We start from the raw sequence: 57,671 nt of genomic DNA, 5'->3' as shown, positions 1-57,671 counted from the left end.
AGCCGCCGGGGCGACGGAAATGCCTGTTTATAGCATACCGAACGCTGGCGCGTTCAAAATGGTCGCCGATCCTAATGCCGTGAATTGGCCGCTCACCATCGCCATTCTCACCATTCTCGTTATCTATGTGACAATGGTCTATGGCCCCATTGCTGCGATATTGGTCGAGATGTTCCCGACCCGCATCCGCTATACCGGCATGTCCCTGCCCTATCATATCGGCAACGGCTGGTTCGGCGGCTTGCTTCCGGCTACCGTCTTTGCGATGAGTGCCGCCAAGGGCGATATCTATTACGGCCTATGGTATCCGATTGCGGTTGCGGCGATGAGCCTGGTCATCGGCCTTATCTTCGTCCGCGACACAAAGGGCGTTGACCTCCACGCCATCGAATAGCAACGCATGAAAAGCCCGGCGCGAAACATCTCGCCGGGCTTTTTGTCCCTGGCGCTCGGCTATTTTTCAGCCTAGCGCCATCCAACAGTGGCTCGCGGCTCCCTAGAATCTATAGGGGGAAAACGCGGAAAGATCGATGTTCGGCGTCTGCTCCGCCAACAAGTCCGCGACGAGCCGTGCCGTTCCGGCAGACTGGGTAAGTCCGAGATGGCCGTGGCCGAAGGCATAGGTGATCGCTGGAGCCGCACGGGCGCGGCCGATCGCCGGCAGGCTGTCGGGCAGCGACGGCCGGAACCCCATCCACTGCGTGCCATCCTGCGGCTTCAATCCCGGCAGGAAGGCTTGCGCCTTTTTCAACATCGTCTCCGACCGCCGGAAATTCGGCGGCAGGTCGAGACCGCCGAGCTCGACCGCGCCGCCCACGCGAATGCCGGTGGACAGCCGCGTCACGACGAAGCCATGGCCGCCGAAGGTCACCTGAGTCCGCAGGTCGAAAGCGCCAGGAGGCAAGGTCGTGTTATAACCGCGCTCGGTTTCAAGCGGGATATTGTCTCCGATCGTCCGCGCCAGCCGATGCGAGAATGCGCCGGCTGCGACCACGACCTGGCTCGTGCGCCGCGCCTGCCCGTCCTTGGACAGGATATCGACACCGCCCTCGACGGGTCGCAGGCCGATGACATCCACCTTCTCTATCCGACCGCCCCGCTGCCGGAAATGATCCGCCAGCGCCAGCGTATAGAGTTTCGGGTCCGCGATCGAATACCAGCCCGGCGTGAAGGTACCGTGGGTGAAACGGGAGGCAAGGCCCGGCTGGATCTCCGCCATGCGGGCCGCATCCAGATGGTGAAACTCGATGCCATGCTGCTCGCGGACCTTCCACCCGGACAGAGAGGCATTCAGTTCGGCCTCGCTTTCGTAAAGCTGCAGATTGCCTTCCTTGCGCAGCATCGAGACCGTTTCGGTTTCCTGCAGGAACGGTTCGAGTTCGGCTTTGGACAGGTCCATCAAGGCCGTTTGGGCAGCCGTCGAATGCGCGACCCGGGCTGGCGAACAGGCGCGCCAGAACCGAAACATCCAAGGCGCGATCTGGAGCGCGTAGGCGGGTGGTATCGTCAGCGGCCCAAGCGGATCGAGCAGCCATTTCGGCGCCTTTTTCAAAATGCCCGGTGAAGCGAGCGGCAGGATATCGGTGAAGGCGAAAGCCCCGGCATTGCCGGCCGAGGCGCCCGCAGCAGGACCTTCCCGATCCAGAATAGCAACCGCAAAACCGCGTTTTTGGGCGGCGATCGCTGCGGATAGTCCCACCACGCCCGCCCCAATGACGATAATCTGGGATTCAGTCTGACTTGCCATCATGCCTCTCTGTGGCAGGCGGAATTGCTCGCATGCGTTTTTCGTATACTTTATGTATGCAAACATCAACTGCCTTTGCCATGCCGGCAGGCTCAACCGACGAAGATCCATGAACCAGAAAACGACATTGACCATCGACGAGCTGCAGGACCGTGTGGAGACGGTTTTCCGCAATGCGGGCCTCAACGCCATTCAATCCGGGTCCGTCGCCCGCGTAATCGTCGCCGCCGAACGCGACGCCTGCAAATCGCACGGAATCTACCGTATCGAGGGCACGCTGCGTACGATCAAAGCAGGGAAGGTCAAGCCGGATGCGGTTCCCGAACTCGCGGCACCGTCAAATTCGGCAATCGCGAAAGTGGACGCCAAGGGTGGATTCTCTAATCCGGCCGCCGAGCTCGGCGTGCCAGCGCTTGCAGAACGTGCCCGCAGCCTCGGCCTTGCTGCGCTCGTCATCAATGACTGCACGCATTTTTCTGCCTTGTGGCCGGATGTCGAGGCGTTGACGGAGCAAGGGCTTGCGGCGCTCGTCATGTGCCCAAGCTATTCAGCGGTGGCTCCCGCCGGCGGCAAGATGCCGCTCCTCGGAACCAATCCCTTTGCCTTCGGCTGGCCGCGCGAAGGGCAACCGCCTTACGTCTTCGATTTCGCCACCTCGGTGGCGGCACGGGGAGAGATCGAATTGCATCGCCGGGCCGGTAAGCCGCTGCCGGACGGCTGGGCGATCGGCCCCGATGGCGATCCGACCACGGAGCCGGAAGCCGCACTTGCGGGCGCCATGCTGCCTTTCGGCGGACACAAGGGGTCAGCGATCGGCACGATGATCGAATTGCTTGCCGGGATCATGATCGGCGACCTGACGAGCCGGGAGGCGCTGGACCAGCTCGGCACGACCACGCTCGCCCCGGCGCACGGCGAGCTCATCATCGCTTTCTCTCCAGAGGCCTTCGCTGCCGGCCGGGCGGGCAATCCGTTTGCGCGCGCCGAATTCCTGTTCGAAGCGATTGCCAGCCAGGGCGCCCGCCTGCCCTCTCAACGCCGCTTCGCTGCCCGGGCTGCCTCGGAAGCCGCCGGCATCATCCTGACTGCACAGGAGATGCAGCAGCTGGAGCGTCTCGGCGCGCTGGGGCTCGATGCGGTCGATTGACCGCTGGCCGCCGACTGCTTGCGATGCCAGCCAACGAAAAGCCCGCCGATGCGGCGGGCTTCCATTCAGGTTTCGTCAGTCGAGGCTCAGGGCTTCCACTTCTGAACCGCACCCGGAAGCTTGCTCCACTCGGCATACCACGTGTTAAACAGCTTGAACTGCGCTTCGACATAGCCGCGCTGGCTCTCGGTCAGCGCATCAGTTTCGTTGAAATGGAGCGTATATTCCTCGTCACCCTTCAGCACCATCATATGCTTGAAGTAGAGGACGAGATCTGGCCCTTCGTCGAAGGACGACAGGACGGCGAGCGCCTGTTCCAGTTCTTGCGCGCGCAGGCGTGCATCGACATCGCCGGCCGCAGCGGCCTGCGAAAGGTTGGACAGATGGATGACTTCCTTGGGAAGCACGTTTCCGATGCCGGTGATGGCGCCGGTCGCACCGCAATTCACGAAGCCGTGGAAGACGGCCGTGTCGACGCCGATCATCAGCGAGACGTCATCGTCACGGCTGGTGATGTTTTCGGCGGCATAGCGCATATCGGCAGGACCGCCGAATTCCTTAAAGCCGACCAGATTGGAATGTTCGGCGCGGAGCGCGAAAAACAGGTCGGCGCGGGTGGCGAAGCCGTAGTAGGGGCTGTTGTAGATCACCGCCGGCAGATCCGGGGCTGCCGAGAGGATCGCCTTGAAATGCGCTTTCTGAGCGACAAGCGACGGGCCGCGCGACAGAACGCGCGGGATGACCATTAAGCCCTGCGCGCCCACTTTCTGCGCATGCGCGGCATGGGCGACCGCCGAGGCGGTGTTGACGGCGCCAGTGCCGACGATCACCGGCACGCCGGCTTTGACGAGATGTTTGACACCTTCCATGCGCTGCTGGTCGCTCAGCAGCGGCCAGTCGCCCATGGAGCCGCAATAGACGACGGCCGACATGCCTTCAGCGATGAGCTGCTTGCCCTTGCGAGCGAGCGCCTCGAAATCCGGGCTGCGGTCTTCCTTGCAAGGGGTCATGAGCGCCGGAACGACGCCGGAAAAAATCTTGGCTTTCATTTAATATCCTCAGGGACTGCGGGCCTCGTGACACAATCGTCCGCCTGGAAAGGCTGAGCCTCGTAACCGTCATAGCGCCTTGTATTCTATTTGTCGACAACAATCGTGTAAAGTACTATGAAGATTTGTAGGGAACGCACGCGGCTGGGAAAAGGCGCCGGATATCGCTCGTCGCGCACGCCTGGCGGTGCCCGCGATGACAATGCTTCACGACCCGCGCTGACGCCCTGCTTGACTAGGCGGCGTCCGTCGTCGACAAGCTGCATTCATACCGGTGGCCGCTCCGAGAAAGAGGACGAGACATGGCGCATATCGAAGCAGAAGAAAGCGATTTTCGTCGTGCACGCGGCACCGGCACCCAAAGCGTCTATACGGTGCTGCGCAAGGAAATCCTCGACATGACGCTGCCGCCAGGCGACGCGCTGGAGGAAGTCAGGCTTTCGGAGCGCTTCGGCATGTCGCGCACGCCCGTTCGCGAGGCGCTGCTGCGCCTCTCCGGCGAAGGCTTGGTCACGACACTGCCGAACCGCAACACGATCGTCTCGCAGATCGACTTCGCAGCGTTGCCGACCTATTTCGACGCCCTGACGCTGATGTACCGCGTGACGACGCGCGGCGCTGCACAGCGCGCAACGCCCGAGGCCATGGGTAACATCCGAAAGCGGCAGGAGGAATTCGCCGCCGCCGTTACGGCCCGCGATGCCATGGCGATGATCGAGGCAAACCGCGAATTTCACGTAGCGATCGCCGAGCTTGCCGGCAATTCCTACTATACGGCCTTCTTCAGCCGGCTCCTTGACGAAGGACGGCGCATTCTTCGGCTCTATTACCGCACCTTCGACGACCGGCTGCCTCGCCAATATGTCGACGAGCATGAAGAGATGATCGCGGCAATCGAGGAGCGCAAAGTGGAGCTTGCCGACAAGCTTGCCTCCAAGCACGCTGAGCAGATCGTCAAGCAGATCCAGGATTATCTCGCACGCGATCTTAACGACCCGATCGATCTTTCTGCCGGGTGAGCCAGCATCCGCCCTTTGCCAAGAGCGATGCGGGTGAGCCGGCGAAACTCAATCGGGATGCATTACGCGCAGCACTGCCCGAAATTCATCATCTCTCGATCTGCGAAACGTGATTGAGCGCAATCACCCATTGGCCGTCCCGTTTGCGCATCAAGCGGGTGTTGACCCCGGTCTGGCTGCCGGCGGAACGCACGAGATTGTAGTTGCTGATGAGTTGAGCGGCATCCGGCGCCAGCATCTCGATACGGATGTTCGAGAAGGTCAACTGCCCCTGCGAACCGGGAGAGCCACCGTAATCGGCAATATAGTGATCCAGCGTTGCCTGCCAGTCCTTTTGGATGCGACCTCGGGACACGAACACGATGTCGGGATTGGCAAACCCGGCCATGTAGCCATGGAAATCGCCACGGTTCCAGGCTGCCTGCATGTCCGAGATAACGGAGCGGATAGCGTCTTGATCGGTGTTCGCGGACATTTCGAATTCATGCCTCTTCGATAAGATTGGTTTCGGTCTGGGAGTCTTCCTCGCGCCGGCGGCGCTTGAGCAGAACCTCCTGCGCGGCCGACACGAGATGGCGGCGCAGTGCGTTCTCGGCCGCCTTCGGGTCCTGGTCGAGAATTGCATCGACGATCTGCTGATGTTCGCTGCATGAACGCTTCAGGCGTCCCTTGTCCTTGAGCTGGTATTTGCGGAAAGGCGCAAGCTTCAGCCTCAACGTCTGGGCGGCGGCGATCAGGTCGCTATTGTGGCTGCCCTGGAATAGCAAGCTGTGGAAACGGGTGTTCAGCTCGTTATAGCCGGTGTGCTCGCCCTCGTCGGCAAGTGCATTCATTTCGTGATGGATGTTTTCAAGTTCCGCGCGCTCGCTCATCGTCATCCGATGGGAGGCGAGACGGCCGCAGGTCGCCTCGAGTTCGGCCATGGCCTCGAACATTTCGTCAATTCGCTGCGCCGAAATCTGCGTGACGACTACGCCCTTGTAGGGCTCCCGCGCCGCAAGCCCGCGCCCGCAGAGAATATGCAGCGCCTCGCGCACCGGCGTACGCGACACCCCGAATTGTGTGGCGATGGATGCTTCATCGAGCCGCGAGCCTGCCGGGATCGCACCGTTGATCACAGCCTCTTCAAGCTGTTCGGCAATGAAATCACTGCGACTTTTCCTGCCGGCAGCCGCGGTTTCCAGCATTCTCTCATCCTTTGCCATAGCGCTGACTCCCCTGTGTCAGCTTTTCACGATTATGCAATTGCCCATTATTTTACACAATCTGCTTGCCACGGGCGCTTCAAATATACAATATGTCCACAGGAATGACGACATCTGGTCATTTAGGCCTTGTTGTAATCGGGCTGCGTATATAATTCGGCCGATACTGGCTGATATTGTGGACAATGTAATGTCTTTCGGGTCGGCCGAGGCCGATAGGGAGCGAGGGATTGAAATGACTTTTACGACGCGTCCGGAGCTTAGGGGCACATTCGGTGCGGTTTCGTCCACACACTGGCTGGCGTCGACCGTCGGCATGTCGATCCTCGAAAAGGGTCACACCGCCTTTGATGCGGCTGTCGCGGCCGGCTTTGTGCTACAGGTCGTCGAGCCGCATCTGAACGGTCCCGGCGGAGAGGTTCCGATCATTGTCACGCCGGCCGGCGCCGACAAGCCGACGGTGATTTCCGGTCAAGGCCCTTCTCCCGCCAAGGCGACAGTTCAGCATTTCAAGGATCTCGGCCTCGACATCATTCCGGGCACCGGCCTGCTCGCGGCCTGCATCCCCGGCGCTTTCGGCGCGTGGCTGACGCTCTTGCGCGACTATGGGACCGCCGACCTCGAAGACGTGCTGGCTCCTGCGATCTATTATGCAAAGAACGGCCATCCGCTAGTGCCGCGCATCGCCAACACGATTGCCTCGATGCGCGAGCTCTTCGAAACGCATTGGCCGAGCTCCGCCGAACTCTACCTGCCGGGCGGCCGCGCGCCGCAATCTGGCAAGCTCTTCCGCAATCCGCAGGTCGCGACGCTCTATCAGCAGATTCTCGACCAGACGAAATCGGCAAAAGGCCGCGAAGTGCGCATCGAGGCCGCACTCGATTTCTGGTATCGCGGCCCCGTCGCCGAGCGCATCGAGGACTATTGTGCGACCGAGGAGGTCTGGGATGTTTCGGGCCGCCGGCACAAGGGCCTCATTACCGCCCAGGACATGGCCGATTACAAGCCGCTGATCGAGACTCCGGCTTCCGTCGCCTATGGCGACTTCGAGGTCTTCAAATGCGGCGCCTGGTCGCAAGGCCCGGTTCTCCTGCAGATGCTGCAGATCCTGAAGGGCACCGATATCGCCGATCTCGATCCGATGGGCGCCGACTTCGTGCATCTGGTCGTCGAAACCGCCAAACTCGCCATGGCTGACCGCGAAGCCTGGTACGGCGACAGCTCCGACGTTCCGCTCGAAACATTGCTTTCCTCGCGCTACGCCGACGGTCGCCGCGCCTTGATCAGCGGCACGGCATCGATGGACGTGCGCCCCGGTTCGCCTGACGGCCGCATCCCGAGCTTGCCGCCGCTGCGCACGGTCGGCACTATTCCGCAGCCGGGCCTCGGCGGCGGCGAGCCGACGGTCGCACGCGAGCCCAAGCTGCCGAACGACAAGGAAGGCGAACCCGCCCTCACCCGCGAAGGCGCGCAGCGCGGCGATACCGTGCAGGTCAGCGCCGTGGACCGCTGGGGCAACATGGTATCGGCAACCCCTTCCGGTGGCTGGTTCCAGTCGAGCCCCGTCATTCAGGGCCTTGGTTTCAGCCTCACCACCCGCGGACAGATGTTCTGGCTGGAAGAAGGCCTGAATTCCACCTTGATGCCGTCGAAACGGCCGCGAACGACGCTTACGCCGTCGACCGTTTTCCGCGACGGACGCCCCTACATGGCCTTCGGCACGCCAGGGGGTGACCAGCAGGATCAATGGCAGCTCATCATGCTGCTGCGCCACATCCACAAGGGAATGAACCTGCAGGAAACGATCGACGCACCGTCCTTCCATACTGACCATTTGCCGAGCTCATTCTGGCCGCGCGAGATCAGTTTCGGGGCGCTCACGCTGGAATCGCGCTTCTCGTCGGCGGTCCAGGAAGAGCTGGCCGCGCGCGGACACAAGATCACCGTCGGCGACGCCTGGTCGGAAGGGCGGCTTGCCGCCGTCGCACGAGAAATGGACGGCGAAACCCAGCTGGTCAAGGCCGGCGCCAATCCGCGCGGCGTGCAGGGTTATGCCGTCGCCCGCTGATCGCGGCACATCAATCAAGAACAAAGAGGGAAGATCAATGAAACCACTATATCTCGCATTTGCGGCCGGCTTAGCCTTGAGCGGCCTTGCGGCGACCACCGTGCCTGCTGCTGCAGAATCCGTTCTGAACATCGGCCTGCAGGACGATCCGGATACACTCGACCCGGCCTCCAACTGGAGCTTCGTCGGCCGCCACGTCCTGCAGTCGCTCTGCGACAAGATCGTCGATGTCGACGATAACGGCCAGATCGTTCCGATGCTCGCGACCAGCTGGGAATGGAATGCCGACAGCACGGTGCTGACGCTCAAGCTACGCAAGGACGCACTCTTCCACGATGGCACCAAGGTGGATGCCGCCGCGATCAAATATAACCTCGATCGCGACCTCAATCTGAAGATCTCCCGCCGCAAGCCCGAAATCAGCGCCATCAGCAGCGTCGATGTCGTGGACGATTACACCGTCCGCATCAACCTCAGGGAACCGTCCGTTCCGCTGCTGGCCGCGCTCAGCGACCGCGCAGGCATGATCATCAGCCCGAAAGCCGGCGAGGCGCTCGGTGAAAAATTCACCAATGCGCCGGTCTGCTCCGGCCCGTACAAGTTCGTGGAACGCGTGGCGCAGGACCACATTACCCTGGAGAAGTTCGCGCAATATTATAATGCGGACCAGTATCACTTCGACAAGCTCATCTATCGCGGCATGCCGGACTCGAACGTTCGCCTGCTCAACCTGCGCTCCGGTCAGCTCGATCTGATCGAGCGCCTTGCTGCCACCGATGTCGACGCCGTCAAGGCCGAACCCTCGCTGGCTGTCGCTCCCGTCGTCGGCCTCGGCTACTACGGCATCACCTTCGACATCACTGGCGAAGGCGCAAATCTCGATGCCGGCAAGAAGGCCGCCATCCGCGAGGCCGTCAGCCTCGCGATCGACCGCGACGCCATCAACAACGTCGTTTTCAACGGCCAGGCCAGCACCGGCAACCAGCCCTTCCCGCCGACCAGCCCCTATTTCGACAAGGACTACCCGGTTCCGGCGCGTGATCTGGACGCTGCCAAGAAGAAGATGGAAGAAGCCGGTGTGAAGTCCGTCAATCTGGAACTGCTTGTTCCGACGGATGCGGAGCGCCAGCAGGTGGCTCAGCTCGTCCAGGCCATGGTCCAAGAAATCGGCATCAACGTTACCATCAAGCCAACCGAGCTGATGACGCTGCTTGACGTCGCCCGCCAGGGCAAATTCCAGTCCCATCTCGTCGGCTGGAGCGGCCGCGTCGACCCCGACCTCAATATCACGCCGATGCTGGCCTGCGGCGCAGCCGGAAACGACGCGCATTATTGCAACAAGGATCTCGATGCGATCCTAACCAAGGCCCGCTCCCTCGGCGACGTCGAGGCCCGCCAGAAGGAATACAGCAAGGCAATCGCGATCCTGCTCAAGGACCTGCCGATCGTCTACATGTATCACTCGCAGTGGATCTTCGCGCATAACGCCAACATCGTCGGCTTCAAGCCGGATCCGGACGGCATCATCCGCCTCGCCGGCGTCAGCCGCAAGAACTAAGTCTGCGCCTGTTTTCGATGAGCACGCCCCAACCTATGGATCACAACCCGTCAGCCCGATCTCTTCGGGCTGACGACTCCGCTCCGTCCATCCTCGATATCTCGGACCTGCGTATCGTCTTCCAGACAGACACCAGGACCGTCACCGCCGTCGACGGCGTGAGTTTTTCCGTCAAGAAAGGACGCACTCTTGCCATCGTCGGGGAGTCCGGCAGCGGCAAGAGCGTCACGTCGCTTGCCGTGATGCGGCTGCTGCCCGAACATGCGGCACGCATTTCCGGCAGCGTCAATTTCGATGGCCAACAGCTTCTGGACCAGACGAAAAGCGCCATGCGCCATCTCAGGGGCAATCGGCTGGCGATGATCTTCCAGGAGCCGATGACGTCGCTCAATCCCTCCTACACGATCGGCGAGCAGATCAACGAAGTCATCCTTCGCCATCGCCGCATGTCCAAGAAGGAGGCGACCGAACGGGCGATCGCCATGCTGAAGCTGGTGCGCATCCCCTCACCCGAGACCCGCTATCACCAATATCCGCACAATCTGTCCGGCGGCATGCGCCAACGTGTGATGATCGCCATGGCGCTTGCCTGCGACCCAGAGCTTTTGATCGCCGACGAGCCGACCACCGCGCTGGATGTGACCATCCAGGCGCAGGTGCTCGAACTGATGCGCGAGCTGCAGCAGAAGACCGGAACGGCCATTATTCTCATCACTCACGATCTCGGCGTCGTCGCCGAATCTTGCGACGACGTCATCGTCATGTATGCCGGGCAGGTGGTAGAGCAATGTTCCGTCGAACAGCTTTTCACCTTCCCGCAGCATCCCTACACAGTCGGCCTGCTCGGCTCGCTGCCGCGCCTCGACGAACGGCGCGAGCGGCTCGTGGCGATTACCGGCACCGTCCCCGACATGGCCAACCCGCCCTCCGGCTGCCGGTTCCAGGCGCGCTGCCCGTTTCGCGTCGAAAAATGTGCGGAAATGCCGGCGCTCATGGAAATTTCGGCAGGCCATTTCAGCCGCTGTTGGCGTGCGCCCATGGAGGATCTCGTTCCATGACCCAACCCTCTTCCTCCTCGTCAGCCCAGAAGCCGATCATCGAAGTGCGCGGGCTCGGCAAGAACTTCATCATCAAGCGCAGCATCCTCGGCCGTCCGCTGGCCCAGGTGGGCGCCGTCGACGATGTCACGTTTTCCCTCATGCCGGGCGAAACGCTGGCAATCGTCGGGGAATCCGGCTGCGGTAAATCGACCCTCGGGCGGCTCCTGATGCGCCTCATCCGGCCGACCGCCGGCGAAGTACTGATCGACGGAGAGAATGTCACCAATATCAGCAGCGCGGCGATGCGCCGGCAGCGCCGGCATATTCAGCTGATTTTCCAGGATCCCTATGCCTCGCTGAACCCGCGCATGACGATCGCGCAGACGATCGCAGAACCGCTCATGCTGCACAACGTCGTGCCGGCCGGCCAGCGCGCCAAGCGGGTCGCGGAACTTCTGGAAATGGTCGGCCTTCGCCCCGAACAGGCAAACCGTTATCCCCACGAATTCTCGGGCGGCCAGCGCCAGCGCGTCGTGATCGCGCGTGCGTTGGCTTCCGAACCGAAAGTGATCATCTGCGACGAAGCGGTTTCCGCACTCGACGTCTCGATCCAGGCGCAGATCCTCAATCTCCTGAAGGACCTGCAGAAGCGCCTCGGGCTCGCTTTCGTGTTCATCTCGCACGATCTCGGCGTGGTGAAGCATATCTCGGATCGCGTCGCGGTTATGTACCTCGGCAAGGTGGTCGAAATCGGCGCATCGGATATGATATTCGAGACGCCCCGCCACCCCTATACCCGCGCCCTGCTTTCGGCGATTCCAGTGGCCGCGCCCCCCAGTCACCAGCGCTCGCGCGCGGCACAGCTCCACGGCGACCTGCCGAGCCCTCTGTCCCCGCCGCCGGGCTGCCGGCTACACACACGCTGCCCCTATGCCCGGCCGGAATGCCAGACCGCCAGCATGACGTTGCACGTGGAAGCGAACGGTCACGCCAACGCCTGCGCCTTCTGGAACGAACTGCCAGGACACGACGCGACAGCACCTGTTCGCGAACCCAGAAATCCAAAGCTCGAAAAGCTGTTTGCAGCCTTCGAAGCCATGGCCGTTCGGCCGGTCCAGCCCGCGGCAGGAGGTTGAACCATGTCATCGCTTCTCTTGCGCCGTCTGCTGCAGCTCATCCCGACGATCATCCTGCTGTCGATGATCATCTTTTCGCTGCAGCATCTCCTGCCCGGCGATCCGGCGCTGATCCTGGCCGGCGACAATCCGGACGAGGCGACGCTCGCGGCCATCCGCGCTCAGTATCACCTCGATCAGCCCGTCATCATCCAGTATCTCTTTTGGATGAAGGGCGTCGTGTCGGGCGATCTCGGCGAATCCATGCGCCACAACTTGCCCGTCCTCGACCTCATTCTGCTGAAGCTGCCGGTGACGCTGCAGCTGGCGGTCATGGGCATTATCGTGGCGCTCGTGCTTGGCATCACCGGCGGTGTCATTTCCGCGCTGAAGCAGAATACCGCAATCGACTATGCGACGAACGTCGTGTCGCTCGCCGGCATTTCGGTGCCGAACTTCTGGCTCGGCATCATGCTCATCCTCCTCTTTTCGGTGCATCTCGGCTGGTTGCCGGCATCCGGCTTCGTCAGCCCCTGGGAGAACTGGCGCATGAGCCTCGCAACGACGATCATGCCCGCCTTCGTGCTCGGCATGGCGATTGCCGGCGTCATCATGCGCCATACCCGAGGCGCGATGCTGCAGGCGCTCGAGAGCGATTATGTGCGCACAGCACGGGCAAAGGGCCTGAGCGAGTGGGTGGTCGTCTTCAAGCATGCGATGCGCAATGCGCTGACGCCGATCATCACGCTCGGCGCGCTTGAATTCGGCGCGCTTCTGTCCGGCGCGGTCCTGACTGAGCAGATCTTCACGATTCCGGGCTTCGGCAAGCTGATCGTCGATGCGGTCTTCACACGCGACTATCCCGTCGTGCAAGGCGTCGTGCTCGTCACCTCGCTCTTCTACATCATCCTCAATCTGCTGGCGGATATAGGATATATTCTCGTCAACCCGCGATTGAGAGGCTGATCATGCTGACGATTACGGAACCCAAGGCCCCGACCAATTCGGTGACGCGCTTCTTCCAGAGCCGCCTCTGGCGGCGGCTTGCGCGCCGGCGTAGCGCGCTTATCGGCCTTGTCGTCGTACTGTTCATGGTGCTCGTTGCGGTTTTGGCGCCCCTTCTTGCCCCCTATGATCCGGCGGCACAGAGCTGGAGCGCCGTACGCAAGGCGCCATCCGCGCTGCATTGGATGGGGACGGATGAGGCGGGTCGCGACATTCTTTCCCGCATCGTCTGGGGCACACGCGCTTCGCTGCTGGCAGGCCTGACATCGGTCGGAATCGCCATGGCGATCGGCGTGCCGCTCGGGCTTGCCGCCGGCTTCCTCGGCGGCCTCGTCGACGGCTTCATCAGCCGCTTTACCGATGCGATGCTCGCCTGCCCCTTCCTTATCCTGGCGATTGCCTTCGCCGCCTTTCTCGGTCCGAGCCTCACCAATGCGATGCTGGCAATCGGCATTACCGCGACACCGCTGTTCATCCGCCTGACGCGCGGCCAGGTGCTGTCCATCAAGGCAGAGGAATATGTCGAGGCGGCGAGCGCGGTCGGCAATCCGCAATGGCGCATCGCGGTCCGGCACATCCTGCCGAACATCCTGCCGCAGCTCATGGTTCAGGCAACGCTGACCATCGCCTCGGCGATCATCGCCGAAGCCAGCATGTCGTTCCTCGGCCTTGGCCTACAGCCTCCGGCTCCGTCCTGGGGATCGATGCTGAACTCCGCACAGCGTTTCCTGGGCAACGCACCCTGGATGGCCCTTTGGCCCGGCCTGGCGATTTTCGCGACGGTGCTGTCCTTCAATCTTCTCGGCGATGGCCTGCGCGACGCGCTCGATCCTCGTTCGCGATGACGACTGCAGCACGTCTCGCGGACTAGAAAGCTTCTGCGCTCGGGATGCGCCACTGATCGACTGACTCATCTGTACGCCGCCGATGTGGGGGCCAGAAGTTCCGGTGCCCTCGCTGTGTAAGCCACACCGCTGCTACTCCGCTATTTACCTCTGTGTCCGGGACATTGGGGAGGTATCGCTGAGAAGATTTCGATAAAATCTTTGACGGATCCTTCTCTAGTAAGGCCGATGGGATGGGTATGCGCTTGGCTCTCTGCCGGTCGATCATCGCGGACCACGGCGGCACGATAAGTGCCGAAAATGACGAGGCGATCGGAGCAATTTTCACCGTCACTTTGCCGGTACCAAATGGTGGCGGGATACCGCCGCAGGTACAAGTTACTCGTTAAATTGCAAATAGATAGCATACCTTAGTTTACTTGTCCGCGGAGCGGATTGCAGTAGGATAGACGTGAACTGAGGCCTTTTTCGGTTGGAGGACCAAACATGGCAGCCGCTTCCAGCAACGCCGAGTCTGCTCCTTCACCTCTGCAAATCGTCCACATAGTAGAAGACGACGAGCAATTGCGGCTTTCGCTGCTGGACCTGTTTCAATCGCTTGAAATGCCTGCGGATGCCTTCGAGAATGCCGACGACTTTATTGCCCGGGCTTCGCGCGAGCATGGCGGGTGCATACTTCTCGATGTCCACCTTCCCGGCGTGAGCGGTATCGAATTTCAAGGCAAGCTGGATGCAAATGGGTACCAGCTGCCTGTAGTCTTCATGACCGGTCATGGTGACGTTGCTACGAGCGTCAACGCGATGAAGGCCGGTGCGATCGATTTTCTTCAGAAGCCGCTTAGCACTTTTGAGTTGTTGGAAGCGATCAACGCTGCATTCGCGGTCGACAGCGAACGGCGCGAGGCCCGGGTTCTTCTCCAGACTTTGCGTGCTCGGGCGTCAAGTCTGACGCCGCGCGAAACCCAGGTCATGGGGCTTGTCGCTAGCGGCCTCATGAACAAGCAGATCGCTTTCGACCTCGGCATCAGCGAGATCATGGTCAAATTGCACAGAGGCAGTGTCATGAGAAAGATGGAAGCTGGGTCTTTGGCCGAACTCGTGCGTCAATTCCAACTTCTGCACTAACCGACAGTTACGCTTGAAACCCATTCCACTCACACAAGGCCCGCTCCGTTATGGCCGCAGTGATAATCCGAGGTTCGATGCAGCCCAAAACACCAATCACGGTCGCCATTATCGACGACGACCATTTCCTTCGGGAATCGCTGGGCGACTTCTTTGACGCGATGGGTATCAACAGTGTCGCCTACGGATCTGCTGACGCGTTTCTGGCATCGGGCGATCTGGATTGGGTGCATTGTATCCTGGCCGATCTCAGGATGCCGGGCACGAACGGTATCGACCTTTTACGGAAGGTGGTCGCGATAGACGGCCCTCCCATTTGTATCATGACCTCCTTTGCCGACAGCCACACGCGGGGGCTCGCGCGATCCTGCGGCGCGGCGGGCTTCCTCGAAAAGCCGATCAGCTCCGCCTATCTCCTTGAATTCATTTCAAGACCAAGGCGCGACTAAACGGGTCGCGAGGCCGGCCAGCTGCGCTCGCTCCGCTTCAGAGACTGACTCGGTCCCAACTTCCGTATAGCTTTCGAGCACGCAGACTGCCTCCTACCATCCTGCAGCTCCGAAATCGTCGAAGCGGTTCGGCATAGGCTGGCCCGCAAGGAATGCTAAGCTTCGAGATCGTTTGGCTGACGAGAAACCAAAGTATATCTTCCCAATCAGCGTCATTTCAACAATATAACTTCCGCATAACTGAGCTATACAAGTATTATTTAGCTCTAAGCAGCCAATTTTGACCAGTTTACCGATCAGGAGACAGGAATGGAATTTCGTTCTATCACGCCGACGCGGCGAAATATTATGACGGGGACATTGGCGCTCACCGCCGCAGCGGTAACCTTGAGCGCTGAATCAGCCCAGGCGGCGAAGCCTGAGAAGATTGCAGCTGAGAGGTCGAGCGGCAACTACGTGACATCGGCCGACGGAACTGAAATCTTCTACAAGGATTGGGGTCCAAGGGACGCCCCGCCGATCGTGTTCCATCATGGCTGGCCGCTCAGCAGCGACGACTGGGACGCCCAGATGATCTTCTTCCTCCAAAAGGGCTTCCGCGTAGTTGCGCATGACCGCCGCGGTCATGGCCGCTCAGCACAGGTCAGCGGCGGACATGACATGGACCACTATGCGGCTGACGCTGCAGCGGTCGCGGACCATCTCGATCTGCGCAACGCCGTTCATGTTGGCCACTCCACGGGCGGCGGTGAAGCGACGCGTTACGTGGCGCGTCACGGTAAGGGTCGCGTTTCCAAACTCGTTCTTATCGGCGCAGTCCCGCCCATCATGGTCAAGACATCAGCCAATCCCGGCGGCATTCCGATTGAGGTCTTCGACGGACTCCGGTCCACGCTCGCGGCAAACAGAAGCCAGTTTTATATCGACTTCCCGAGCGGCCCGTTCTACGGCTTCAACCGTCCGGGCGCGACGATATCCGAGACTATCGTCCGGAATTGGTGGCGCCAAGGCATGGCGGGCGCCATAAATGCTCACTATCTCGGCATTAAAGCGTTCTCCGAGACGGACTTCACGGAAGATCTCAAGATTATCGACATACCGACTCTCGTCCTCCATGGTGAGGATGACCAGATCGTCCCGGTGGCTGACTCGGCCGTACTCTCGGCAAAGCTTCTGAAGAACCCGACGCTGAAGATCTACAAGGGCCTGCCGCACGGAATGGCGACGACCCATGCGGATATCATCAATGCCGACATTCTGAGCTTCATCAACGGATAATCGGCATGAGGAGGGCGCTGCCTCCGGCCCCATCCTCTCATTTATCGGAATAATCGAGGACGCACGGGCAGCTACTTCCCGCAGCGCCTCCCTCCATCAATTCCGCTGAAGCCGTTCGGCTTTCCGAACAAGATCGGCAAGCGACCGACTCTCCATCTTGCGCATCAAGCTCATGCGATGGAGTTTTACCGTCATTTCGCTGATGCCGAGTTGATAGGCGACCTGCTTGTTCATCAGACCGCTTACCACGGCGAGCATGACTTCCTGCTCGCGGGGAGTGAGCGTGTCGGCGAGTGCCTGAATACGCTCCCGTTCCGCATCGGTCTTGCGCCGCTCCGAATCCAGGCGGATTGCATGATCGACGGCATCAAGAAGATCCTGGCTGGCGAAGGGCTTCGTTATGAAATCCGTGGCGCCTGCCTTCATCGCTTTCACGCTTGTTGGAATGTCGGCGAACCCCGTCAAGAAGATAACCGGCAGCCGGCTACCAGCAAGAGAAAGATGCTGCTGCAGATCCAGACCCGTTCCACCCGGCATTTTGAGATCGACGACAAGACAACCCGGAGCACTGATATCGGCCCTTTTGAGGAATTCCGGGCCATTCGGAAACGCACTGGCCCGCTTCTTCGTCACCATGAAAAGGTCAAGCAGCGTCTCTCTCATCTCTTCGTCATCGTCTACGACATAGACGATCGGTTCGGCAGACGTGTCCGCTTTCGGTTGAGCGTGTTGCATGGCATTGCCTCAATATATGTGTCGGAAACGGCCTCTCCCCGCGCTCTGCGAACATCGCGCCCAGCTCGGAGCTTCAGGCGGCGCCCATGAGCCTGTCGCAATGGCGACGTCCTCGTATTGCCAAACGTTTTGTACCATCAAAGCAGTCGGCGGTGATGGTAGACCTTGGGTTAGGTCGGGCGATCGGATGGGTTGGACGCTCGGCTGCCATTTCATTGGCCGCGGTCCGCTCACCATGCATAAAGACCCGCATCGGCATGGAGAGCCTTCCCCCCTAACAAACGTATAGCTGTTCGCGCATCGATTGCTCGGTCACCATCGCTCCGTCCAAAGGCGGATCTCATCCGCTTGGAGATTTCAATCCTACGAAAACGGATGACAGATTATGACTCAGCGACTGAATTTCGCTCAACTCTCGCCTGATCTGTTCAAGGGCCTGATGACCTTGAGCAACGAAGTAAAGAAGGGCTCGATCGAGCAATCCATTTTGGATCTGGTCGATATTCGTGCGTCACAGATCAACGGCTGCGCTTTTTGCCTCGACATGCACTCGAAGGAAGCCACCATCCACGGCGAACGTCCGCTTCGCCTCTATCACATCGCCGCCTGGAGAGAATCGAACCTTTTCAGCCCGCGCGAGCGCGCTGCGCTCGCCTGGACCGAAGCCGTGACAAAAATGCCGGAAGGCGGCATTCCCGACGAGCTTTACGAGCGCGTGCGTGGGCAGCTTTCGGAAAAGGAAGTCTCCGACCTGACGTTCCAGATCATGGCGATCAACGCCTGGAACCGCGCCAGCGTCGCCTTCAGGGCCGTGCCGGGCTCGGCCGACAAGGCCTACGGGCTCGACAAGGCCGGACTGGAATAAGCCTTTCGCCTTGAGGTCCCATCAAACGATGCGCGTCCGCATGGGCGACTGCGAACAAAGACATCTTGTGAACATCGTCACTAGCGCTGGAACCGACCTGATCGGTTCCAATACCGCGATCAACAGGAGATAAACATGATCCTAGAGAACACCTCTCATCCCGTTAAATCGAGCCCCGAAGAGCTGGTTCCGTCGCGCTATGCGGTGCGGATCGGCGAGATCGACGTGCTGGTGATCAGCGATGGGGTGCTGCCGCTCCCAACCAAGATGTTGGGACACAATGCCGACCCGGCCGACCGCGCAGCCTGGCTGAACGACATGTTCCTGCCAACGGAAGCTTTCGACTGGGCGCTGAACGCGGTCGTGGTGCGTAGCGGCAAGCAGACCATCCTCATCGATGCCGGGCTGGGATTGGACCCGGAGTTGAACTTGCCGCGAGCCGGGCAATTGATCAAGCGACTGGAGGCCGCCGGCATCGACCTTGGATCCGTAACCGACGTAGTACTGACCCACATGCATATGGACCACGTTGGCGGGCTGCTCGTCGACGGGGTGAAGGACCGGTTGCGTCCGGATCTTAGGATCCATGTGGCGGCGGCAGAGGTCAAATTCTGGGAGGCGCCCGATTTCTCTCATGTGTCAATGCCGCCCGGGTTCCCGGACGCGCTGCGAGCGGCCGCCAAGCACTTCAGAAAGGTGTACGACAGTCGGCTGCGATTGTTCGATGATGAGTACGAGGTGGCGCCGGGCGTGGTCGTCTCTCGAACCGGCGGCCACACACCCGGGCATAGTGTGGTCCGCGTGACGTCCGGCAAAGACCGGCTGATGTTCGCTGGCGATGCAGTGTTCGCGGTCGGGTTCGAGCACCCCGACTGGCACAACGGCTTCGAACACGACCCGGAAGAGGCTGCCCGCGTCCGCGTTCGTCTTTTGCGGGAGCTGGCGGAGACCGGCGAGCTTCTGGTGGCTACTCACATGCCGTTCCCCTCCGTTGGCCATGTGGCAGTCGACGGCGACGTCTTTCGCTGGGTACCGGTCTTCTGGGACTACTAACCGCCTGATAGAGTGGCGCCGAGCCGGCGCGCAGCCTTAAGGGCCGCGCGCCGGCTCGGCCACAATCGGCACTCGTCCCTCGGTGAGCCCTATTATGTTTGGCGAACATCATTCCCTGCCGCTCGTTCTGATCAATCTTCTGGGGCTGGCGGGCATTCTCATTTGGCATATCCAGGGGCGCCGTCATCCGACCGCCCGTCTGATCGTGCAGATCCTGTTTTTCGGCGGCATGAGCCTCGTGCTCTGGCTTGCTGGAATTTCACCTTACCATCTCGACGATGGCGAACTTCAGGATGCCGGCCTCTTGCTCGCCAGATCTGCGAGGGTCCTCTGGTGGCTCCATCTTGCATGGACGATGATCGGCTTCGTCCATATCTATCTCACCCTCAATCGGCGACCGCAGGAAGCGCATCTTCTCCAGGATCTGATCGTCGGCGTCGTCTATCTCGGTGTCGCATTGTCGGTTATCGGCTTCGTCTTCGGCGCGCCGGTTGGCCCGCTCATTGCAACCTCGGGCATCGTCGTCGTCATTATCGGTCTTGCGCTGCAGAACACGCTTTCCGATGTCTTTTCCGGGATCGCGCTTGCGCTCGGCCGCGCCTACGTCATCGGCGATTGGATCGAGCTCGCCGATGGCACCGAAGGACGGGTTGTCGAAACCAACTGGCGCTCCACCAACCTGCTGACAGGCGGACATAATGTCGTTGTCCTTCCGAACAGCGTCCTGGCAAAACAGGGTGTGACCAATCGCAGCCGCCCCGACGAATCACACCAGATGACGCTTACGTTGCGCATTGCCGCTACCCATAAACCGCGGCTTGTCGAGGAGATTATGCTCGCCGTTCTGCAGGGCTGCGAAAGGATCGTCAGGGATCCGCCGCCGGCCGTCGCACTTAAGACGATCGATGCGGTAGCCATCGAAGTCGAACTGCTGTTCCGTGTCGCGAGTGCGGCCAGCCGCATGCCGGCCCAAAACGAGATCATCGATCTGGTCTATGAGCATTGCAAGGCGAACGGAGTCTCATTGGCAACGCCGGCTCAAAGCCTCGTCATCGCGCCACCCGCGCCCACCGAACATGCCGCCTCCGTCAGGCCGATGTCATCCGATGCGCTTTAGCACCCTTTCAAAGTAGCTTTTCCAAGCTCCGCCGAGATCTCCTTCGAAAGCATTTCGACGAGATCCGACAGTACTGATATCATTCGGCGCAGAAGAAGGCCGTATCGCCTACACGCGACCCCGGCCGGCTACGATCCCACAGTCATCTGGAATCGCTTTGGAGTTAGCCACCGGTCACTCAGGGACCGGGAACAGCGAAGAGCCTGACGGCCGACCTCGGGATCCACGGCTTTATGACCGTCCCACGCTCGCGCCCATGGCGACGAGAAGTTCGTCCAGTTGCTCGAACGTCTCGGGCATCCCACCCTCCATCCCGGCGATGGCACGATCGAGGGCTTCCTTCGAAGGATAGAGTTCGTACATGATGAGCAGCGTCTTGCCATCTTTTTCCTCGAAGGTCACGGTGGTGACGGACCCGTCATCACTTTCCTCATTAGTCCAGACGAGGCGTGAGTGCGGTATCACTTCGATGTACCTACCGAAGAACGCCATAGGCTTTGCGGCATCGTGGCCGAACTCGAAACGGTACCTGCCCTCGACACGAGCATCCACTTCGCATGAAAGCAAAGACATGCCTGTCGATTTCGGCGCCCACCACCGCTTGAGCAGCCCGGGCTTGGTCCACGCCTCGAACACGATGCGCGCGGGGCCGTCGAAGGTTCGCGTGACGACCAGCTCACGCTCGGACTTCCGTTCCACTGTCGTGCGGTTCTTCATGGGGGCGGGCTCACTCTCTCTTGTTGCGTCCATCGAGCTTCTCCTTCCGTTTGAGTTCCTCGACAACCTCGTCCAGATCGTCGAAGCGTGCGTCCCAGAGCTGGCGATAGCTTTCGATCCAGGCAGCCTCTTCGTCCAGTCCACGTAGGCCGAGCTTGCAGGTGCGCACACGCCCGACCTTCTCCGTGGTGACGAGCCCCGCCTGCTCCAAGACGCTGACGTGCTTCTTCATGCCCGTGAGGGTCATGTGGAACTTCTCGGCAAGGTCCGTGATCGAAGCGTCTGCACGTCCGAGCTGCTCCAGAACGCCGCGTCGGGTGGCGTCCGAGAGCGCAGCGAACGAGGCATCGAGACGGGCTTTCTCATACTGAACCATATGGTTCAGTATGAGCGCAAGAATTGGCGGCATGCAAGGGGAAACCGACCGCGCTGCGTTGCCTGTCGCCTTCTCTCTAAACCGACCCGACCTCGCCGCTGTCTCCGCTAACTCGCGGTGAATCTCAACACGCCCTGGAGCAGCCGCATCCTATACCGTGCCACTTCGACGGTTAACCGACCGGTCTGACATGCAAGTCTGAGCGCAGCACGCTAAGCTGCGGCAAGGAGGATTGATCGGCCTTACAGCGCGCCCACGCGATTCCATCATCGAGCGATGTCGCCTTGTAGGCCAGATCCGTATCGCCTGAAAATGCGGCCATGAACCGACGTATCTTGCCGTAGTTGTTATCCAACACCGCATGGGGACGTCCAAGTAGCAGCGAGCAAATGTGGACGTGAAGCCTGTCGGTGACGATCGTGTGGCCGCGGGAGATCTGGCGGATGCCGCGACGCAGTCGATTATGGGCTGCCGCGTCGAGTTTGCGCAGCCGTATTTCGGCCGGTTTGAGAGCCAGAAGAGCCGTTGCCGCCCCAAGCGCTTTGGAGACGCGCACCCGCCTGGCGGATTCGGTGGTCCAATCCTCTTTCGGAATATCAGGATAGGCGGAAAGATCGGCGTCTCCGACCTTCTCGAGATCGGATCTCAGCATAGCCAAAACTGGAATTTCAGATTTCTCCGGCTCGATTGGACCGATACAGAAGGCCATGTCGGGGCAGAGCCTCACTTCGCAATCGAAGTGCTTAAGGGCGAACTCCTTCGACTCCTCGTCGCGCACCAGCAACACAAAGTTCTTATGACGCCCGATGACGCGCGCGCTTTCGTCCAGGCGCACCTGAGACTTATAGTGGATGGATTGCGGAAACTGAATCACCTGACGGTTGGGAAATCGCTCCAGCACTTGTTCGCGGAAGTCCTGATGCGCATCCCAGATATCGCCGAAATTGCCGCCGCCATGAATGAAGATGGGACCCGTCGGCATAATACGCTCGAGCTGCTCGGGCGAGAAATCGGTGATCCGCGATACATAGGTCGGCCGTTTGTCATATCTCTTTTTGAGATAGGCCATTTCGCCCAACCAGATGGCCGAGTCGCCGCAGTTGCGGATGTCGGGAAAGTCGAGGATTGCCAAAGGCTCATCATGGCTGATGTAGTCTTTCAGGCAATCGTGGATCATGCCCTCCAATTTCGTGATCAAGGTTTGATTTGATTGCAATGTCATTTCCCCACTCCCCGTTTAGATGACAAGGCAGTCCAGCCGTGATCGGCCGCACCTTCTTCAGGCAAGACGTAGTCTCGGCAGCACTTTGCCGAGTATGGTTCGGACCTCCGTTTCCGGGCCGGTCGGCCGCTTCATCAACATCCACAGCAGGAAGGTTGAGCCGCAGTAGAGCAGGCCGCCGAGCAAGGTCAGTATTGCGAGATGCGTGACCAGCACGACCTTGTCGTCCGTGAGCGCGAGATGGTTCGAAGCGAGCCAGACCCCGGCTGCCATCACGGCGACGCTTACAAGCGCCCGCAGGTTGACGGACAACTGCTTCAATACGGAAATCCCCGTGAAGCGCCGTACGAGCATCATGTTGACGAAAGTGCTGAACAGGCCGGTGAACACGCGGCCCAGGATGACCCCTGGAAGGCCATAGAGCATCAGACCGGCGATCATGATCGGCACCCGCAGGCAGAACATCTGGGCATCGCGGACGAACAACACCCGTGTTTCGCCCTTTGCCATGCCGAGCGGCTGAACCAGGGAGCCGAGTGTCTGCAGCGCGAAGACCGAGGCAAGCGACTGAATGATGAAAATGACTGGCGTCCACCTGTCACCCAGCGCGAGCCTGACCAGCGGATCGGCGGTCACCGCAACGCCGATGCCGGCCGGGAGCGCAACGGCGGCAACCAGCGCCTGCACGCGCTGATAGGCGGCGGCAAGCCTGTCGGGATCGTTGCGGATGCCGGCGAAGGCCGGATAGATCGTCTGCGTGAGGGGCGCGGTCGCTTCCCGCGTCGGCATCATGGCGAGATTGCTCCCCACCGAATAATAGCCGAGCTGGATCCCACCGAGCATCTTGCCGACCAGCAGATAATCGAAGCGCCAGTTGAGTGTGCTGACGATCTGACCGGCGGTGAGCCAGGCAGAGAAGGAGAAAAACTCCCGCATATGCTGGAAGGTGATCCTGGGCCGGAAGGGCAGCACCAGATAGGAGACAACGACATTCGTCGCCTGGGCTACGAGGGTGCCGATGACCAGCGCCCAATAGCTTTGATAGATCACCGCTATCGCGACGGAGGCAAAAAAGCCGGCGAACTTCTGCGAAACGGCAAGCACGAATTCCTGCCAGAAGATCAGATTGCGCTGGAGCATGATACGGCGCGGATTGATGAGACCACCCATAAACATGTTGATGCCAAGGGCCAGCATCACACCCGTCAATTTCGGCTCGTTGAACAGGCGGGCAGTTGGATAAGCAAAGATCGCGAACAGGATACAGATCGCCAGCCCACGGGCGGCATTGAGGGTCCATGCAGCGCTGAAATGGGATTCGTCGGGCGCCGCATGACGGATGAGCGCTTCAGAAAGCGAGAGCTCGGTCACTGTCGTGACGATCAGGAGTATCGTCATGCCGAGAGCGACCACGCCGAAATCAGCGGGTGCCAGATACCGCGCCAGCACGAACGTACTGAGGGTCGCAAGCCCGTTCACGATCGTCCGAGACAGGCTTAACCACATGCTGCCCTTGACGAGCCGTCCGGTGATGCTGGTCATACGATGTTGACGTCCCATTATGCTGTGATGCGGCAATTTACGGCACAGATATTCCCTTCCGTATCAACACCTTACGGGTTGTGACGGCTGTACAGAATCACAATGTCAGTCGATGGGGCGGACCCCGGCGTCTCAGCGGGAATTAGTCCGCAGAATCAGCATGTCAACATTTCCAGATCATTTTCGCGTCAGTTTCGGTTCATTTTCGTATCATTTTGGCATCATCTTGTCCGTGGTGTCGGCAGCCCGCAATAAGCGCCCGGTTCGCGACAGCGCGCGAAGCCGGACTCCGCGACGACGTTTCTGTAAGGCTACGGATTGGCCGGCCGCCATGTTGTCGCTGACAGCGCCGTTAAACAGAAAGCTGCAAACGCAAGCACGGCATTTGCCGCATGAGAATATTCCCACTGCCGCCTGAGTGTTTCCCAATGTCGAGGAATCTCGGTCCAATTCGCCGTCGCGTTGTTGGCGGGCAGCGTCCAGAAAAAGAATATTGCCAACATGAAGGCGAAGCAGAGAGCGGCGAACGCCGCGAACCAAGATGGCCATTGCTGTGAGCGGACGATCACTGCAAGCAGCGCATTCGCGATGATCGCGGCCGGCCACAGCAGTCCCAAAATCGCCCACCCATTATAAATGGTTTGAATCGTGAAATATTCGGTTTGCGGTAGGGCGATCTTATTGGGCAGAGCGGCAAGATGCGCTCCCGACGGAATGAGCGCGAGCGCGGAAACCACGAGTGCCAGAAATTGGGCTGCTCTGACTGCCATTGTCGATGACCCCTTTGCCGTTAAGCTGGCACTGCAAAGAGAAGTTCCAGGTAAGCAAAGCGAGGCACGATCTGTCCTTCGTTGGCTGTTGGGATGCGCTTGCAAAACCAAAGCCGCAGACAATCGTTCCCAACTTCATGACAGAACGGTCATGGTCGACTGCCAGACGCGATTGCCGAAGATCGCGCTGTCTGAGCGCTTTATCGAAGGAATTGACGGAAGCGTCGCAGGGAGAATGCGAACAATATCGTCCCTATAGCCAGCAGCGCCAGCAATTGCGGCCACACGACGTCGATCCCCGCCCCCCGAAACAGGACCGCCTGAGCCATGATGACGAAATGCGTGTTGGGAGCCGCGAGCATGATGTCCTGGATGATCTGCGGCATACTTTCACGCGGCGTCACGCCACCCGACAGCACCTGCAACGGAAGCAGCACCAGCATGAGCAACAGACCGAATTGCGGCATCGAGCCGGCAACGGTCGCCAGGAAAATTCCCATCGACGTGGTGGCGAACAACTGAAGCGCCGCTCCGAGCAAGAACAACGTGAGCGACCCCTGCACCGGCACCGAAAGCCAACCCTTCACCACGACCACCAACGAAAAAGCAGTGGCAATCAAGACCACTAGGCCCATCGACCAGACTTTGCTCAGCATGATTTCGGCGGGTGTAATGGGCATGACGAGCAGGTGCTCGATCGTACCGTGCTCGCGCTCACGAATGAGCGCAGCTCCAGTCAGGACGATCGACAACATCGTAACCGACGAAATCACGTTGTTGATGGCGCCGAACCAGCCCTTGTTCAGTTCCTGGTTAAAGCGGGCTCGAAGAGCCAGATCGACGGGGGCTGCGTTTGTCCCGCGGTAGCGGTTCAGGAATTCGGCGACCTCGCTTGAAACGATTGACTGCACGTACCCGCCACCGGTGAAGGCCTGACTCATGCGCGTGGCATCGACATTGAGCTGTATAGTCGGCGACTTGCCAGCAAGCAGGTCGCGCTGAAAATTGGGAGGGATGTTAAGCGCGAAGGTATCTATACCAGCATCCATGCGCCTATCCATTTCCTGTTGCGAGATGAGCTTCGGAACGATGAAGTAGGGCGGATAGAAAGCCGTGGTGATCCGCGAGGAAACGGGAGACTGGTCCTCGTCGACAATCGCGATCGTCGCGTTGTTGAGCGTTTCCGGCTGGGCGGTAGACGCCGTGTAGATCGACAATGTGAAGGCGTAGACGATCAAAATGATCATCATCGGATCGCGGGTCAGACCGCGCAGCTCCTTGATTCCCAAGTGGAAAACATTTGCTATGCGCATGGTCAGGTCGCCTGCTTCTTGAGGAGCACCACGCCCAGCCCGAGCAAAACGGGCACGGCGATCAACAACGGCACAAAGGAGCCGGCGAGATCGTTAAAGCCGAGCGCCTTCGAAAAAACGCCGCGGGCAATGGTGACGAAATGCGTGGTCGGGTAGATCTGGCCAATGATTGCGCCGGCGCCCTGCAGGGAGGATACCGGATCGATCATTCCCGAATATTGCACCGCCGGGATCAGGGTGGCGAGCGCCGTGCCGAAGATGGCCGCGATCTGGCTGTTAATGAAGCTCGAAATCAACAGGCCCATCCCGGTAGAGGCCATCACGTAGAGAATGGCCGCAGCAGTGAGCGTGATAAAACTGCCTGTCAGTGGCACCTTGAACACGAACACCGCCAGTGCGGTCAGCATCAAGAAGTTCAGAAACCCGAGGATCACATAGGGTATCTGTTTCCCGATAAGGAATTCGAGCCTTGTGACGGGCGTGACGTAGAAGTTGATGATCGATCCGAGTTCCTTTTCCCGCACCACGCTGAGCACGGCGAGCATGGCTGGTATCATCATGAGAAGAAGAGGAATGACGGCCGGCACCATCGCGACCAGGCTTTCGACACCCGGATTGTAGCGATAGCGTATCTCCAGCTGAAAGTCCGCTGCGCTGGCCGCACTGCTGCCTCGCTCGCGGGCCTTGCGTGTAAGCCAGGCTGAATGCATTCCCAGGACATAACCTTGAATGGTTTCGGCGCGCGAGGGCATCGATCCATCGATCCAGGCGCCGATCTGTACTGTATTATAGCCTCGAGCAATGTCGCGTCCGAAGCCGGGAGGAATTTCGAGCGCGAGGCTCAGTTCGCCGTTGCGCATGCGCCGGTCCAGATCGTCATAGTCGATGATCGGGGCCTTCTCGGTGAAGTAGCGCGAACCGGCTATTTGCTGGATGTAGTCGCGACTGACCGTCGTGTCGTCGCGATCGAGGACCGCAAATGAAAGGTTTGTAACATCCATATTGATGCCGTAACCGATGACGAGCATCAGGATGATGCTTCCTAGCATCGCGAGCGTCGCCCTGATCGGGTCGCGCTTGAGCTCCAGAGCCTCGCGTTGCGTGTAGGCAAACATACGGCGCATGTTGAAGACTGAGCGGACGGCCTGCGCCGCAGACGGCGTGTGGCCGTCCGCGTGGCTTCCCTGGGCTACGGCACCCGAAGGCGAAGACTGTTCTCCGATCGCGTCCTGCAGATAGGCAATAAAGGCATCCTCCAGCGACTGAGCCGACCTCTTGCGGACAATTGCCTCCGGCGTGTCGCTGACCAGGACCCGGCCGGCGTGCATAAGCGAGATCCGATCGCAAAGTTCCGCCTCGTTCATAAAGTGGGTGGAAACGAAGATGGTGACATCGTCGTTTCGCGAAAGGTCCGACAAGATCTGCCAGAAGCCGTCGCGCGCGATGGGGTCGACGCCGGAGGTGGGCTCGTCGAGGATCAATATTTTCGGTGCGTGAATCATCGCCACGGCAAGCGACAGTCTCTGGCGGATGCCAAGCGGCAAGGCCTCAGGCAGCGCGTCCATCACTCCTTCGAGGTCGAAGCGCTTGGACATTTCCGCAATACGATCGGGGATCGCCTCGGCATTCATGCGAAAGAGCCGGGCATGCAGATCCAGGTTCTGGCGGACCGTAAGTTCGGAATACAACGAGAAGGCCTGGCTCATATAGCCGACCTGGCGGCGGACTTCGATATCGTTAGGGTCCACCTCCTTCCCGAACAGCTTTGCCGTGCCCTCCGTTGCCGTTAAAAGGCCCGTCAGCATCTTCATTGTCGTGGTCTTGCCGCACCCATTCGAACCGAGGAAGCCGAATATCTCGCCGCGCGGGATGCGGAAATTGACGTGGTCCACGGCGGTGAAGTTACCGAAACGCATCGTGAGGTCCGTGGCTTCGATGGCGACATCAAGGTCATTTTCGGTCGACCGCGGCGGAATCGTCACCTTATGGTGCCCTTCCCTCTTCTCCGGCGGAAGGAGGGCTATGAATGCCGCGTCGAGGTTGGGAGTGCCAGTTTTTCCAAGCAGCTCCGCCGGGGTCCCTGTCGCCAATATGCGGCCGCCATCCATTGCGACCAGCCAGTCGAACCGCTCCGCTTCCTCCATATAGGCCGTTGCGACAATGACGCTCATGCCGGGTCGATCGCGACGAATGTCGTCGATCAATTCCCAGAACTGGCGCCGCGAGAGTGGGTCGACGCCGGTTGTCGGCTCGTCGAGGATAAGAAGGTCGGGATCATGGATCAGCGCGCAGCAAAGACCAACCTTTTGTTTCATGCCACCCGACAGCTTTCCGGCTGGCCGATCCGGGAACGGAGAAAGGCCGGTACGTCGAAGAAGATCAGCAATACGGCTTTGGCGTTCGGCTCGGTCCTGCCCGAAAAGGCGGGCAAAGAAATCGACGTTTTCAAACACCGAAAGGGTGGGATAGAGATTCTTGCCCAATCCTTGCGGCATATAGGCAATCTGGGGACAGGTCCTCTCGCGGTGCACGGTGTCGGCGATGTCGCCGCCAAGGACCTGAATGCTCCCCTGCTGTACGACGTGGGCGCCAGCGACCAGAGACAAGAGGCTGGACTTTCCCACCCCATCCGGGCCGATGAGCCCCACAGTCAGTCCCTTCGGGATATCAAGTGTGATGTCATCCAGCGCTTTGGTGCTGCCGTAGGAAAGACTAACCCTGCGAAGGCGCGCAACGCAGTCTGCGCCTCTTTGATCAGGCAAGTCCGCGCTAGGGCCGGTCATTGCACGGCTTCCGCCAAATGGGCTGGCCATTCCGTGTTGGAGTCGATCTTCACATAGGCCATGCCTGGCAAGCCGGTCTTTACCTGCTGGATATATCTCTTCAGGAGTTCCTCCGGAATCCTGGCCTTTACGCGGAACATCAGCTTTTGCCGCTCCTCTTCCGTCTCGACCGTTTTTGGCGTGAATTGTGCGACATCCGCCACGAACGTCACCTTGGCCGGAACGACATATTGCGGCGCCGCATCAAGCACGAGGCGCACATCGCTGCCGATTGCAACCCGCCCCGCCTGCGCCGTGGGCAGAAAGAACGTCATGTAGACGTCGCTGAGGTCCACCACATTCAGAACCCGGCCTCCGGCAGATAAAACCTCTCCCGGCTGTGCGACCCGATACTGAACGCGGCCAGGCCTCGTCGCCCTGAGCGTGGCGTCGTCTATGTCGGCATCGATGCTGGCGATCGCCGCCTTCGCCGCTTCGACAGCCGCCTCCGCGTGCACCACCTGCGCCTTGGCGGAGCCTATTGCTGCCTCGGCTGCGGCAAGCTGCGCCTTGGCGGCGCCGAGCGCTGCCTTGGCTCCCTCGGCCGTAGCCCTGTCGTCGTCCACCACCTGTTGGCTGGTGACGTTCGAGGTCATGAGCTGTTGCGACCTGGCAAGTCTTCGCTGCGCCCCATCGAGCTCAGCCTGCCGTTGGGCGATGGCGGCAACAGCGGCTTCGCGTTCCGCGTCGCGCTGGGTCACGAGACTTTTGGCGGTATCGACCCCAATGATGGCCTGTTGTAATGTCGCCTGGGCTTGGCTGCGGTCGGCGATTAGTTGCGTGGTGTCCATCTGGGCAAGGATGTCGCCCGCCTGAACGAAATCGCCCTCGTTCACATGGATCTCTTTGATCCGGCCGGCGGTCTTCGTCGAAATATCGATTTCCGTGGCTTCGATCCGACCGTTGCCTGACGCAATGCCGGGAGGCAAACCGCTTCCTTGATAGCGGCTCCACGCGTAGTACCCGCCGATAACCAACGCTGCCACAATGAGACCAGGGATCCATCGGCTTATCGACTTTGGCATCTCGCGCTCCGGTGTTCTTCACTGAAGGAAACTCATCGGAGGCTCTGGCGTCGTCTACGATTGGTGCCGGCATGCCGAGGAGTGGCATTTCGATCATCGCTGGAGCCCGGCTGCCCGAACCCCCATTAAGCCAAGAATGAAGATATGCAATCATCGGCTGAGAAATCAAGCCGCAATTCGCAAAATGGTATTTCGGTTTCAACCCCGGAAAGACGAACGCGGCAACGGCCTCAAAAAATCCAAGGCACTTTACCGCAGCGTTGGTTGATGGGAAACCAGCACCAGCGAATAGGCTGCGGCCTCTTGCTCGCCCTCGCCGGTCTGTACGTGAAGAGCAACTATAGCCTGAAAAGCGCTAACCGAGAATGACACGTGCTGCGCGACAGTTACTGGACGAAGTCTTCAGCGGCTAAAGGCGCCCACTGTCAGCGATTTTGGAGCGTTGGTCCACTGCGGTTCGAGAGGCGAGCCGGAGACGCCGCGTAAGCTACCGTAAAATACGTTGGTGCGGCGGCGCGGCATGCCTATGCTGCAAATGCTAAGAGACGGCGTGGTGGTGCGTTCACAGAGCGGACGCAGCTTTAGTATATTATCATCCCAGCATAAGCCTTTGAGCTCCCGCCAAGAGCGGTGAACGAGGAGTTTTGCATGCGGTACTCTCCCTATTTCCCCACAACCGATTTCGCCACTCAGTTTGGTCCGGCCGGTTTCGCCTTCGACTATGCCTTGGACGCCGCCCAGCGCAGCGTTCTATTCTGGGATGTCATGCGGAAGCGCGGCAACCAGTATCAAACCCATGCCGAAGCGACGGCGCCGCATGTGCTGAGCTTCACGCCCGAGGTCCTGCTGGATGGACGAACACTGGAGAAGCCGGTTAACTACGCGCTGGTCCGGATCATCCCACCGAAGGGCGTGGAGGTCGATGAATCGCGCCGGCCTTTCGTGGTCGTCGACCCAAGGGCCGGACACGGACCGGGGATTGGCGGCTTCAAGGCGGATAGCGAAATCGGTGTTGCGCTGAAGGCTGGGCATCCCTGTTATTTCATCGGCTTCCTTCCGGAGCCGGTGCCGGGCCAGACGATCGAAGACATTGCGCTGGCCGAAGCGATCTTTCTGGAAAAAGTCATTTCCCTGCATCCGCAGGCTGATGCTAAGCCTTGCGTGATCGGGAACTGTCAGGCCGGTTGGGCCGTCATGATGCTGGCGGCCCTGCGCCCGGAATTGTTCGGCTCGATCATCATTGCCGGTGCGCCACTTTCATATTGGGCGGGCGAACGCGGCAAGTATCCGATGCGCTATACCGGCGGGCTGCTTGGCGGCACCTGGCTTACCGCGCTCACCAGCGATCTCGGTCACGGTCAGTTCGACGGTGCGTGGCTCGTGCAGAATTTCGAGAACCAGAATCCGGCCAATACGCTCTGGACAAAGCAATATAACCTCTACTCGAAGATCGACACGGAGGCGCCGCGCTACCTCGGTTTCGAGCAGTGGTGGGGCGGCCACGTCAGCCTCAACGCGGAGGAAATCCAGTTCATCGTCGACGAGCTGTTTGTGGGAAACAAACTCGCTGCGGGCCGCATTGAGACATCGAAGGGCGAGGCGATCGATCTTCGCAACATTCGCGCTCCAATCGTCGTCTTCTGCTCGAAGGGAGACAACATCACCCCGCCCACGCAGGCGCTCGACTGGATCCTGGACCTTTATGACGATGTGAACGAGATCCGTTCGCATGGTCAGACGATCGTCTACACCGTGCACGAAACGATCGGCCATCTCGGGATTTTCGTGTCCGCAAGCGTCGCCCGCAAGGAGCACGGCGAATTCTCCAACAATATCGACCTGATCGATGCGCTGCCACCTGGACTCTACGAGGCGATTTTCGAGGCGAAAACCGATGAGACCGTCGGCGGGGACCTCGTCCAAGGCGATTGGATCATGCGCTGCGAGGCAAGAACGCTGGATGACATCCGCGCACTCGGTTGTAATGGTCCAGCGGATGATCGGTGTTTCGCGACTGTGGCAAAGGTGTCGGACATCAACCTGTCGCTTTACCACACTTTCCTTCAGCCTTTCATCCGCGCCATGGTGCCGGATTGGACCGCTAAGCAACTGCGCGAACTACATCCGCTCCGGCTGCAATATGAACTGTTTTCTGACGCCAATCCCTGGATGGCGCCGATCGCGGACCTTGCCGTCGATGTGACGGAAGAGCGCCGTCCCGTTCCTGCCGACAACCCGTTCCTGGCTTTGGAGCAGACGTTCTCACGCCAGATCGTCGCGGGGCTCGATGCATGGCGCGAAGGGATCGAGGCGCTGAGCGAGGCGACGTTCCTCTCCGTCTACGGGTCTCCGCTCCTGCAGGCGGCCGTCGGCATCGATCCGTCGGATAGCAAGCCGCAGCGCCGCGCAAGCAAGACCGCACTGCATGCTCAGGTGCTCAAGACGAGGATCGAGGAGCTCAGGGCGCAAATGGACCATGGAGGACTTCGGGAAGGGCTGGCGCGCAGCCTGCTCTACGTTGCCCTCGCAAGCGGCGCGGCGGACGAGCGGGGATTTGCCGCCATTCGCCGGATGCGGCGCGCCAAGGATGGGATTCCGGCAATGACCCTGACGGAGTTCAAGGCCTTGATCCGCGATCAGTTCCTGATGTTGGTGATCGACGAGGAGGCCGCCGTCAATGCAATCCCACGTCTGTTGCCGACGGAGGTGGGTGTTCGCCGCGAAGCCTTGTCCTCGCTGCGCGAGGTCTTGAACGCTCGTGGTCCGCTCGCCGGTGAAGCCGAACAGCGTTGGCAGAGGATCATCCAACTCTTTGACGTTTCCGAAGAGCCGCCTTCCGCATCGCCGACGCCGAAGCCGACACCGGTGAAGGTTGTCCGGCGCGCAAACTAGCCGATGAATGCCCAAAACCGAGGGCTTGAACTCGTCTTTCAACGGGGAGCATTGCAGATGCCGGAACTGGAGAATGTAGAGGAAGCCGGGCGACACGAGAAATATGAGCGCCTGATAGCCAGGGCCAAACAGGCTCCTGCAATGACGACGGCGGTCGCCCATCCTTGCGACGAGACGTCGCTGCGGGGGGCAGTCGAGGCGGCCGAAGTCGGACTGATGCGCCCGATCCTCGTTGGACCGGCGGAAAAAGTGCGCGCCGTCGCGAAAGAGTACGACCTCGATATCTCGCCTTTCGAGCTGGTCGACGCGCCGCACAGCGACGCAGCCGCAGCAAAGGCCGTGGAGATCATCCGCGAGGGCCGCGCTGACCTTCTGATGAAGGGGAGCCTGCACACGGATGAGCTCATGCGGGCGGTAACCTCGTCCGCCACGGGACTGAGGACGGCGCGGCGGATCAGCCATGTCTTCGTGATGGATGTTCCGCACCATCCGGAAACGCTCTTCATTACCGACGCCGCCATCAACATCGCGCCGGATCTCGATGCCAAGCGCGATATCATTCAGAACGCCATCGATCTCTTCACCCAGGTCGGCCTTGGTACGCCCCGTGTGGCGATCCTTTCGGCGGTCGAAACGGTTACCTCGAAGATTCCTTCGACGATCGAGGCGGCGGCTCTCTGCAAGATGTCCGAGCGCGGACAAATAACTGGGGGCATCCTCGACGGACCGCTCGCCTTCGACAATGCGATCGATCCGGAAGCGGCAAGGATAAAGGGCATCCAATCGCCAGTCGCCGGCCGCGCCCAGATCCTCGTCGTCCCCAATCTCGAGGCCGGCAACATGCTGGCAAAGAATCTGACCTTCCTCGCGAGGGCGGATGCTGCCGGCATTGTCCTCGGCGCCCGCGTGCCAATCATCCTGACATCGCGAGCGGATTCCGTGCGGGCACGCCTTGCTTCGTGCGCCGTCGGCGTATTGCTGGCCGATGCCCGCCGCCGCACGGCGCCGATACAGGGAGGTTGATGCCATGGACACCATTCTGGTCGTGAATGCCGGTTCCTCCAGCCTGAAGTTCGAGGTCTTCGCCGTAGCAGGTTCGCTCACGCGACAGATCAAGGGAAAGATGGACGGGATCGGCACCGCGCCGCATCTGACCATCAAGGGCGGCGACGGCGCACGTCTTGCGAATGAAGACTATCCGCGCGAGACGGTTCCCAATTTGCCTGCGGCGATGCGGTTGGTGGGGGAATGGCTGCGGGAGCGCCACGAGGGCCGCTTGATCGCTGTCGGCCACCGCATCGTCCATGGCGGGCCGGACCACATGCGTCCGGCCCGCATCAATGAAAAGCTGCTGGACGGACTGGAGCAGTACACGCCACTTGCACCGTTGCACCAGCCGAGCAACCTTGCGCCGATCCGCGTGCTGCTGGAGCGCCAGCCGCAGCTTGTGCAAGTTGCCTGTTTCGATACCGCCTTCCATCGCGGCCATGATCCGATGGCTGATCACTATGCCATTCCGGCGCGCTATTTCGACGAGGGTGTCCGGCGCTACGGCTTTCACGGGCTGTCTTATGAATATGTGGCCGGAAGGCTGGCCGAGGTTGCGCCGGGCGTTGGCGGCGGACGGGTCATCGTCGCGCATCTCGGCAGCGGCGCGTCCATGTGCGCGCTCTACCAGGGGCGAAGCGTGGAAAGCACACTCGGGTTCACGGCGCTCGATGGATTGCCGATGGGCACGCGATGCGGGCAGATCGATCCTGGTGTGCTTCTCTACCTGCTGCAGCAGCATGGCATGACGCCCGCGCAACTGCAGGATCTCCTCTACAAGGAATCCGGCCTGAAGGGACTTTCCGGCATCAGCAACGATGTGCGCGATCTGCTCGCCAGCGACGCCCCCGGTGCGAAGTTGGCGCTCGACCATTTCGTGCACCGCATCGGCCTCAACGCCGGCTTGCTGGCGGCAACACTCAGCGGGCTGGACGCCTTCGTCTTCACGGCTGGCGTCGGGGAAAATTCGCCGGTGATGCGGGAGCGGATCGTCGAAAAGCTTGGCTGGCTCGGCGCGTCACTCGACCCTAAGCGGAACAATGCCGGCGAGCTGCTGGTGTCGAGGGATAACAGCAAGATCGCAGTCTATGTCGTGCCGACCGACGAGGAATTGATGATCGCCAGGCACACGCTCGCGCTTATCGCTGCATAGCGAGACTGTACGCCACACCGCAAATTTTGAGGCTGAAAAGAGGGCTGACATGATTCCCGAGGCAAAGGCTAAGCTTCTTGAAGGAAAACGCGGACTGGTGGTCGGCATCGCCAATGACCAGTCAATCGCCTGGGGCTGCGCCCGGGCCTTCCGAGCCTTGGGCGCGGAGCTCGCGGTGACCTATCTCAACGACAAGGCCAAGCCCTATGTCGAGCCGCTGGCTGAAGCGTTGGAAGCGCCCATCTTCATGCCGCTCGACGTCTCTGCGCCGGGGCAGCTCGAAGCGGGGTTCGATCGCATCGCGGAACAATGGGGCGAGCTCGATTTCGTCCTGCATTCGATTGCCTTTTCGCCGAAGGATACGCTGCAGGGACGCGTCGTCGATGTGCCCCATGACGGGTTCCTGAAGACGATGGATATCTCCTGCTGGTCGTTCATTCGCATGGCGCACCTTGCCGAACCTCTGATGAAACGCGGCGGGACGCTATTCACCATGACCTATTATGGCAGCCAGATGGTAGTGAAGAACTACAATGTCATGGGCGTTGCCAAAGCGGCGCTGGAAAGCGCCGTTCGCTACATCGCCGCCGAACTCGGACCGAAGGGCATTCGCGTTCACGCCATCTCGCCTGGCCCGCTGGCAACACGGGCAGCCTCCGGCATCCCGGAATTCGATGAACTGCTGAACAAGGCACAGGAAACAGCGCCGACCCGCAGCCTCGTTTCGATCGACGACGTAGGCATGGCGACTGCTTTCCTAGCGCATGACGCGGCGCGATTGATTACAGGCGATACGATCTACATCGACGGCGGCTACCACATCATAGATTAGGCCACCGCGAGGGTTCGCCGGGCGGACCTTCGCGAGGTTTGCGAAAACTCAAGATCCTAACTGTCTGCGATCCTGCCACTTGCTTGCCAAAGCCCTCGCCGGTCAAACCTGATCCGGTCGCAGGCTGAATGATAGCGGCTCAAAAATCAGCGTTTGCGCACGAACTCCGTGCGCAGGACCAGACCCTTGATCGTGTCGTGCCGGCAATCGATCTCTTCCGGGTTGTCGGTCAGCCGGATCGACCGGATTACGGTTCCCTGCTTCAGCGTCTGGCCGGCGCCCTTGACCTTGAGGTCCTTGACGAGAACGACGGAATCCCCGTCTGCAAGAACATTGCCGGATGCATCGCGAACCTCCGCGGCCCTGGCTTTTTCCGCAGCGATTTCGGAAGCGGGCCGCCACTCGCCGGTTGCTTCGTCATACATGTAGTCGTCGTCCTGGTCGTTCATGTCTGTCGTTTCTCTTGTCTTGACGAAGTGCAGCACGTGCAGTCGTCTGTCGGCTGCGGTGGATCGGGCAATCACGGCCTCTATCGGATAGAAGTGCCGGCGTAAAGCTTGGCGATCGCTGTTTTGGGCCACGAGGCGCCGGCGAGTGGCCGCCAAGCTTCGATCGCCGATCGCGAATTCGGTTATATCGTCGCCGACTGCGATGACTCGTCGGCCCGGTCGCGACCGGGAACGCTCGGCATGGACAGCAAGAAATGAGACCGGCTCGCAGTCCCCGATCGAAGGGAACGGCACTGGCTGCCGCCAGGCCGACCAATATCTGACCTTGCCCGGCGCTTGGATCGGGTAGGTCGAGATAGTGCGTGACATCGGCGGGGCATGCCCGCGGTACCGGATCGCCTTTATGTTCTCTCTTGTCGGATTTCGTGGCGCAGCAAAACAAAGTTTATGCTTGAAATTATTTCGGCCGCGGGCTGGGATACAGTTGGAAGAAGCCCCATCGGTTCCATCCGCAAGAAACGAAAATAAAGAGGGAAACATGATCAAGTCGCATCCGCTGAAAGGTCCGAACCGGCTGAAGCTCGGCGTGTTCTCCGCCAATGCCGATGGCGGGCTGGCGATCACCGATGTGCCGGAGCGCTGGGCTGCCGGCTGGCAGGACAATCTGACGGCGGCGCAGATCGCCGACCGCGCCGGGTTGGAATTCTTTCTGCCGATTGCCCGCTGGCGCGGCTTCGGCGGCAAGAACCGGGTGCGCGAATGGTCGTTCGAAACCTTCACATGGGCGGCAGCACTGGCCGCGGCGACCGAGAAAATCGGCCTGTTCATGACCGTGCATGTGCCGCTGGTACATCCGCTTTACGCCGCCAAGTCGCTGGCAACCGTCGATCACGTCAGCCAGGGGCGGGCCGGCCTCAACATCGTCTGCGGCTGGAATCCGAAGGAATTCGGCATGTTCGGCGTTCCCTTGGTCGAAAAGGGCTATGACCAGGCGGCGGAATGGCTGGAGATCGTCGAAAAGCTCTATGCCTCCGATGAGCCCATCGACTATATAGGCACCTACTATACGCTAAAGGAAGCCGTCAGCCGTCCGGCGAGCCTGCAGATACCGCGGCCGGTGACGATGAACGCCGCGTTCGGCGGTCCAGGCCGGGATTTTGCGGCGGCCAGCTGCGACTATCTCTTCACCACCTTCACCGAGATCGCCGACGCCGGAAAGCATGTCGTCGATATCCGCGAGCGGGCGGAGAAGAAGGGCAGAGATGTCGGCGTCTATACCGTCTGCCACGTCGTTTGCCGCGAGACGCAGCAGGAGGCGGAGGACTATTACACCCGCTACGCTGTAACCATGGCCGATCACGACGCCGTCGATCAGCACATGGCCGGCAAGAAGGAATTCTCGCAGTCGCATGACCGCGACGCCTATGACCGCTACCGTCAGCGCTTTGCCGGCGGCGCCGGCAGCTATCCGCTCATCGGCACGCCGGAAAGGATCGCCGAGGAGATGATCGCCATATCGGCTCAAGGCTACGCCGGCATCGCCCTGTCCTTCGTCAATTACACGCAGGAACTGCCCTATTTCTGCGATCGGGTCATCCCGCTTCTCAAAAAGGCAGGGCTTCGCGTCGAATGAAAGGGCGTAACATGGATGGGATGCCACACGACGACGTGGAGACGGCCCGTCTGGCCTTTCGGGAGGGAATGGCCAAGCTTGCCGCCGCCGTCAGCATCGTCACGACCGATGGACCCGGCGGGCTGGCGGGCTTTACCGCATCCGCCGTCTGCAGCGTCACGGACACGCCGCCAACCCTCATCGTCTGCCTTAATCGGTCGAGCTCAGCCGCTGCCATATTCGATCGCAACCGCTCGCTCTGCGTCAACACGCTGGCCTCCGGGCGGGAGGCATTGTCCCGGCTGTTCGGCGGCTCGACGCCACAGCAAGAGCGTTTTGCCGCTGGCGAATGGCTCCCCGGCAGAACCGGAGCGCCACGTCTCAAGGATGCGATCGTCTCCTTCGATTGCGAGGTCGAAAGCTCGGTTGAAAGCGGCACGCATCGCGTGCTTTTCTGCCGAGTCCTCGATATCGCCCACGGGCAGGAGGAGGAGGCGCTCATCTATTTCCGACGGCGCTATCATCGCATCCGATAGAGCATTCCGCTTCAGGTGGAAGCACCTGCAAGCGGATAAAATGCTCTAGATCCAAAGAGTAGAGCGACCTTTGTGCATTCAAATGAACGCACGGCGCTCCAGCCTTTCAAGCACGCTCCGCCCAGATTTTCGCGAGTTCGACCAGCGTCTTGACGGCCTTCTCCATGTCCTGCCGGCTGACCCATTCGAGCGGTGAATGAAAGGCGTGGCCGCCGGCGAAGATGTTGGCGCAGGGAAGGCCCATGAACGACAGCCGCGAACCATCGGTGCCGCCCCGGATGCTGCCGCGCACCGGAGTCATGCCAGCGCGCCGGACGGCCTCGATGGCGTTGTCGGCAATCTCCGGATGGCGGTCGAGGATGGCCTTCATGTTGCGGTACTGCTGCTTGACCTTGAAGCTGTAGGAGGAGCCGGGATATTCCGCCATCACCTCCTTTACGACCGCCTCGAGCATGGCTTCCTTGCTGGCGAGACCATCGTCGTTGAAATCGCGGACGATAAAGCCGAGAGCTGCCTTTTCCATCGAGCCGGTCACGCCCGTCGGATGAACGAAACCGTCCCTGCCATCCGTCGTCTCGGGTGCTACGTCCTTCGGCAGCCGGCTGATGATCGCACCGGCGATCTTGATGGCATTCTCCATCTTCCCCTTGGCGAAGCCGGGATGGATCGCCACACCTTGAATGGTGATCTCGACGCCATCGGCGGAGAAGGTCTCGTCCTCGATATGACCAGCCGTTTCGCCGTCGATGGTGTAAGCGAACTCCGCGCCGAGCTTCGTCAGATCGACCTTGTCGACCCCACGCCCGATCTCTTCATCCGTCGTGAACAGGAGCTTGATCGTCCCATGCTCGATCTCCGGATTGTCGACGAGGAATTGCGCCGCCGTCATGATCTCGGCAAGGCCGGCCTTGTCGTCGGCACCGAGCAGCGTCGTGCCGTCGGAGGTGATGATGTCGTTGCCGATCTGATCGCGCAGCACCGGGTTGTCGCTGACGCGAATGATCTGCTGCGGATCGCCTGGGAGTTGGATGTCGCCACCGCCGTAGTTTCGCACGATTTGCGGCTTGACGTTCGTTCCAGTGAAATCGGGCGCTGTGTCCATATGCGAACAGAAGCAGATGACCGGGACCGGCCTGTCGATATTGGAGGGAATGGTTGCGTAGACATAGCCATGCTCATCAAGGTGCGCATCCGACAGGCCGATCGCGAGCAACTCTTCGACCAGAATACGACCGAGGTTCTTTTGTTTTTCGGTGGAGGGCTGTGTCGATGACTTGGGATCCGACTGAGTATCGATAACGACATAGCGAAGAAAGCGATCGGCAACAGTATCGGTCATGAGCTCAGGGTCCAATGTGTGTTCGTCAATGACGGACAGCTATAGCCCTCGACGGCATCGCCGTGAATCTATTTTCGCTTGTCCGCTGCGTTTTGTCAGTGCGGCAACCGGCCGACTCCGTCGAAATTGGTAGGAAAATTACTCCATTTGGCCGATTGAGATAACCTGCACTGGCACTAAGCTCTATAACAATTAAGGGATGCTGGATCCGACGCCGACGCGCCGCTGCCAAGCCGCAGCGGGCCCGCGTTGCTCGATGTACAGCCTACCGAAGTCGTCAATCCGGAGATGAGAATGCCACTGCTGTAATTCGGAAGCGAACGGGAGCAGATCATGAGTGGCGCACCGGCGAACAATCCACCCGCTATCACGGACATCACCATATGGGAGGATGATCCAGTAAGCGGAGTATTCACAACAGCAGCCAAACCGGATATCACGCTACCGCCTCTCAAGTTTTTGATTCCAGGGGCTGTACCGCCTGTCAGCAACGATATCAACTCCGCAGCATTCCGATACTGGACCGCCGCAGAAGCCCTGAAACGGGGCGTGAATTTCTGGGCTCCGGTAATCCCGCAACCACAATTGTGGCAACGAGGCGGCGACACTCTCGAGGTGCATCTTGATCGATGGGAAGATTTGGAAGCCGACTACGACAGGGATGCATTGAATTTCTATCACGGGCCATCGGCTTCCGGGACAGTCTATTCCTGCGCGAGCCCGGATGTGCTCTGCCATGAATTGGGGCATGCCATCCTTGATGCGATCAAGCCAAGCCTGTGGACGGCTCATCTTCAAGAGGTCGCGTCTTTTCATGAAACCTTCGGCGACATGAGCGCCATATTATGTGCGCTGCAGTTGCCGTCATTTCGCCAGGCCATTTTGGTGGAGACAAATGGCAACCTCAATTGTGACTCCCGGCTTTCGCGGATAGGCCAGCAATTGGGAACAGCTGTGCACGCTCTTTATCCCAAGGATGCCGATCCCAACTGCCTTCGCAATACGTCGAGTTTTTTCAGCTATTGCGACCCGTCTAGCCTCCCTTCCAGTGCCCTGACGACAAGTCTCTCGTCAAATCCGCATTCTTTTTCACGGATATTCACCGGCGCGCTGTTCGAAGCGCTTGCGGATATGCTGACTGTTTGTGCCGCCAATCCCAATGCGCCGACACCGAATGAGTTGCAAGCTGTCAGTGAGGATATGAGAGACATCATGGCCTCTGGCGTCACAAATGCTCGGCAAATTCCGGGTTATTTTGCGGAGGTTGCCACGACCATCGCGCTTGCGAGCGCTCAAAAAAATCCAGCCTATCCCGGAATATTCTTAGGCGCGTTCGTCGGCCATGCCATTTTATCGATGGAGACGGCTGCGACCATACAGTCATCTCTAAATGTTCTTCAAAGCGAATTTGAGGGGATGGCGAATGATCGCCGAACGGCTGAATCGCTGACGGTTCTTCCGGCCTCGCGTTACGGTCTTGCCGAAGACCTCAGCATCGAGATGATCACTTCCCCACTAGGTTTTATTGCTCGCAGCGCGCGCACGGATGGCAAGCCGATGGAGCACACAAGCCTCCCGGTTGCGGCCGAAGCTTTCGTCGACGAGTTATTTATCATTGGGCAGGTTGATTACAATGGATTCGGTCTCAAAGGCTTCAACTCCTACGGCAGACGTCGAAGCAAGACGCACGAACTCGTCCGCAGAGATGGCGGCCTGATATTGCAGCGGCGACTTTTCCATTAGCCAGATACTACGATTGGGGGAAATGTCTTTTAGCAAGAGGTTGTCTTGGTGGAGGTCCGCCGAGATTCATCACCGCCGGGAGGATGGGATGGCAGCCGTAAGAGGGGACTTTGCAAACCGCGTTCTGCGCACGAAACTAGCGCTCGGCATGGCTGTGGTCATGGCATCAGCCGGCCCGGCGATTGCTCAATCCGATCCCGCGGATCCGGCATCCACGATGCCGGACTGCACCTATCAGGGCACCAACTATCTACTATCGGTCACCAATCCGCCTTCCGCCGACAGGCAATTCATCATGGATCTCCTCCATCGGTACAATTGGGCGCTCGACGAGGGCTCGTTAATCGGTGTCGACGAGATGCTGCGTGATGATGTCACCTATGAACTTTGTAACTCCATCGAAAAGCAAGTGGAGCTGAAGCAAAACAAGGTGGAGTTGGAAGAGTATCTCGAAAATCTTTCGAACGAATTGGGCCACAACAGCGCGATAACGAGACATATCGAGAGCAATACACTTTTGAATGCGGTCGACGCAGACACGGTGCAGGGAAAAACGACCGTCGTCGTTACTATCCAATTCGGCGGAATCGAAACGCCGGTGCTCGACTATACGGGAGCCCTTCACACCGTTTTCAAAAGAGATGCCAGTGGCTGGAAGTTCGCGAGCATCATCCTCATCACGGACGGCCCCAAGATCAGTTTCAGGGCGCGCTAGGCAGCCGGCTCGTCTGCTTACATGCCGAGGAGTTGATTTTGCGGCATATTGGTTTGAGATCGATCTCGATTGCATTGGTCGTGAGCTTGCCGCTCGGCTCGAGCTGGCCGACGGGAGACGAGGCCGGGACCGCCACCATTTACCGCCTTGCCGAACAAATGGCGGCCCTTGCAATCCCCAGAGCCGAGACTTCGCGCTGTAGCGGGAACGAGCGTTGCGATCGAACGACGGGTTGCATCGCCCCCACGCCTCCGCGGGAACCCGTTGCGGAGGCGCTGCCTGACGATGAGAGCCATCGGCTCTACCTACGAGATCTACAGGTTTTTCAGCTCTGCCGACAATTGGCGCTGACCGCACCAAGCGCTACGGACGCTACTCTTCAACTGATCGGCGATGGCGACCAGGACGCCGTGGAACGCAAATTCGCAGAAACTGTTGAGCGCTGGAACGGCAATTTCCTGTGGGCACCCGCATCTCAAACCAACGATATAATCACCCGGTTCGGTGACGAGGCCCGCGCTGTTTTCGGCCCGATCCCCGACGGCGATTGTACGGATGAAGGCGCAAAAAACATCGCGCTGGAGATCGACGGCAATGTCGTCGACCTTAAACCTAATCCCGCGAAGCCTGGAAACCCACTGGAATTCCAGCATCGCGACGCGGCCGGTACCATCGTCAAATGGACAGTTACTGTAGGGCGATGCGACAAGCCTTCGCTTGCTGGCAGCGTCACCTATTGCGGCATGAATTCGCGGATAAGCCGTATCGTCAAAGGCAATGTCGAATGGCTCTCCTTCTGTCGCAAATCCACATCGAGCCTCGAAATCGAGCCCGACGCCTATTGGCAGAGATCAAACCCGAAATTCTCGCGCCTGGGCATCATCGGATTCAACGCAACGAGCGGGGAAATCGTGTTCTTCGATGGCACGAAGAAGCGGAAGGAGTTCGACTGGACGCAAACTTTCGTGCCGCCGGGCGGTCATTCCTATTCCGATCGACAGGGCCGCGGGGCGGCGGAGGCGCTATATGATCCGACCTTTCAAATCGCATGCTCGGCCTGCCACGACAACAAGAGTGCCTATGTCATCGATCCTCATATCGGCATGTCCAGGGTCGGATACTCGTCCATCACGGGCGACGGCAATAGCCCGACACTCGGCCTCGGTGACTATCTACCTCAAACGCGACGCAGGAAAGACTCGCCTTTCCGCATCATCGGCTCGGGCTATACCAGCACGCATGCCGCCGCAATCCGGCGCGCAAAAACGGTCATCGATCCCAGCGGCAACTGCACCACCTGCCATACGCTGACGACGCAGGCTACCGGGCAGCGCTTCGCCGCTGACGCTGTTGCTTTGGATCCGTGGATTTCGCGGCCGCGTTGGGCGCAGCATCTGCAGCTGCAAGCGGAACAGATGAAACTATATCAGATCGATAGACACAGGACTGAGTGGGCGCGCCAATCCGGGCGGGGGAAAATCCATCCATGGATGGTTCCGATCGACGGCAACGACCTGTCGACCTCAATGCCGGAAATCAGTCCCGACGACTGGCGCAGACTCAGCAATTGCCTTTGGGACGCAGGCGGAGCCGAATGCGGTTACCAGCCGCTCTACACGCAGTGCCCGGCGCCTGGTACAGGATCGCAAGGCGACAATGCCAAGCCCACGGAATTTGCGGCCACACAATTTCCTCTCCCGCCAGGAGAAAAGGGCAGTGGCCGCATGTTTCGATTGAGCTGGAACTATCTGAACGATCTGGGTGGCGTACCTGAAAGGGATGACGTCCGCTTCGATGTCGCGCTCAAGTCGGTGGCAATTCCCCCTTCCCTTCAGCCGCCGGTGAAGGAGGACTATCCAACCATGGACGAAACCAAGGGTAAAGACTTCAGCGCCGTCGATGGCGAGATCGGCAAATCGGGCTCGGCTACGCTGATCCGCAACATCGCCTATTTCGGGCACGCAAAATTCACCGAGCCGGTCCCATCGACAATGCCGCGGGAGTTCAGGTTGGATCTCCCGGCCCAATGTGATCGTCGCTATCTGGCCCGGATTCTTCCCAAAAGGTTCTGTTTCGATCAGAGCGGCATCAAATATGCGGACGAGGGCAATCTGCTCTATGCCGACATTCGGTGTGACCAGCCGTAAAGTTTTTATATTCGAAATAGCTTATGAACGACGATCAAGAATGCTAAGCTAAGGGGCTCGGGGTACTCAAAGTTAGAGTGGCAAAGGCATGCAGCGTTTCGCGTTGGGGGAGCCATGGACAATATAAGGAAATGGCTGAGTGAACTGAGGCTCGATCATCTCGTTGGTATATTCGCGAAGAACCAAATAGATTTTGACAGCCTCCGCCTCCTCTCCGAGGAGGATCTGCAGGAGATGCGGATTCCTCTCGGCCCGCGCCGAAAAATCCTGGCCGGCATCAAGCAACTGAACAGTGAACAAGGCCATGCACTGTTGTCGCCGCCGGTCGAACGCCGGCAATTGACCATATTGTTCTGCGATCTCGTCGGATCGACCGAATACGCGACCCAGCTCGACCCAGAGGATTTCACCCAGCTTACCCAAACCTATCTGGCGGCCTGCACGCGCGCCGTAAAAAGCCATAACGGCATCGCCGCGAACTATATCGGCGACGCGTTCCAGGCCCTGTTCGGATATCCGATCGCAGAGGAAGACGATGGCGAGCGAGCGCTGCGGCTTGCCTTCGATATTTTGCGGATCGTTCCACAGATCGAGGTGCCACGTGGACCGCCTCTGCGCGTGCGGATCGGTATAGCAAGCGGACTGGTGGTGGTCGGAGATTTCGTCGGAGCGCCTGCGGGCGTCTCGACCGTCGCTCTCGGTTCGATCCCCAATCTGGCGCAGAGGTTGCAGACGCTGGCTGAACCGCAGGCGATACTGACCGATCAGAAGACCTATGAGACCACGGCAGGCGCATTCGAGTTTACGGATCTTGGACTGCAATCTCTCAAGGGGTTTTCCTCGCCGCTGCAAATCTGGCGCGCCGAGAAGGCCAAGGACCTGGAAAATCGCTTTGCAAAGAGAACAAGGTTGACGGAACTGGTGGATCGCCAGGAGGAAATGACGCGCGTCCTTGGGCTGTGGCGCGAGGTGATTTCCGAGAATCGCGGCCACGCGCTCTTGATCTCCGGTGAACCGGGAATTGGCAAATCGCGGCTGGTTTTCGAGGTTCAGCGGCAGATCCCGCAATGCACGGTACTGACACTTCAGTGTTCCAGCGCCTATTCGAACAGCGCGCTCTTTCCATTCCTCAGCTTGCTCAAGCGTTACGCCGGTATTGATGCCGACGATGCGCCCGACGTATCCTTGGATAAGCTCGAGGCCATCCTTTCGCTCAGCGAGGTTCCGATTTCGAGCTCGCTGCCAATTTTCGCCGATCTGCTATCCGTGGAGCAGACACGTTATCCGGCTACCGATTTGACCCCGATGCGCCAACGCGACGTATCGCACAGGATCCTGATCGACTGGCTTCATCATGTTTCTCGGATCAGCCCGGTTCTGCTAACGATCGAAGACGAGCATTGGATCGACCCTTCCTCGCGCGAGGTCGTCGGAATGCTCGTCGGAGAAGCCATCTCCTTTCCGATGCTGATTTTGATCACCTCTCGCGAGAAGTCGCTCAGCAATGGCGCAGAACCGGAGACATTATCCAAAATTGGCTTGGAAAGGCTGAGCCGTGCCGAAGCTGAAATGCTCGTTCGCCATATTGACGAAGCCAAGAGCTTGTCCAGCGAAACGAGCCTTTCGCTGTTGGCCAAGGCGGAGGGCGTTCCACTCTTCGTGGAGGAACTCACCCGCGCGTTGCTTGCAACGGATCCCTCTGCCGGTGGCGAAGTGCCGGATCCGCGGACAGCGACGCTCGCCGTGCCCAGCTCCCTTCAATCGTCACTTCTCTCGCGTCTTGACAAGATCGGCCCAGCAAAGGCAGTGGCCCAGATCGCGGCCGTGGTGGGACGCGAATTTGACGCAAAGCTCGTCGCTCACCTATGCGGTGTCGCGCCACCCGCCCTCGATCCAACACTTAGGCGGCTCGTTGAATCGGACATTGTCATCCGGCAGCCATCAACCGGCGGCCAGAACTACGCATTTGCTCACTCACTTTTACAGGAATCTGCACGCGATACCTTATTGCGTGAACGATGCCGCGAACTTCATGGCAAGGTCGCAGAAGCTATTGAGCAGGTGCATCCAAAGCTTGCGGCGGAACATCCGGAAGTCCTGGCCCAGCATTTTGCCGAAGCGGGGCTATTCGAGCGCGCTGCCGATTGCTGGCTTGCCGCTGGTCTTAACGTCGCCAAGACCTGGGCCAAGGTGGAAGCGGCAAACATGTTCGCGAACGGTCTGGAGTGCCTGGCCAAACTACCGGCCTCGGCCGGGCGCGATCGCAAGGAGCTTCGTCTCGAACTGGAGCGCGGCGACGTACTCTACGCGACATTCGGCTACGTAACCGCCGGAGGTGGCGCAGCCTACCGCAATGTCCTGCAGCTCAGTGAAAAACTGGGGGATACCGAAGCGCCGATACGCGCGCTCGACGGCATCTTCGGAACCGCCTTCAACTCCGCCCGCTTTGCAGACGCGCTCTGGGCGAGCGAACAGTTGATCGATATCGGCAGAACTCGCGGTAGCCTCAGGGCAGCCGTTCTCGGGATGCAATTCAAGGGTATGAGCCTCTTTGGACAAGGCCACTTCGCAGAAGCCCGTGAATATCTCGAGGCGGCACTTCGCCATATCGGGGATGCAGACGAAATCGGCAGCGACTTTCCAAGCATGGCGATGTCGTATCTTGCATGGACTTTACAACTGATTGGGCTGGATCGCGAAGCCATCGAATTGTATCGTGCCGCGGAAGCTGACGCGCGTCGACATTCCGCCTATAGGCTTGCAGCCTACCTTGGCAACGGCTGTATTCTCCACGCATTCCGTGAGGATATTAAGCCACTGCGTCGCATGGTCGACGAACTGTCCGTTCTTGCCGAAGAAAACGGCTTTCGCATGTGGCAGAACATGGCCTATTTCTTCCATGGCTGGCTCATGGTGCGACTGGACAGTAATCTGTCCGGCCTCGCAAAGATGCGACATACATGCGACAACCTGGGAGAGCAGGAAACCGACAAATCCTGTTATCTCGGCTTGCTTGCCGATTGCTATCTGCGATCGGGAGATCTCGACGGCTGCTTCGCAACCCTAAACCAGGCCCTGGAACTGGTCGCCAATACCGGCGAGAACTATTTCACGGCCGAGCTGTTGCGCTTGAAAGGCGAAGCTTTATCACGTGCAAATTCAGCGCAGGGCGAGGCAGAGAGCTGTTTGTCCAAAGCTATCGAATTCGCCCGCCAGCAGAAAGCACGAACCTGGGAAATGAAGGCGTTGGACAGCCTCCACCGGATTCAGGGATTGAACGCATGAGCCCGTGCTTGAGGTTCATTGATCGTCACCCCCACGGGCACAAGCCTGGCCGAGGAGCGGCCATGGCCACGTTTCGAACCATCAGCGGCCCGTCCCCTGGGCGTACCCTGCTTCGAGGCAAGGCACGCCCATGGCCGATGGAATATGCAGATATGCTCAGTTTATCGCAGTCAACGTCACCGATGTGCCGGTTGCGGCGACATTTAGGCCAAGCTGACCGGTCACGCTGACCAACTGGAGGTGGACAGAGCCGGAGCTGCCGCCGAGAAGAATGTTGGCGCCCACGCCGGCACCAACGGTCGCTTCGGCGGTAATGCCCGTATAAAGGCCGCTCAATGCACCATGATGATAGCCGGCTGTCGGGGCGAAGACGAGCCAAACGAGCCGGCTGCGGGTCGTGAAGCCGAGATCGACGCCTAATTTTCTGATAGCACCACTATAGTGGTCTACGCGCTCCCTGCCGACGGACGAACGGAAAACACAATCGACTTCCTTGGCCGACCCGAGCACGTATCCGACACCGCCGCCAACGTCGCAAGTAAGATAGCCGATCTTCACGCCGTTGCGCTGGTCCGGTTCCTCATAGGTTGTCTGCAAATCGGCCGCGCGCGCCGTCGCCGCGCCGGTGACGATCAATGATGCTGCTGAAAATGCTGTCGCGAGTAATTTTTTCATCTTTCTCTCCTGTCAGAGTATTCAGGGTGCAAGGCCCCCCGCTCGTCGGGCCGTTGAGTCGGCCCTAACTAACGTCTGTGATCGCAGAACGATCCCACAAAATTGAGGCGGCTATCATTGTTATCCCGTTCATAATATAAGCAATTATGCAAAAGACGACAGCCCCACACGCTTCACGTTTTGCGATCAGCGTTATCATATCTTAACGTGCGACAATTGGATCAAGCGAGCGTCCTGGCCGCAGGTATTATGATCTGGCTTTCTGACGGGCCATGCTATTTCCGTTCGTCGCGAAGGCGAAGACATCGACGGGTTCGCCAAGGCCCTTGAGAGGAAAGGCACCGAGGCTTTCCATCGCGATTTCACAACCTGCCATGTCGACGAAGGCCTTGGACAACAGCACGGGCCGTTTGACCTCCTTGGTCAGCGTCTCCAGGCGCGAAGCGACATTGACAGCCGGCCCGATAACCGTGAAGTCCAGGCGGGTGCGAGACCCGATGTTGCCATACATTACGTCACCGACATGCACCCCAACACCATAGCGCAGCACCTCACGGCCGTTCCGGCTATTTTCCTCATTCAGCGCGTCGACCGCCGCCTCCGCTTCACTGATCGCCTGCAGAAGATTGGCGCAAGCCTTAGGGTCGCTGAGCGGGAAAATCGCCAGCAGGCCATCACCCATGAATTTGAGGATCTCGCCGCCATGTTTCTCGATCGGCTCCGACATCGCGTCGAAATAGGCGTTCAGAAGCTCGATCACGTCATCGCGCGGCCACATGTCTGAAATCGTCGTGAAATCGCGCAGATCGCAGATGAGGATGGCCGCGCCGACGGTGGTGCCGCTGCCGCGGGTGGTTGCACCGGCCAGGATCTGCTCGCTGGCATGTGGTCCCACATAGGTGCGCAGAAGTGTCCGCGCTATAATGTTCTTCAGCCTGATCTCGCTTACCAGCGTCAGGGCCGGCAAGAGATCCTTCAGGAAGGCGACATGCTCTTCGGTAAATCCGCCCGGCACGTCGGCAGCAAAGGTGACGATGTGGCGCTTGCCAAGCGTGTGATAGATCGGCCACGCGATGTAGTCGGTCAATCCTTCGGCATGCATTTCCTGATAGAGGGGGTAGGCCGGCCGATTGGTGGCATTCAGGTCTTCTAGGTTTTGGCGAACCTCCGTGGCACCGTTGAAGATCTCATTGATCGGGCTTGCCAGAAACTGCGGCGTTGTCTCGACACCATGGCTGAAGGTGCTGATATTGGCCTCCTCAAGCCCGGTGCGCCAAAGAATTCGTGCACCGAGCCATTCCGGATGGAGGGTCCTGAAATGCAGTGTCGCCCTGCCGACGGGGACGCCGGCAGCCCGCAATCTCCCGCACAGGTCCACGAGAATATTGTCGATGAAGCGTTCTCCGCGGGTATCATGCACCAGCCAATCGAGGATCGCACTCCGCCTTGTCGGCCAGCTTCCTTGGCTCTCGACATGCGCTTTGGCCGCCGCTTCCGCTGAAAATTGCATTACCCATACCTCACGAGAACTTAGTCTTTGTTGACGCGCAACGATCCGTGCCGAACCACAAATATACGCCGATTGTCGTTTTCCGGGAACGACAATCGGCCTCGACCATCGATTTTCTAAACCGATGCGCGAAGGCATCTCGCGTTCGCACACGACCTATTCGAAACAGATAAGATCGACTTTGGCGCTTGTTAAGAGTGAGGGTGTTCGGCCTGTGCAGCCGCTTTTCGCAATCTTGGCCGGGAGATCTCAGAGGCTGCGGCGCACAGCAGAATGGACCGCCTGTTCCTCCAGACGCACTGCCGTGGCCGTTCCTTCCAAAAGCTCCGAGCTCATCAGGCTGATTTGGCCGCTGGTGATGATCTGATTCAGGGGTACCGGGCGGCCCAGCAAATATCCCTGTGCTTCATCACAGCCTTCCGCGCTCAAAAGCGTAAGTTGGCCCTGTGTCTCAATGCCCTCGGCCAGTACTGGAATATCTAGGCTCTTGCCGAGAGCCAGCACAGCGCGAATAATCGCCTTGGCCTGCGGACTGGATTCGATTTCGCTCATGAAGGAGCGATCGAGCTTGATTTTGTCGAAGGGGAAGGACCGCAGCGTATCGAGCGACGAATACCCCGTCCCGAAATCGTCAAGAGCGATGCTGACGCCGAGTGCCTTGATCTGGCGCAGCATATGTAGCGAACGCTCCCGATCGGCGAAAATGGTCGATTCCGTCAGTTCCAGTTCCAGTCGATCTGCTGGCAGTCCCGTTTCAATCAGGATTTCGAGGACGAGCTTCGGCAGATCGGTGTGTGCGAATTGAACCGGAGAAAGATTGACGGCCACCTTGTAGGGAGGTTCCCAGGACGCCGCCCTGATGCAGGCGGTTCGCAGCACCCATTCCCCCATTTGCTGGATCAGGCCATTTTCCTCCGCCAGTGGGATGAACTCGGAAGGTGGAATGAATCCATGTTGCGGATGCTCCCAGCGAAGCAGGGCCTCGTATCCGCAGACCTCGCCGGTCGAGATGGACGTCTGCACCTGGTAGTGAATATCCAACTGGTTGTTTTCGATTGCCTGCCGAAGCTCGCTTGTCAGAGTCCTGCGAGCTCTGACGGTTTCATCCATCGATTGCTCGTAGAAGCAAACCGCTCGAGTAATGTCCGTCTTCGCGCGGTACATGGCGAGATCTGCGTTATTGATCAAAGCCTCTTTGCTGTCGGCATTATCGGGGTAGAGAGCAACGCCAAGACTGGCTCCAGGGACGATTTCATAATCATCGAGGCGAATGGGCTTGAAGAGAGCGGCTTCGAGACGCGCCAGAAAATCGGCAAGGCCGGCCTGGTGTCGCATGCGATAAACGGCAGCAAACTCATCGCCGCCGAGCCTAGAAGCAAACTCGCCATCACCCAGAAGATTGCTCATGCGCCGCGCGAGGATCTTTAGTACCTCGTCGCCGGCGGCATGGCCGCGAAGATCGTTGATCTCTTTGAAGCGGTCGAGATCAATGCCAATCAGAGCAACCTTACCTCCCGTTTCCTCGGCAATGCGGAGTTCATGATCGAGATGATCGTTGAAGCTCGCCCTGTTCGGCAGGCCGGTCAGATTATCATTCATGGCCATGTGCCGAAGTCGTTCATACGATTCCGCGCGCATGCTGTTATCGATAAGGTAGCTGGCAAGCCCTGCACCGACGATAGTCAACGCAACCCCGGCGACGGCCAGTGCAAGCGCCTGCAAGGCGGCTGGATTCGAAAAAGAACCGTCGATCAGCATTGGAGAGACGCGGAACGCCGTCATTCCAGTGAAATGCAGGCTGACGATCGCCAGAACGAGAACGCCCGTCGCGACATATTTATCGCTCCGAGAGACACGGCGCATCGCGAAATGCAGGGCCAAGCCAGAAAACATGACAGAGAGGAAGATCGACGCCAACAGGTAAGGCCTGTCCCACGAGACAATACCTTGCACGCGGTAGGCCATCATGCCGGAATAGTGCATTGCGACGATCGCAAGACCGACGATACCGCCTCCGACGGCCGGTGCCATCTGCGTGAGGCCGCTCGCCGCGGCGACAAGGCCCAGTTGAACACCGACCATGGCGATCAACAGCGACATGATGGTCATGACCGGATCGAAGCTCACAGGCACATCCGGATAATAGGCCAGAATCGCGATGAAGTGCGTGCACCAGATTGCCGAGCCAGCCGCAACGGTCGTCAGAAGATGCCATCCGATCCTCTGTGCACCTGTCGTGCTGGCTGCTCGATCGAACAGGCGGATGATAACCCAGGAGCCCGCGATGCATACAACTGCTGCAACGATCACCAGCCAGATATTATGTTTGCCGGCTATACAGCCTAATACGGTCATCATTGTTTAATAGCTTTCAAGACGCAAAGTGCGCTTAGCTTTATTTCTAATTTCGGTTTCTTTAATTCTGGTGAAGACGGCCAGCAATTGAGGCGCCGCAGCTACGAGTGTTCTGCCCAGGGCAGTGGGAATCGGCGAACGGTTCACGGAGCGATCTGCGCGCGCTTCAGATCGGCTCCGTATTGGCCTGATTTGATTGCAGCCTGCTTTTTGGCGAACCGCCGGCCTCTCGGCGCAAATGAAGCTGGATACTAAGCTGCCTGCCTCCATCGAGGCTCTATTTGTGCTCGCCGGCTGTTGACTCCCGAACGGGACAGACAACGGTGTCGTCCGGCCCCAGCACGCGCCCATCCTCAGAGCGAAGCTCCAGTTTTCGTACGGGAAGGCCTTGCATCCTGTCGACGAGAAGCACGTGCGCTTCGTCGGGCTCGAAGAAAAAGTCCTCGCCCCACTGCCTGAGGGCGACGAGTACTGGAAACAGGCCGCGCCCCTTCTCTGTCAGCAGGTATTCCTGATAGGGGCTGCCGTCCGACGCAGGGACCGTGACCATGATGCCATGGGCAATGAGATTGCGCAGGCGCGCCGCAAGGATGTTCTTCGCGAGCCCAAGGCTCTTCTGGAATTCTCCGAACCGCCGCAGGCCGTCGAAAGCGTCGCGGACGATCAGCAACGTCCACCAGTCGCCAATCGCATCCAACGGTCTGGCAACGCCACAGCTCGAATTCTTGTGGCTTATTCTTTTGACCACCGCGACCTCACCCCTTGTTTCGTTTCCGGCATATCCACCCTACGACCAGACGGATATCGGCTCATTCCCTGTTCCATATAGTAGTTGCAATTTGAAACCGCAATCGATATGAGATAAGTGGTTTTAATTTGAAACTACCTCGCCTGCACGCCAGGGCAAAGGGAGAAAATATCCATGGTTCAATCAGACGCGACCTTCGACGGCACCTTTCCATTCGTGCCGCATTTCACCGACGCTCCCGGTTTCCAGATGCACTATGTCGATGAGGGGCCGCGTGAGGCAGAGGTCGTGCTATGCCTTCACGGTGAGCCCACTTGGGGCTATCTCTTTCGCCATCTGATCTCCGCGCTACGCAGCACCTGCCGCGTGGTCGTTCCCGACCATATGGGTTTCGGCAAAAGCCAGACGCCGCAGGACCGCAGTTATTGGCTGCAGGATCACATCGACAATCTGGAGCGTTTCGTCCTTTCGCTCGATCTCAACGATATCACCCTTGTCATGCACGACTTCGGCGGTCCGGTCGGCATGGGGCTCGCCGCCCGCCATCCCCATCGCATTCGTCGCGTGATCACGACCAACGGACCAACCCCGTTCGGCCAGGCCGATCTCATCGAACGAGTCATGGCGAATGCCGCCGTCTCGCCATGGTTCCAGTGGATCGCGAAAGCAGAAGTGGACGGTAGCCTCGACGCGGTCCTGGGTCAGCTCGGCTTCAACATGCTGAGCACACTCAAGCTCAACGGCTTCGAAAACAACGAGCTCATCACCGACACGTGGCTCGCCGCTTTTGCCGCGCCCTTCGCTCGCCCGGCCGACTGCCTTGGTGCGATTGGCTGGGCCAAGGGTTTTGCGACCAACGCGCACAGATTTGAGATACCCGACGCAGCCGCCAATCGCACTATCCGCGCCAGGCCCGCTCTCGCCATTTGGGGTGAGGCGGACCGCACGCTCCACGCCGGGCATTTCCTGCCGCTCTTCACCGAGCTCTTCTCCACCGCTCCGGTGCATCGCCTCGCAGGCGTCGGTCACTACTGCCTGGAGGATTCGCCGGAAGAAGTCATTGCTCTCGTCTCGGAATTTATCCGGCGAACCTAAATCAGCGGAATTAAACGCTTCGGCATAGAAGCTAGCCCATATGTTCGGCTGCTCGCAAATGTGGTTATACCAGCATTCCGCTCAAGACTATGTCAGAGATAGTTCCAGACCGCTCTGCGTTTCGCGGCCGCGGTAATCCGAATGCAAGCAACAGACCACCCCAAGGAGGCGATTCATGAACCCGTCCGAAACATCGCGGATCATCGCAAACGAGGCCAAAAACTGGCGCCGCGAGATTCACCAGTACCCGGAGCTTCTGTTTGACCTGCCGCGTACATCGGCAATGGTGGCGGAGAAGTTGAAGGCCTTCGGTTGCGACGAGGTGGTGACGGGGATCGCCAAATCGGGCGTCGTGGCGGTGATTGCGGGCAACCGGGGCAGCGGCAAGACGATCGCGCTTCGCTGCGACATGGACGCACTGCCGATGTCGGAACAGACGAACCTGCCCTATGCATCGAAAGTGGCTAACATGATGCATGCTTGTGGACATGATGGCCATACGGCCATTTTGCTCGGCGCCGCCAAGCGCTTTACCGCCGATCGGGATTTCGCCGGCAAGATCGTTCTGATCTTCCAGCCGGCGGAAGAAGGTGGCGGCGGCGGACGCGTCATGCTGGAAGAAGGACTGCTCGATCGCTTTGGCGTCGATGAAGTCTATGGAATGCACAATCAGCCGGGGCTTGCCGTGGGTTCGTTCGCCATCCGCAGCGGCCCGATGATGGCTGCAGGCGATCGCTTCGTCATCACCATCAACGGGCGGGGCGGGCATGCGGCGTCGCCGCATCTCGCCCGTGACCCAGTGCTTGTCGCTTCGCATGTCATCGTCGCGCTCCAGTCGATCGCATCGCGCTTTACCGATCCGTTCGATCCGGTCGTCGTTTCCGTCACCTTCATCAGTGGCGGAGACCGGAAAGCGCTGAATGTCATCCCTCCCGCGGTTGAAATCGGCGGCACGATCCGGACGATGCTACCGGCGACACGCAAGGCCGTCGAGCAACGGTTTCGCGATGTGGTCTTGGGGACGGCGAAGCTCTACGACGCGCAGGCCGAAATCGACTGGCGCCCTGGGTATCCGGTGACCGTCAACAATGCCGAGAAGACTTCGGTTGCGATTGCGGCGGCCAGGAGCATCGTCGGTGCCGACCGTGTCGACGGCAACTGGCCGATGACGATGGGCTCGGAGGACTTTTCTTACATGCTCGAAAGGCGGCCCGGCGCGATCATCTGGCTCGGCAATGGCGACAGCGCCGACCTGCACAATCCGGCCTATGATTTCAATGACAATGCGATCGCTTACGGCATCGATTATTGGGCCGCACTAGTGGCGCAACAACTCTCATAGCCGAGCAGGAAAGCACAATACGCGAGTGCCGTGGGTCGACGCCCCTCAGGGGCGACCGGCCGCCCCCTATTTTCGGGTGGTATCGATCCTGATCCAATCCAGCTCCAAGGTGTCAGAAGACGGTATATAGTCGCGATACTGGCCGATCTTAAACTTGGTCATCGGCGGAGATGACGGGTCAGGCTCGTACCCGATCTTGCCCGTTACCCTGGCGATGAATCTGCCGTCCTGATGAATCTCGATGAATGCGTTGCCGTCGCGCCCCGCCTGAACACGATAGCGCATCTCGACCCACTCCCCCGCTGGCGTCGACAGGACGGGATTGCGCCCGTATTTCACCTCCAAATCAGGCGCGCAAGCTTTGCCATTGCTATCTTGCGGTCGGATGGATTGGCAATAGCGCGGCGTGCCATCTTTCCAAACGAGATTGCTTCCTTTCGCGGGCGCGGACGCGATTAAGCATCTGCACATGTCGTCCTGGACCGTGACATGCAGGATGCCGTCGTCGTAGCGCTGTGCAAGAAACGGGCTTGGCGACCAGCCCTCGAACTCCCGCTCATACCTGTTATTGATCGGCTCCTGTTTCCACTGTGCCGTGATCCAGCGAATGGAATCCCTGTCGTTCAACACGTCCTTGGGCATGCGGAACCGGTAGGAATAGATGAGCGGCACGTCGGACCTTCGAAAAAAGGGCTTCTGCAGACGAAGCTCTTCGCGCTGAATGCATTCGTCCTCCTGGTGAGCTGATTTGACCCGGTTCCAGGCGGCTTCGTCGCAATATCGATCGGGCTGGCCCGCCGTCGGCGCCCATTTCGGTTTCGGCTTGGCGAAGAAATTCGTTCCAAGAAACTCTGGTCTGCTGAAGTCCGTCACTAAGTGGCGTTTTGCAGCCTGCGTCTCCTGCGGTACTTTGCAGGCAGGCTCGCACCTTTTGCCGCCGAGGGAGGACTCGTTGACGGTAATTCCGGCGATATGATCCTTCTTGTCGGCAGGGTTAGCGGAGAATGTCACAGGTGTGTTTGTGTTGTCGATCTGGCAGGAACACCATTGGTTCTGATTGATCGCCGGTGATCTGAAATCGTCACGAAAAAGCTCGGCGGCCGACGCGCTGGATGTGAATGCGGCAAAAAGCGAAAGAAACATTGCAACAAGCGTCGAGCGCCGCATCGTCATTCCCCAGGGGTATGAATTGCGCCTTTGGAGAAGGTTTAAACACAGAATCTGGCCAATTGAAATGCGGTGAAAGGACGAAGCCCCGGTGTCTTCGCATTGCATCTGCATGGAGTCCTGGGCGGCTCAATCTGTCGCCAACGCGACGGCAATTTTTAGGGCGAATAGGTTGCGTAGGGCATAAGGTGGAGAGGACCTCGCCGATAGAGCAAGGAGCTCTCCCCTGAGAGCATTCGCTCTGGAAACCGCTCAATTACCTTGAGCGGCTGCAAATTATCGGCCGGAGCTAAATCGCTGTTAAATTTAAGCTAAGCTGTCAAACGGAAGCAATCTGATCATTTACTTCCGCCACTCCCCACTCCCATTGGGCGATCCAATTCCGATCGATAGGGGGCTTCCCGACTGGGGCCGATCCGCAGGGCGTGAGCCGCCAAACTGAGACCGAATTGATAGGAGAAAGTTACTACAATAATGCCCGAACGCAAAGTGAAATAGGTGACATAATTGATCTTTTGGCGCTCGTGTCGCCTGAAACGTCGGACTAAGCGTCTGATTGACAGAAGCTGAATACCCACTATCCTTTTCCCAGTTCTTGCTTCGGCACGACTTGCGAAACGACGTACGTAGGGTCTTCTTCCTCGGCTGGAGCGAATGACAAGCGGGATCTCGATCTCCAACATATTCACCGCGGAATAGCCTCTTATGCGTGGTCATGCTCGACAATAGCGATACTCCGACCAAAGATCTGGGAGAGCTGGCAAGCTCAAGGTCGTTGAGCATGTCCAATCACTTTCGCCGGGACGTGTGGGACGACATGTT

Annotated in this window: 47 protein-coding genes and 1 pseudogene (1 of these 48 running past the window's edge); 28 read left to right on the top strand and 20 right to left on the bottom strand. The window is 59.4% G+C overall.

The window, feature by feature from the left end:
• A protein-coding gene (locus CCGE525_RS22385) for an MFS transporter (protein WP_120706592.1) crosses the window boundary here: on the top strand, positions 1 to 394 show its end. It extends 1,490 nt beyond the left edge of the window; the window shows 394 of its 1,884 coding nt (coding positions 1,491-1,884); its start codon lies off the left edge, out of view; the stop codon is at positions 392 to 394.
• Between the two features lie 102 nt (positions 395 to 496).
• Here CCGE525_RS22385 and CCGE525_RS22380 read toward each other — a convergent pair whose 3' ends face one another.
• A complete protein-coding gene (locus CCGE525_RS22380; RefSeq protein WP_120708569.1) occupies positions 497 to 1,747 on the bottom strand; it encodes an NAD(P)/FAD-dependent oxidoreductase in 1,251 nt (416 codons plus the stop codon).
• Positions 1,748 to 1,856: 109 nt separating this feature from the next.
• Between CCGE525_RS22380 and CCGE525_RS22375 the strand changes: the two genes are divergently transcribed.
• Positions 1,857 to 2,894 (top strand): Ldh family oxidoreductase, encoded by a 1,038-nt coding sequence (locus CCGE525_RS22375; protein WP_120706591.1) that lies wholly within the window; start codon positions 1,857 to 1,859, stop codon positions 2,892 to 2,894.
• An 86-nt stretch (positions 2,895 to 2,980) separates the two neighbouring features.
• Here CCGE525_RS22375 and CCGE525_RS22370 read toward each other — a convergent pair whose 3' ends face one another.
• On the bottom strand, positions 2,981 to 3,943 hold the full coding sequence (locus tag CCGE525_RS22370) for a dihydrodipicolinate synthase family protein (RefSeq protein WP_120706590.1): 963 nt from the start codon (positions 3,941 to 3,943) through the stop codon (positions 2,981 to 2,983).
• A 302-nt stretch (positions 3,944 to 4,245) separates the two neighbouring features.
• On the opposite strand from CCGE525_RS22370, the gene CCGE525_RS22365 reads away from it, so the two are divergent.
• On the top strand, positions 4,246 to 4,962 hold the full coding sequence (locus CCGE525_RS22365; protein WP_120706589.1) for a GntR family transcriptional regulator: 717 nt from the start codon (positions 4,246 to 4,248) through the stop codon (positions 4,960 to 4,962).
• An 88-nt stretch (positions 4,963 to 5,050) separates the two neighbouring features.
• Here the strand turns inward: CCGE525_RS22365 and CCGE525_RS22360 are convergent, their stop codons facing one another.
• On the bottom strand, positions 5,051 to 5,437 hold the full coding sequence (locus CCGE525_RS22360; RefSeq protein ID WP_120706588.1) for a YybH family protein: 387 nt from the start codon (positions 5,435 to 5,437) through the stop codon (positions 5,051 to 5,053).
• A 7-nt stretch (positions 5,438 to 5,444) separates the two neighbouring features.
• On the bottom strand, positions 5,445 to 6,167 hold the full coding sequence (locus CCGE525_RS22355; protein ID WP_245472263.1) for a GntR family transcriptional regulator: 723 nt from the start codon (positions 6,165 to 6,167) through the stop codon (positions 5,445 to 5,447).
• A 235-nt stretch (positions 6,168 to 6,402) separates the two neighbouring features.
• Between CCGE525_RS22355 and CCGE525_RS22350 the strand changes: the two genes are divergently transcribed.
• The 10 genes and pseudogenes from CCGE525_RS22350 (at position 6,403) to CCGE525_RS22305 (ending at position 16,650) form a co-directional block, all read left to right on the top strand.
• Positions 6,403 to 8,235, top strand: coding sequence for a gamma-glutamyltransferase family protein (locus tag CCGE525_RS22350; RefSeq protein WP_120708567.1), 1,833 nt, complete (start codon positions 6,403 to 6,405; stop codon positions 8,233 to 8,235).
• Positions 8,236 to 8,272: 37 nt separating this feature from the next.
• Positions 8,273 to 9,793, top strand: coding sequence for an ABC transporter substrate-binding protein (locus CCGE525_RS22345; RefSeq protein ID WP_120706587.1), 1,521 nt, complete (start codon positions 8,273 to 8,275; stop codon positions 9,791 to 9,793).
• Between the two features lie 35 nt (positions 9,794 to 9,828).
• Positions 9,829 to 10,851 carry an ABC transporter ATP-binding protein gene (locus CCGE525_RS22340; protein ID WP_245472262.1) on the top strand — a complete coding sequence of 341 codons (1,023 nt, stop codon included), beginning with the start codon at positions 9,829 to 9,831 and terminating at the stop codon, positions 10,849 to 10,851.
• Positions 10,848 to 11,969: an ABC transporter ATP-binding protein gene (locus CCGE525_RS22335; RefSeq protein ID WP_120706585.1), complete on the top strand. Its 1,122-nt coding sequence runs from the start codon at positions 10,848 to 10,850 to the stop codon at positions 11,967 to 11,969. Before CCGE525_RS22340 ends, CCGE525_RS22335 begins: the two co-directional genes overlap by 4 nt.
• Positions 11,970 to 11,972: 3 nt before the next feature.
• Positions 11,973 to 12,914 (top strand): ABC transporter permease, encoded by a 942-nt coding sequence (locus CCGE525_RS22330; RefSeq protein ID WP_120706584.1) that lies wholly within the window; start codon positions 11,973 to 11,975, stop codon positions 12,912 to 12,914.
• A 2-nt stretch (positions 12,915 to 12,916) separates the two neighbouring features.
• Positions 12,917 to 13,798: an ABC transporter permease gene (locus CCGE525_RS22325; protein WP_120706583.1), complete on the top strand. Its 882-nt coding sequence runs from the start codon at positions 12,917 to 12,919 to the stop codon at positions 13,796 to 13,798.
• 194 nt (positions 13,799 to 13,992) lie between these two features.
• Positions 13,993 to 14,187, top strand: a pseudogene (locus CCGE525_RS22320) (ATP-binding protein); the annotation flags it as partial.
• A gap of 97 nt (positions 14,188 to 14,284) precedes the next feature.
• Positions 14,285 to 14,923 (top strand): response regulator transcription factor, encoded by a 639-nt coding sequence (locus CCGE525_RS22315; RefSeq protein ID WP_120706581.1) that lies wholly within the window; start codon positions 14,285 to 14,287, stop codon positions 14,921 to 14,923.
• Between the two features lie 77 nt (positions 14,924 to 15,000).
• Positions 15,001 to 15,372: a response regulator transcription factor gene (locus CCGE525_RS22310; protein WP_120708566.1), complete on the top strand. Its 372-nt coding sequence runs from the start codon at positions 15,001 to 15,003 to the stop codon at positions 15,370 to 15,372.
• 309 nt (positions 15,373 to 15,681) lie between these two features.
• On the top strand, positions 15,682 to 16,650 hold the full coding sequence (locus CCGE525_RS22305; RefSeq protein WP_120706580.1) for an alpha/beta fold hydrolase: 969 nt from the start codon (positions 15,682 to 15,684) through the stop codon (positions 16,648 to 16,650).
• 96 nt (positions 16,651 to 16,746) lie between these two features.
• Here the strand turns inward: CCGE525_RS22305 and CCGE525_RS22300 are convergent, their stop codons facing one another.
• Complete coding sequence (locus CCGE525_RS22300) at positions 16,747 to 17,385, bottom strand: response regulator transcription factor (protein ID WP_120706579.1); 639 nt, start codon at positions 17,383 to 17,385, stop codon at positions 16,747 to 16,749.
• A gap of 385 nt (positions 17,386 to 17,770) precedes the next feature.
• On the opposite strand from CCGE525_RS22300, the gene CCGE525_RS22295 reads away from it, so the two are divergent.
• The 3 genes from CCGE525_RS22295 to CCGE525_RS22285 all read left to right on the top strand — a co-directional run bounded on the left by CCGE525_RS22295 (position 17,771) and on the right by CCGE525_RS22285 (position 20,420).
• Positions 17,771 to 18,250, top strand: a complete 480-nt coding sequence (locus CCGE525_RS22295; protein WP_120706578.1) for a carboxymuconolactone decarboxylase family protein — start codon at positions 17,771 to 17,773, stop codon at positions 18,248 to 18,250.
• A 135-nt stretch (positions 18,251 to 18,385) separates the two neighbouring features.
• On the top strand, positions 18,386 to 19,303 hold the full coding sequence (locus tag CCGE525_RS22290; protein ID WP_120706577.1) for an MBL fold metallo-hydrolase: 918 nt from the start codon (positions 18,386 to 18,388) through the stop codon (positions 19,301 to 19,303).
• Between the two features lie 94 nt (positions 19,304 to 19,397).
• On the top strand, positions 19,398 to 20,420 hold the full coding sequence (locus CCGE525_RS22285) for a mechanosensitive ion channel family protein (RefSeq protein WP_120706576.1): 1,023 nt from the start codon (positions 19,398 to 19,400) through the stop codon (positions 20,418 to 20,420).
• A gap of 231 nt (positions 20,421 to 20,651) precedes the next feature.
• Here CCGE525_RS22285 and CCGE525_RS22280 read toward each other — a convergent pair whose 3' ends face one another.
• From CCGE525_RS22280 to CCGE525_RS22245, 8 genes are all read right to left on the bottom strand, one after another.
• Complete coding sequence (locus CCGE525_RS22280; protein WP_162950266.1) at positions 20,652 to 21,170, bottom strand: SRPBCC family protein; 519 nt, start codon at positions 21,168 to 21,170, stop codon at positions 20,652 to 20,654.
• Positions 21,148 to 21,513 carry an ArsR/SmtB family transcription factor gene (locus tag CCGE525_RS22275; RefSeq protein ID WP_120708564.1) on the bottom strand — a complete coding sequence of 122 codons (366 nt, stop codon included), beginning with the start codon at positions 21,511 to 21,513 and terminating at the stop codon, positions 21,148 to 21,150. The genes CCGE525_RS22280 and CCGE525_RS22275 overlap by 23 nt, the downstream gene beginning before the upstream one ends.
• 172 nt (positions 21,514 to 21,685) lie before the next feature.
• On the bottom strand, positions 21,686 to 22,735 hold the full coding sequence (locus CCGE525_RS22270) for a polysaccharide pyruvyl transferase family protein (protein ID WP_120706575.1): 1,050 nt from the start codon (positions 22,733 to 22,735) through the stop codon (positions 21,686 to 21,688).
• Between the two features lie 57 nt (positions 22,736 to 22,792).
• Positions 22,793 to 24,277: a lipopolysaccharide biosynthesis protein gene (locus tag CCGE525_RS22265; protein ID WP_120708563.1), complete on the bottom strand. Its 1,485-nt coding sequence runs from the start codon at positions 24,275 to 24,277 to the stop codon at positions 22,793 to 22,795.
• 311 nt (positions 24,278 to 24,588) lie between these two features.
• Positions 24,589 to 25,170, bottom strand: coding sequence for a DUF1772 domain-containing protein (locus tag CCGE525_RS22260; RefSeq protein WP_245472261.1), 582 nt, complete (start codon positions 25,168 to 25,170; stop codon positions 24,589 to 24,591).
• 77 nt (positions 25,171 to 25,247) lie between these two features.
• Complete coding sequence (locus CCGE525_RS22255; RefSeq protein WP_120706573.1) at positions 25,248 to 26,360, bottom strand: ABC transporter permease; 1,113 nt, start codon at positions 26,358 to 26,360, stop codon at positions 25,248 to 25,250.
• A gap of 2 nt (positions 26,361 to 26,362) precedes the next feature.
• Positions 26,363 to 29,143 carry a ribosome-associated ATPase/putative transporter RbbA gene (gene rbbA, locus CCGE525_RS22250; RefSeq protein WP_245472260.1) on the bottom strand — a complete coding sequence of 927 codons (2,781 nt, stop codon included), beginning with the start codon at positions 29,141 to 29,143 and terminating at the stop codon, positions 26,363 to 26,365.
• Positions 29,140 to 30,207, bottom strand: coding sequence for an HlyD family secretion protein (locus CCGE525_RS22245; RefSeq protein ID WP_120706571.1), 1,068 nt, complete (start codon positions 30,205 to 30,207; stop codon positions 29,140 to 29,142). Before CCGE525_RS22245 ends, rbbA begins: the two co-directional genes overlap by 4 nt.
• A gap of 648 nt (positions 30,208 to 30,855) precedes the next feature.
• On the opposite strand from CCGE525_RS22245, the gene CCGE525_RS22240 reads away from it, so the two are divergent.
• The 4 genes from CCGE525_RS22240 to fabI are packed head-to-tail and all read left to right on the top strand — an operon-like array spanning position 30,856 to position 36,131.
• Positions 30,856 to 33,099, top strand: a complete 2,244-nt coding sequence (locus CCGE525_RS22240) for a DUF3141 domain-containing protein (RefSeq protein ID WP_120706570.1) — start codon at positions 30,856 to 30,858, stop codon at positions 33,097 to 33,099.
• A 57-nt stretch (positions 33,100 to 33,156) separates the two neighbouring features.
• Complete coding sequence (locus CCGE525_RS22235; RefSeq protein WP_120706569.1) at positions 33,157 to 34,122, top strand: phosphate acetyltransferase; 966 nt, start codon at positions 33,157 to 33,159, stop codon at positions 34,120 to 34,122.
• A 4-nt stretch (positions 34,123 to 34,126) separates the two neighbouring features.
• A complete protein-coding gene (locus tag CCGE525_RS22230; RefSeq protein ID WP_120706568.1) occupies positions 34,127 to 35,299 on the top strand; it encodes an acetate/propionate family kinase in 1,173 nt (390 codons plus the stop codon).
• A 49-nt stretch (positions 35,300 to 35,348) separates the two neighbouring features.
• Positions 35,349 to 36,131, top strand: a complete 783-nt coding sequence (gene fabI, locus CCGE525_RS22225; protein ID WP_120706567.1) for an enoyl-ACP reductase FabI — start codon at positions 35,349 to 35,351, stop codon at positions 36,129 to 36,131.
• 146 nt (positions 36,132 to 36,277) lie between these two features.
• Here fabI and CCGE525_RS22220 read toward each other — a convergent pair whose 3' ends face one another.
• Positions 36,278 to 36,580, bottom strand: coding sequence for an alkylphosphonate utilization protein (locus CCGE525_RS22220; protein ID WP_120708562.1), 303 nt, complete (start codon positions 36,578 to 36,580; stop codon positions 36,278 to 36,280).
• A 538-nt stretch (positions 36,581 to 37,118) separates the two neighbouring features.
• On the opposite strand from CCGE525_RS22220, the gene CCGE525_RS22215 reads away from it, so the two are divergent.
• The gene (locus CCGE525_RS22215; protein WP_120706566.1) at positions 37,119 to 38,213 is read left to right on the top strand and encodes an LLM class flavin-dependent oxidoreductase; all 1,095 of its coding nucleotides are present in this window, start codon (positions 37,119 to 37,121) and stop codon (positions 38,211 to 38,213) included.
• A gap of 11 nt (positions 38,214 to 38,224) precedes the next feature.
• Positions 38,225 to 38,728 carry a flavin reductase gene (locus tag CCGE525_RS22210; protein ID WP_245472259.1) on the top strand — a complete coding sequence of 168 codons (504 nt, stop codon included), beginning with the start codon at positions 38,225 to 38,227 and terminating at the stop codon, positions 38,726 to 38,728.
• 106 nt (positions 38,729 to 38,834) lie between these two features.
• Here CCGE525_RS22210 and pepT read toward each other — a convergent pair whose 3' ends face one another.
• Positions 38,835 to 40,067, bottom strand: a complete 1,233-nt coding sequence (pepT, locus tag CCGE525_RS22205) for a peptidase T (protein ID WP_120706565.1) — start codon at positions 40,065 to 40,067, stop codon at positions 38,835 to 38,837.
• Between the two features lie 333 nt (positions 40,068 to 40,400).
• Between pepT and CCGE525_RS22200 the strand changes: the two genes are divergently transcribed.
• From CCGE525_RS22200 to CCGE525_RS22185, 4 genes are all read left to right on the top strand, one after another.
• Entirely contained in the window at positions 40,401 to 41,810 is a 1,410-nt protein-coding gene (locus CCGE525_RS22200; RefSeq protein ID WP_120706564.1) for a gluzincin family metallopeptidase, read from the top strand.
• 88 nt (positions 41,811 to 41,898) lie between these two features.
• Positions 41,899 to 42,525 carry a nuclear transport factor 2 family protein gene (locus tag CCGE525_RS22195; RefSeq protein WP_162950264.1) on the top strand — a complete coding sequence of 209 codons (627 nt, stop codon included), beginning with the start codon at positions 41,899 to 41,901 and terminating at the stop codon, positions 42,523 to 42,525.
• Between the two features lie 38 nt (positions 42,526 to 42,563).
• Positions 42,564 to 44,672, top strand: a complete 2,109-nt coding sequence (locus tag CCGE525_RS22190) for a hypothetical protein (RefSeq protein WP_162950263.1) — start codon at positions 42,564 to 42,566, stop codon at positions 44,670 to 44,672.
• Between the two features lie 114 nt (positions 44,673 to 44,786).
• Entirely contained in the window at positions 44,787 to 47,957 is a 3,171-nt protein-coding gene (locus CCGE525_RS22185) for an ATP-binding protein (RefSeq protein ID WP_120706561.1), read from the top strand.
• A gap of 156 nt (positions 47,958 to 48,113) precedes the next feature.
• Here the strand turns inward: CCGE525_RS22185 and CCGE525_RS22180 are convergent, their stop codons facing one another.
• The 4 genes from CCGE525_RS22180 to CCGE525_RS22165 all read right to left on the bottom strand — a co-directional run bounded on the left by CCGE525_RS22180 (position 48,114) and on the right by CCGE525_RS22165 (position 53,245).
• The gene (locus CCGE525_RS22180) at positions 48,114 to 48,632 is read right to left on the bottom strand and encodes a DUF992 domain-containing protein (RefSeq protein WP_120706560.1); all 519 of its coding nucleotides are present in this window, start codon (positions 48,630 to 48,632) and stop codon (positions 48,114 to 48,116) included.
• A 247-nt stretch (positions 48,633 to 48,879) separates the two neighbouring features.
• On the bottom strand, positions 48,880 to 50,142 hold the full coding sequence (locus CCGE525_RS22175; RefSeq protein ID WP_120706559.1) for an adenylate/guanylate cyclase domain-containing protein: 1,263 nt from the start codon (positions 50,140 to 50,142) through the stop codon (positions 48,880 to 48,882).
• Between the two features lie 249 nt (positions 50,143 to 50,391).
• The gene (locus CCGE525_RS22170; protein WP_120706558.1) at positions 50,392 to 52,500 is read right to left on the bottom strand and encodes a putative bifunctional diguanylate cyclase/phosphodiesterase; all 2,109 of its coding nucleotides are present in this window, start codon (positions 52,498 to 52,500) and stop codon (positions 50,392 to 50,394) included.
• Between the two features lie 274 nt (positions 52,501 to 52,774).
• Complete coding sequence (locus CCGE525_RS22165; protein WP_120706557.1) at positions 52,775 to 53,245, bottom strand: winged helix-turn-helix transcriptional regulator; 471 nt, start codon at positions 53,243 to 53,245, stop codon at positions 52,775 to 52,777.
• A gap of 174 nt (positions 53,246 to 53,419) precedes the next feature.
• Between CCGE525_RS22165 and CCGE525_RS22160 the strand changes: the two genes are divergently transcribed.
• Both CCGE525_RS22160 and CCGE525_RS22155 read left to right on the top strand, forming a co-directional pair.
• On the top strand, positions 53,420 to 54,340 hold the full coding sequence (locus CCGE525_RS22160) for an alpha/beta fold hydrolase (protein ID WP_120706556.1): 921 nt from the start codon (positions 53,420 to 53,422) through the stop codon (positions 54,338 to 54,340).
• 175 nt (positions 54,341 to 54,515) lie between these two features.
• On the top strand, positions 54,516 to 55,682 hold the full coding sequence (locus CCGE525_RS22155; RefSeq protein WP_120706555.1) for a M20 aminoacylase family protein: 1,167 nt from the start codon (positions 54,516 to 54,518) through the stop codon (positions 55,680 to 55,682).
• A 66-nt stretch (positions 55,683 to 55,748) separates the two neighbouring features.
• Here CCGE525_RS22155 and CCGE525_RS22150 read toward each other — a convergent pair whose 3' ends face one another.
• Complete coding sequence (locus CCGE525_RS22150) at positions 55,749 to 56,849, bottom strand: heparin lyase I family protein (protein WP_162950262.1); 1,101 nt, start codon at positions 56,847 to 56,849, stop codon at positions 55,749 to 55,751.
• Positions 56,850 to 57,671: the final 822 nt, after the last annotated feature.

This window comes from Rhizobium jaguaris, assembly GCF_003627755.1.
Lineage (GTDB): Bacteria > Pseudomonadota > Alphaproteobacteria > Rhizobiales > Rhizobiaceae > Rhizobium > Rhizobium jaguaris.
The sequence above is the reverse complement of the archived record's forward strand: the minus strand, read 5'-3'. Positions and strand labels throughout refer to the sequence as shown.

What these genes read in the sequence shown, in the direction of transcription:
- CCGE525_RS22170 (WP_120706558.1), bottom strand. Translation starts at nt 52,500, where the DNA reads ATGATGACCGTATTAGGCTGTATAGCCGGCAAACATAATATCTGGCTG.
- CCGE525_RS22255 (WP_120706573.1), bottom strand. Translation starts at nt 26,360, where the DNA reads ATGCGCATAGCAAATGTTTTCCACTTGGGAATCAAGGAGCTGCGCGGT.
- CCGE525_RS22280 (WP_162950266.1), bottom strand. Translation starts at nt 21,170, where the DNA reads ATGGACGCAACAAGAGAGAGTGAGCCCGCCCCCATGAAGAACCGCACG.
- CCGE525_RS22330 (WP_120706584.1), top strand. Translation starts at nt 11,973, where the DNA reads ATGTCATCGCTTCTCTTGCGCCGTCTGCTGCAGCTCATCCCGACGATC.
- CCGE525_RS22290 (WP_120706577.1), top strand. Translation starts at nt 18,386, where the DNA reads ATGATCCTAGAGAACACCTCTCATCCCGTTAAATCGAGCCCCGAAGAG.
- CCGE525_RS22375 (WP_120706591.1), top strand. Translation starts at nt 1,857, where the DNA reads ATGAACCAGAAAACGACATTGACCATCGACGAGCTGCAGGACCGTGTG.
- CCGE525_RS22295 (WP_120706578.1), top strand. Translation starts at nt 17,771, where the DNA reads ATGACTCAGCGACTGAATTTCGCTCAACTCTCGCCTGATCTGTTCAAG.
- CCGE525_RS22305 (WP_120706580.1), top strand. Translation starts at nt 15,682, where the DNA reads ATGGAATTTCGTTCTATCACGCCGACGCGGCGAAATATTATGACGGGG.
- CCGE525_RS22230 (WP_120706568.1), top strand. Translation starts at nt 34,127, where the DNA reads ATGGACACCATTCTGGTCGTGAATGCCGGTTCCTCCAGCCTGAAGTTC.
- rbbA (WP_245472260.1), bottom strand. Translation starts at nt 29,143, where the DNA reads ATGACCGGCCCTAGCGCGGACTTGCCTGATCAAAGAGGCGCAGACTGC.
- CCGE525_RS22350 (WP_120708567.1), top strand. Translation starts at nt 6,403, where the DNA reads ATGACTTTTACGACGCGTCCGGAGCTTAGGGGCACATTCGGTGCGGTT.
- CCGE525_RS22175 (WP_120706559.1), bottom strand. Translation starts at nt 50,142, where the DNA reads ATGCAATTTTCAGCGGAAGCGGCGGCCAAAGCGCATGTCGAGAGCCAA.
- CCGE525_RS22315 (WP_120706581.1), top strand. Translation starts at nt 14,285, where the DNA reads ATGGCAGCCGCTTCCAGCAACGCCGAGTCTGCTCCTTCACCTCTGCAA.
- CCGE525_RS22340 (WP_245472262.1), top strand. Translation starts at nt 9,829, where the DNA reads ATGGATCACAACCCGTCAGCCCGATCTCTTCGGGCTGACGACTCCGCT.
- CCGE525_RS22345 (WP_120706587.1), top strand. Translation starts at nt 8,273, where the DNA reads ATGAAACCACTATATCTCGCATTTGCGGCCGGCTTAGCCTTGAGCGGC.
- CCGE525_RS22235 (WP_120706569.1), top strand. Translation starts at nt 33,157, where the DNA reads ATGCCGGAACTGGAGAATGTAGAGGAAGCCGGGCGACACGAGAAATAT.
- CCGE525_RS22380 (WP_120708569.1), bottom strand. Translation starts at nt 1,747, where the DNA reads ATGGCAAGTCAGACTGAATCCCAGATTATCGTCATTGGGGCGGGCGTG.
- CCGE525_RS22310 (WP_120708566.1), top strand. Translation starts at nt 15,001, where the DNA reads ATGCAGCCCAAAACACCAATCACGGTCGCCATTATCGACGACGACCAT.
- CCGE525_RS22195 (WP_162950264.1), top strand. Translation starts at nt 41,899, where the DNA reads ATGGCAGCCGTAAGAGGGGACTTTGCAAACCGCGTTCTGCGCACGAAA.
- CCGE525_RS22200 (WP_120706564.1), top strand. Translation starts at nt 40,401, where the DNA reads ATGAGTGGCGCACCGGCGAACAATCCACCCGCTATCACGGACATCACC.
- CCGE525_RS22265 (WP_120708563.1), bottom strand. Translation starts at nt 24,277, where the DNA reads ATGACCAGCATCACCGGACGGCTCGTCAAGGGCAGCATGTGGTTAAGC.
- CCGE525_RS22300 (WP_120706579.1), bottom strand. Translation starts at nt 17,385, where the DNA reads ATGCAACACGCTCAACCGAAAGCGGACACGTCTGCCGAACCGATCGTC.
- CCGE525_RS22370 (WP_120706590.1), bottom strand. Translation starts at nt 3,943, where the DNA reads ATGAAAGCCAAGATTTTTTCCGGCGTCGTTCCGGCGCTCATGACCCCT.
- fabI (WP_120706567.1), top strand. Translation starts at nt 35,349, where the DNA reads ATGATTCCCGAGGCAAAGGCTAAGCTTCTTGAAGGAAAACGCGGACTG.
- CCGE525_RS22245 (WP_120706571.1), bottom strand. Translation starts at nt 30,207, where the DNA reads ATGCCAAAGTCGATAAGCCGATGGATCCCTGGTCTCATTGTGGCAGCG.
- CCGE525_RS22160 (WP_120706556.1), top strand. Translation starts at nt 53,420, where the DNA reads ATGGTTCAATCAGACGCGACCTTCGACGGCACCTTTCCATTCGTGCCG.
- CCGE525_RS22150 (WP_162950262.1), bottom strand. Translation starts at nt 56,849, where the DNA reads ATGCGGCGCTCGACGCTTGTTGCAATGTTTCTTTCGCTTTTTGCCGCA.
- CCGE525_RS22240 (WP_120706570.1), top strand. Translation starts at nt 30,856, where the DNA reads ATGCGGTACTCTCCCTATTTCCCCACAACCGATTTCGCCACTCAGTTT.
- CCGE525_RS22155 (WP_120706555.1), top strand. Translation starts at nt 54,516, where the DNA reads ATGAACCCGTCCGAAACATCGCGGATCATCGCAAACGAGGCCAAAAAC.
- CCGE525_RS22220 (WP_120708562.1), bottom strand. Translation starts at nt 36,580, where the DNA reads ATGAACGACCAGGACGACGACTACATGTATGACGAAGCAACCGGCGAG.
- CCGE525_RS22185 (WP_120706561.1), top strand. Translation starts at nt 44,787, where the DNA reads ATGGACAATATAAGGAAATGGCTGAGTGAACTGAGGCTCGATCATCTC.
- CCGE525_RS22275 (WP_120708564.1), bottom strand. Translation starts at nt 21,513, where the DNA reads ATGGTTCAGTATGAGAAAGCCCGTCTCGATGCCTCGTTCGCTGCGCTC.
- CCGE525_RS22355 (WP_245472263.1), bottom strand. Translation starts at nt 6,167, where the DNA reads ATGGCAAAGGATGAGAGAATGCTGGAAACCGCGGCTGCCGGCAGGAAA.
- CCGE525_RS22325 (WP_120706583.1), top strand. Translation starts at nt 12,917, where the DNA reads ATGCTGACGATTACGGAACCCAAGGCCCCGACCAATTCGGTGACGCGC.
- CCGE525_RS22210 (WP_245472259.1), top strand. Translation starts at nt 38,225, where the DNA reads ATGGATGGGATGCCACACGACGACGTGGAGACGGCCCGTCTGGCCTTT.
- CCGE525_RS22285 (WP_120706576.1), top strand. Translation starts at nt 19,398, where the DNA reads ATGTTTGGCGAACATCATTCCCTGCCGCTCGTTCTGATCAATCTTCTG.
- pepT (WP_120706565.1), bottom strand. Translation starts at nt 40,067, where the DNA reads ATGACCGATACTGTTGCCGATCGCTTTCTTCGCTATGTCGTTATCGAT.
- CCGE525_RS22180 (WP_120706560.1), bottom strand. Translation starts at nt 48,632, where the DNA reads ATGAAAAAATTACTCGCGACAGCATTTTCAGCAGCATCATTGATCGTC.
- CCGE525_RS22270 (WP_120706575.1), bottom strand. Translation starts at nt 22,735, where the DNA reads ATGACATTGCAATCAAATCAAACCTTGATCACGAAATTGGAGGGCATG.
- CCGE525_RS22335 (WP_120706585.1), top strand. Translation starts at nt 10,848, where the DNA reads ATGACCCAACCCTCTTCCTCCTCGTCAGCCCAGAAGCCGATCATCGAA.
- CCGE525_RS22215 (WP_120706566.1), top strand. Translation starts at nt 37,119, where the DNA reads ATGATCAAGTCGCATCCGCTGAAAGGTCCGAACCGGCTGAAGCTCGGC.
- CCGE525_RS22360 (WP_120706588.1), bottom strand. Translation starts at nt 5,437, where the DNA reads ATGTCCGCGAACACCGATCAAGACGCTATCCGCTCCGTTATCTCGGAC.
- CCGE525_RS22365 (WP_120706589.1), top strand. Translation starts at nt 4,246, where the DNA reads ATGGCGCATATCGAAGCAGAAGAAAGCGATTTTCGTCGTGCACGCGGC.